Source organism: Vibrio sp. CK2-1, assembly GCF_021726515.1.
Lineage (GTDB): Bacteria > Pseudomonadota > Gammaproteobacteria > Enterobacterales > Vibrionaceae > Vibrio.
In genome coordinates this window covers 57672-115342 of record NZ_JAKKCJ010000001.1, presented here as the reverse complement: position 1 = coordinate 115342, position 57671 = coordinate 57672, and the positions used below count along the sequence as shown (strand labels likewise).

The 57671-nt window shown below is 41.1% G+C and carries 54 protein-coding genes (2 of these 54 cut by a window edge); 28 read left to right on the top strand and 26 right to left on the bottom strand.

Going from position 1 to position 57671, the window contains the following annotated elements; translation table 11 throughout:
* The 6 genes from tssH to L3V25_RS00460 all read left to right on the top strand — a co-directional run.
* Positions 1-1934: the 3' portion of a type VI secretion system ATPase TssH gene (tssH, locus tag L3V25_RS00485; RefSeq protein WP_237293568.1), read on the top strand. It extends 667 nt beyond the left edge of the window; 1934 of the gene's 2601 nt are visible here — the last part of the coding sequence; the start codon falls outside the window, past its left edge; its stop codon occupies positions 1932-1934.
* A 1-nt stretch (position 1935) separates the two neighbouring features.
* Positions 1936-3453 carry a sigma 54-interacting transcriptional regulator gene (locus L3V25_RS00480; RefSeq protein WP_237293567.1) on the top strand — a complete coding sequence of 506 codons (1518 nt, stop codon included), beginning with the start codon at positions 1936-1938 and terminating at the stop codon, positions 3451-3453.
* Entirely contained in the window at positions 3453-4109 is a 657-nt protein-coding gene (vasI, locus tag L3V25_RS00475) for a type VI secretion system-associated protein VasI (protein ID WP_237293566.1), read from the top strand. The genes L3V25_RS00480 and vasI overlap by 1 nt, the downstream gene beginning before the upstream one ends.
* Before the next feature lie 8 nt (positions 4110-4117).
* Complete coding sequence (tssA, locus tag L3V25_RS00470; RefSeq protein WP_237293565.1) at positions 4118-5536, top strand: type VI secretion system protein TssA; 1419 nt, start codon at positions 4118-4120, stop codon at positions 5534-5536.
* 16 nt (positions 5537-5552) lie between these two features.
* The gene (gene tssM / locus L3V25_RS00465; protein ID WP_237293564.1) at positions 5553-9107 is read left to right on the top strand and encodes a type VI secretion system membrane subunit TssM; all 3555 of its coding nucleotides are present in this window, start codon (positions 5553-5555) and stop codon (positions 9105-9107) included.
* Positions 9108-9169: 62 nt separating this feature from the next.
* Positions 9170-10366: a type VI secretion system ImpA family N-terminal domain-containing protein gene (locus tag L3V25_RS00460; RefSeq protein ID WP_237293563.1), complete on the top strand. Its 1197-nt coding sequence runs from the start codon at positions 9170-9172 to the stop codon at positions 10364-10366.
* Positions 10367-10424: 58 nt separating this feature from the next.
* Here L3V25_RS00460 and L3V25_RS00455 read toward each other — a convergent pair whose 3' ends face one another.
* Positions 10425-10880, bottom strand: a complete 456-nt coding sequence (locus tag L3V25_RS00455; protein WP_027695694.1) for a methylglyoxal synthase — start codon at positions 10878-10880, stop codon at positions 10425-10427.
* 563 nt (positions 10881-11443) lie between these two features.
* Here L3V25_RS00455 and ectA point away from each other — a divergent pair.
* From ectA to L3V25_RS00435, 4 genes are all read left to right on the top strand, one after another.
* On the top strand, positions 11444-11989 hold the full coding sequence (gene ectA, locus L3V25_RS00450) for a diaminobutyrate acetyltransferase (protein ID WP_237293562.1): 546 nt from the start codon (positions 11444-11446) through the stop codon (positions 11987-11989).
* An 86-nt stretch (positions 11990-12075) separates the two neighbouring features.
* Positions 12076-13341 (top strand): diaminobutyrate--2-oxoglutarate transaminase, encoded by a 1266-nt coding sequence (gene ectB / locus L3V25_RS00445; protein ID WP_237293561.1) that lies wholly within the window; start codon positions 12076-12078, stop codon positions 13339-13341.
* A 92-nt stretch (positions 13342-13433) separates the two neighbouring features.
* Positions 13434-13823 carry an ectoine synthase gene (locus tag L3V25_RS00440; protein WP_027695697.1) on the top strand — a complete coding sequence of 130 codons (390 nt, stop codon included), beginning with the start codon at positions 13434-13436 and terminating at the stop codon, positions 13821-13823.
* Between the two features lie 176 nt (positions 13824-13999).
* Positions 14000-15511, top strand: coding sequence for an aspartate kinase (locus L3V25_RS00435; RefSeq protein WP_267135394.1), 1512 nt, complete (start codon positions 14000-14002; stop codon positions 15509-15511).
* A gap of 140 nt (positions 15512-15651) precedes the next feature.
* On the opposite strand, the gene L3V25_RS00430 is transcribed toward L3V25_RS00435, so the two are convergent.
* Complete coding sequence (locus L3V25_RS00430) at positions 15652-16230, bottom strand: DJ-1/PfpI family protein (RefSeq protein WP_237293560.1); 579 nt, start codon at positions 16228-16230, stop codon at positions 15652-15654.
* A 175-nt stretch (positions 16231-16405) separates the two neighbouring features.
* Here L3V25_RS00430 and L3V25_RS00425 point away from each other — a divergent pair, with 175 nt between their 5' ends.
* Positions 16406-16642 carry an RNA recognition motif containing protein gene (locus tag L3V25_RS00425; protein ID WP_089124082.1) on the top strand — a complete coding sequence of 79 codons (237 nt, stop codon included), beginning with the start codon at positions 16406-16408 and terminating at the stop codon, positions 16640-16642.
* 101 nt (positions 16643-16743) lie between these two features.
* On the opposite strand, the gene L3V25_RS00420 is transcribed toward L3V25_RS00425, so the two are convergent.
* The 8 genes from L3V25_RS00420 to L3V25_RS00385 form a co-directional block, all read right to left on the bottom strand.
* Positions 16744-17631: a DMT family transporter gene (locus L3V25_RS00420; protein ID WP_237293559.1), complete on the bottom strand. Its 888-nt coding sequence runs from the start codon at positions 17629-17631 to the stop codon at positions 16744-16746.
* Between the two features lie 55 nt (positions 17632-17686).
* The gene (locus tag L3V25_RS00415; protein ID WP_237293558.1) at positions 17687-18160 is read right to left on the bottom strand and encodes a copper chaperone PCu(A)C; all 474 of its coding nucleotides are present in this window, start codon (positions 18158-18160) and stop codon (positions 17687-17689) included.
* Positions 18157-18747, bottom strand: a complete 591-nt coding sequence (locus tag L3V25_RS00410) for an SCO family protein (RefSeq protein WP_237293557.1) — start codon at positions 18745-18747, stop codon at positions 18157-18159. The genes L3V25_RS00415 and L3V25_RS00410 overlap by 4 nt, the downstream gene beginning before the upstream one ends.
* Complete coding sequence (locus tag L3V25_RS00405) at positions 18744-19214, bottom strand: hypothetical protein (RefSeq protein WP_237293556.1); 471 nt, start codon at positions 19212-19214, stop codon at positions 18744-18746. Before L3V25_RS00405 ends, L3V25_RS00410 begins: the two co-directional genes overlap by 4 nt.
* Before the next feature lie 163 nt (positions 19215-19377).
* Positions 19378-20295 (bottom strand): DUF368 domain-containing protein, encoded by a 918-nt coding sequence (locus L3V25_RS00400; RefSeq protein ID WP_237293555.1) that lies wholly within the window; start codon positions 20293-20295, stop codon positions 19378-19380.
* A gap of 118 nt (positions 20296-20413) precedes the next feature.
* Complete coding sequence (locus L3V25_RS00395; RefSeq protein ID WP_237293554.1) at positions 20414-21097, bottom strand: DUF4336 domain-containing protein; 684 nt, start codon at positions 21095-21097, stop codon at positions 20414-20416.
* Between the two features lie 109 nt (positions 21098-21206).
* Complete coding sequence (gene yjeH / locus L3V25_RS00390) at positions 21207-22469, bottom strand: L-methionine/branched-chain amino acid transporter (RefSeq protein ID WP_237293553.1); 1263 nt, start codon at positions 22467-22469, stop codon at positions 21207-21209.
* 46 nt (positions 22470-22515) lie between these two features.
* A complete protein-coding gene (locus L3V25_RS00385) occupies positions 22516-23472 on the bottom strand; it encodes an AEC family transporter (protein ID WP_237293552.1) in 957 nt (318 codons plus the stop codon).
* Positions 23473-23649: 177 nt separating this feature from the next.
* Between L3V25_RS00385 and L3V25_RS00380 the strand changes: the two genes are divergently transcribed.
* The 4 genes from L3V25_RS00380 to L3V25_RS00365 all read left to right on the top strand — a co-directional run bounded on the left by L3V25_RS00380 (position 23650) and on the right by L3V25_RS00365 (position 27615).
* A complete protein-coding gene (locus tag L3V25_RS00380) occupies positions 23650-24501 on the top strand; it encodes an alpha/beta hydrolase (RefSeq protein ID WP_237293551.1) in 852 nt (283 codons plus the stop codon).
* A gap of 73 nt (positions 24502-24574) precedes the next feature.
* Positions 24575-24856 (top strand): pyrimidine/purine nucleoside phosphorylase, encoded by a 282-nt coding sequence (locus tag L3V25_RS00375; protein ID WP_237293550.1) that lies wholly within the window; start codon positions 24575-24577, stop codon positions 24854-24856.
* 236 nt (positions 24857-25092) lie between these two features.
* On the top strand, positions 25093-26979 hold the full coding sequence (locus L3V25_RS00370; RefSeq protein ID WP_237293549.1) for an MFS transporter: 1887 nt from the start codon (positions 25093-25095) through the stop codon (positions 26977-26979).
* An 81-nt stretch (positions 26980-27060) separates the two neighbouring features.
* Positions 27061-27615 (top strand): isochorismatase family protein, encoded by a 555-nt coding sequence (locus L3V25_RS00365; protein WP_237293548.1) that lies wholly within the window; start codon positions 27061-27063, stop codon positions 27613-27615.
* Positions 27616-27690: 75 nt separating this feature from the next.
* Here the strand turns inward: L3V25_RS00365 and L3V25_RS00360 are convergent, their stop codons facing one another.
* The 3 genes from L3V25_RS00360 to L3V25_RS00350 are packed head-to-tail and all read right to left on the bottom strand — an operon-like array spanning position 27691 to position 30165.
* The gene (locus L3V25_RS00360) at positions 27691-28743 is read right to left on the bottom strand and encodes a succinylglutamate desuccinylase/aspartoacylase family protein (protein ID WP_237294312.1); all 1053 of its coding nucleotides are present in this window, start codon (positions 28741-28743) and stop codon (positions 27691-27693) included.
* Between the two features lie 52 nt (positions 28744-28795).
* Positions 28796-29701, bottom strand: a complete 906-nt coding sequence (gene rimK / locus L3V25_RS00355) for a 30S ribosomal protein S6--L-glutamate ligase (protein WP_237293547.1) — start codon at positions 29699-29701, stop codon at positions 28796-28798.
* A complete protein-coding gene (locus tag L3V25_RS00350; RefSeq protein WP_237293546.1) occupies positions 29698-30165 on the bottom strand; it encodes an ATP-dependent zinc protease in 468 nt (155 codons plus the stop codon). The genes rimK and L3V25_RS00350 overlap by 4 nt, the downstream gene beginning before the upstream one ends.
* A 662-nt stretch (positions 30166-30827) precedes the next feature.
* On the opposite strand from L3V25_RS00350, the gene L3V25_RS00345 reads away from it, so the two are divergent.
* A complete protein-coding gene (locus tag L3V25_RS00345) occupies positions 30828-31700 on the top strand; it encodes a patatin family protein (protein WP_237293545.1) in 873 nt (290 codons plus the stop codon).
* A 100-nt stretch (positions 31701-31800) separates the two neighbouring features.
* On the opposite strand, the gene cysM is transcribed toward L3V25_RS00345, so the two are convergent.
* Positions 31801-32691 (bottom strand): cysteine synthase CysM, encoded by an 891-nt coding sequence (gene cysM / locus L3V25_RS00340; RefSeq protein ID WP_237293544.1) that lies wholly within the window; start codon positions 32689-32691, stop codon positions 31801-31803.
* 209 nt (positions 32692-32900) lie between these two features.
* On the opposite strand from cysM, the gene cysP reads away from it, so the two are divergent.
* The 4 genes from cysP to L3V25_RS00320 all read left to right on the top strand — a co-directional run bounded on the left by cysP (position 32901) and on the right by L3V25_RS00320 (position 36829).
* Positions 32901-33902: a thiosulfate ABC transporter substrate-binding protein CysP gene (gene cysP / locus L3V25_RS00335; protein ID WP_237293543.1), complete on the top strand. Its 1002-nt coding sequence runs from the start codon at positions 32901-32903 to the stop codon at positions 33900-33902.
* A gap of 72 nt (positions 33903-33974) precedes the next feature.
* A complete protein-coding gene (gene cysT / locus L3V25_RS00330) occupies positions 33975-34826 on the top strand; it encodes a sulfate/thiosulfate ABC transporter permease CysT (RefSeq protein WP_027695717.1) in 852 nt (283 codons plus the stop codon).
* A gap of 9 nt (positions 34827-34835) precedes the next feature.
* Complete coding sequence (gene cysW / locus L3V25_RS00325) at positions 34836-35702, top strand: sulfate ABC transporter permease subunit CysW (RefSeq protein ID WP_237293542.1); 867 nt, start codon at positions 34836-34838, stop codon at positions 35700-35702.
* On the top strand, positions 35699-36829 hold the full coding sequence (locus L3V25_RS00320) for a sulfate/molybdate ABC transporter ATP-binding protein (RefSeq protein ID WP_237293541.1): 1131 nt from the start codon (positions 35699-35701) through the stop codon (positions 36827-36829). The genes cysW and L3V25_RS00320 overlap by 4 nt, the downstream gene beginning before the upstream one ends.
* 105 nt (positions 36830-36934) lie before the next feature.
* Here the strand turns inward: L3V25_RS00320 and artM are convergent, their stop codons facing one another.
* From artM to uraH, 7 genes are all read right to left on the bottom strand, one after another.
* Positions 36935-37609, bottom strand: a complete 675-nt coding sequence (gene artM, locus L3V25_RS00315) for an arginine ABC transporter permease ArtM (RefSeq protein ID WP_237293540.1) — start codon at positions 37607-37609, stop codon at positions 36935-36937.
* Entirely contained in the window at positions 37606-38322 is a 717-nt protein-coding gene (artQ, locus tag L3V25_RS00310) for an arginine ABC transporter permease ArtQ (protein WP_237293539.1), read from the bottom strand. Before artQ ends, artM begins: the two co-directional genes overlap by 4 nt.
* Before the next feature lie 10 nt (positions 38323-38332).
* On the bottom strand, positions 38333-39067 hold the full coding sequence (locus L3V25_RS00305; RefSeq protein WP_237293538.1) for an arginine ABC transporter substrate-binding protein: 735 nt from the start codon (positions 39065-39067) through the stop codon (positions 38333-38335).
* A 60-nt stretch (positions 39068-39127) separates the two neighbouring features.
* Positions 39128-39856: an arginine ABC transporter ATP-binding protein ArtP gene (gene artP / locus L3V25_RS00300; RefSeq protein ID WP_346656326.1), complete on the bottom strand. Its 729-nt coding sequence runs from the start codon at positions 39854-39856 to the stop codon at positions 39128-39130.
* A gap of 338 nt (positions 39857-40194) precedes the next feature.
* Positions 40195-40386 (bottom strand): hypothetical protein, encoded by a 192-nt coding sequence (locus tag L3V25_RS00295; RefSeq protein WP_027695724.1) that lies wholly within the window; start codon positions 40384-40386, stop codon positions 40195-40197.
* 245 nt (positions 40387-40631) lie between these two features.
* Positions 40632-41870: an NCS2 family permease gene (locus L3V25_RS00290; RefSeq protein WP_237294311.1), complete on the bottom strand. Its 1239-nt coding sequence runs from the start codon at positions 41868-41870 to the stop codon at positions 40632-40634.
* A 328-nt stretch (positions 41871-42198) separates the two neighbouring features.
* Complete coding sequence (gene uraH, locus L3V25_RS00285) at positions 42199-42552, bottom strand: hydroxyisourate hydrolase (protein ID WP_027695732.1); 354 nt, start codon at positions 42550-42552, stop codon at positions 42199-42201.
* 481 nt (positions 42553-43033) lie between these two features.
* Between uraH and puuE the strand changes: the two genes are divergently transcribed.
* The 6 genes from puuE (at position 43034) to L3V25_RS00255 (ending at position 48379) form a co-directional block, all read left to right on the top strand.
* Positions 43034-43954 carry an allantoinase PuuE gene (gene puuE, locus L3V25_RS00280; protein ID WP_027695733.1) on the top strand — a complete coding sequence of 307 codons (921 nt, stop codon included), beginning with the start codon at positions 43034-43036 and terminating at the stop codon, positions 43952-43954.
* Positions 43955-44003: 49 nt separating this feature from the next.
* Positions 44004-44519, top strand: a complete 516-nt coding sequence (uraD, locus tag L3V25_RS00275) for a 2-oxo-4-hydroxy-4-carboxy-5-ureidoimidazoline decarboxylase (RefSeq protein ID WP_237293536.1) — start codon at positions 44004-44006, stop codon at positions 44517-44519.
* 148 nt (positions 44520-44667) lie between these two features.
* Positions 44668-45201 carry an ureidoglycolate lyase gene (locus L3V25_RS00270; RefSeq protein WP_027695735.1) on the top strand — a complete coding sequence of 178 codons (534 nt, stop codon included), beginning with the start codon at positions 44668-44670 and terminating at the stop codon, positions 45199-45201.
* A 113-nt stretch (positions 45202-45314) separates the two neighbouring features.
* Positions 45315-46577 (top strand): urate hydroxylase PuuD, encoded by a 1263-nt coding sequence (locus L3V25_RS00265; RefSeq protein WP_237293535.1) that lies wholly within the window; start codon positions 45315-45317, stop codon positions 46575-46577.
* Positions 46578-47013: 436 nt separating this feature from the next.
* Positions 47014-47898 carry a dienelactone hydrolase family protein gene (locus tag L3V25_RS00260; protein WP_237293534.1) on the top strand — a complete coding sequence of 295 codons (885 nt, stop codon included), beginning with the start codon at positions 47014-47016 and terminating at the stop codon, positions 47896-47898.
* A 241-nt stretch (positions 47899-48139) separates the two neighbouring features.
* Entirely contained in the window at positions 48140-48379 is a 240-nt protein-coding gene (locus L3V25_RS00255; RefSeq protein ID WP_237293533.1) for a GlsB/YeaQ/YmgE family stress response membrane protein, read from the top strand.
* A 74-nt stretch (positions 48380-48453) separates the two neighbouring features.
* On the opposite strand, the gene L3V25_RS00250 is transcribed toward L3V25_RS00255, so the two are convergent.
* From L3V25_RS00250 to L3V25_RS00235, 4 genes are all read right to left on the bottom strand, one after another.
* Positions 48454-49452 carry an LLM class flavin-dependent oxidoreductase gene (locus L3V25_RS00250; protein WP_237293532.1) on the bottom strand — a complete coding sequence of 333 codons (999 nt, stop codon included), beginning with the start codon at positions 49450-49452 and terminating at the stop codon, positions 48454-48456.
* A gap of 134 nt (positions 49453-49586) precedes the next feature.
* Positions 49587-50633 (bottom strand): biotin/lipoyl-binding protein, encoded by a 1047-nt coding sequence (locus L3V25_RS00245; RefSeq protein ID WP_237293531.1) that lies wholly within the window; start codon positions 50631-50633, stop codon positions 49587-49589.
* Positions 50634-50635: 2 nt separating this feature from the next.
* Positions 50636-51955, bottom strand: coding sequence for a glycosyltransferase (locus L3V25_RS00240; protein WP_237293530.1), 1320 nt, complete (start codon positions 51953-51955; stop codon positions 50636-50638).
* Complete coding sequence (locus tag L3V25_RS00235) at positions 51948-53285, bottom strand: diguanylate cyclase (protein WP_237293529.1); 1338 nt, start codon at positions 53283-53285, stop codon at positions 51948-51950. The genes L3V25_RS00240 and L3V25_RS00235 overlap by 8 nt, the downstream gene beginning before the upstream one ends.
* Positions 53286-53606: 321 nt before the next feature.
* Here L3V25_RS00235 and L3V25_RS00230 point away from each other — a divergent pair, with 321 nt between their 5' ends.
* Together L3V25_RS00230 and L3V25_RS00225 are read left to right on the top strand one after the other, a co-directional pair.
* Entirely contained in the window at positions 53607-54701 is a 1095-nt protein-coding gene (locus L3V25_RS00230) for a NapC/NirT family cytochrome c (RefSeq protein WP_237293528.1), read from the top strand.
* Between the two features lie 5 nt (positions 54702-54706).
* Positions 54707-57166, top strand: coding sequence for a molybdopterin guanine dinucleotide-containing S/N-oxide reductase (locus L3V25_RS00225; protein WP_276574032.1), 2460 nt, complete (start codon positions 54707-54709; stop codon positions 57164-57166).
* A gap of 79 nt (positions 57167-57245) precedes the next feature.
* On the opposite strand, the gene L3V25_RS00220 is transcribed toward L3V25_RS00225, so the two are convergent.
* Positions 57246-57671, bottom strand: partial view of an HAD family phosphatase gene (locus L3V25_RS00220; RefSeq protein ID WP_237293527.1) — the 3' portion only. 192 nt of this gene lie beyond the right edge of the window; the window shows 426 of its 618 coding nt (coding positions 193-618); the start codon falls outside the window, past its right edge — the gene reads right to left on this strand; its stop codon occupies positions 57246-57248.

Sequence of the window (57671 nt, the reverse complement as noted above, 5' to 3'; positions counted from 1 at the left end):
TTGGCGATGCAGGGGTAGGTAAAAGTGCCATTATTGAAGGAATGGCATTGCGAATTGTTAGTGGTCAAGTCCCCGAGCAGTTAAAAAATGTCGATCTCTGGTCTTTGGATTTAGGTTTATTGCAAGCAGGCGCTTCGGTTAAAGGTGAGTTTGAAAAACGTCTTCAAGGCGTGATTGAAGATGTGAAAACATCGAGTAATCCTATTATCATTTTTATTGATGAAGCCCACACCTTGATTGGTTCGGGTAACCAAGAAGGGGGAAGTGACGCGGCTAATTTACTCAAACCCGCGCTTGCTCGTGGTGAGCTCAGTGCTATTGCTGCGACGACATGGAAAGAATATAAAAAGTACTTTGAAAAAGATCCTGCCTTAACTCGACGTTTTCAATTGGTTAAGTTGGATGAACCTACCATTGACCAAGCGGTTGATATTTTACGCGGATTAAACTCGGTTTACGAAAAGGCGCACCAAGTATTAATTACTGATGACGCATTAAAAGCGGCAGCTGAGTTATCTGCTCGCTATATTTCTGGCCGTCAGCTGCCAGATAAAGCCATTGATGTGTTAGATACCGCATGTGCTCGAATTGCGATTAACTTAGCGGTTCCACCGAAACGCATTTCTGCTCTTGCCACGCTTGCTCATCAAAGACAGCTTGAAATTGAAATGATTGAGCGTTCCATTTATTTAGGTCAAGAGCCAGATCAAGATCGCCTTGATGAGCTTCTAACGCAACAAGAAATTGAAAATGCTGAGAAAAGCGAATTAGAAAATAAATGGCAGACTCAGCAGGCATTAGTGAATGACATTTTATCATTGCGCTCACAGCTTATATCTTCAGAAGAGTTACCTGTTGAAGAACTGCTCGAGTTAAAAGCAAGCCTTAATCAAAAATACCAGCAGTTAGACCTTATTGAGCATGATGACCGTTTAGTTCATCCACATGTTACGGCTCAACAAATTGCAGAAGTGGTTGCTGACTGGACGGGAGTTCCTGTTAACCAAATGAATTCAGATGAGCTGTATAAAATCACTCACCTCGTCGATATTTTGGGAGAAACCATTAAAGGCCAAGATACCGCGATTAAGCAGGTACATAAGCATTTACTAACTGCTCGAGCCGATTTAAGACGAGCAGGACGCCCGAAAGGCGCTTTCTTACTTGTTGGCCCTAGTGGCGTGGGTAAAACAGAAACCGTGGTTCAACTTGCAGAGCAACTTTATGGTGGAAAGCAATTTCTAACCACCATTAACATGTCTGAATACCAAGAGAAACATACCGTATCACGCTTAATTGGTTCTCCCCCGGGTTATGTAGGCTACGGTGAAGGCGGGATTTTAACCGAATCAATTCGTAAGATGCCATATTCAGTTGTGCTACTCGATGAAGTCGAAAAAGCACATCCAGAAGTTCTAAATATCTTCTACCAAGCTTTTGATAAAGGTGAGTTAGCCGATGGCGAAGGGCGCTTAATTGACTGCCAGAATGTGGTGTTTTTTCTAACTTCTAATTTAGGTTATCAAACGATTGTCGACTATGCCGAGCACCCAGAAGAGTTAGAGCAGAAGCTATACCCTGAGCTTGCTGCATTCTTTAAACCCGCACTATTGGCAAGAATGGAGACCATTCCATATCTACCGCTATCTCGAGCGGTCCTATCTGAAATCATTAAAGGTAAATTATCTCGTTTAGAAAATTTATTTAAGCAACGCTATGGAGCGAAAGTTACGATTGCGGATGAGTTGTTTGATGAAATATTAAATCGTGCTAACCGTTCAGAAAATGGTGCGCGTATGTTAGAGGCAATCATTGATGGTCAATTATTACCACCTATCTCATTAGCGTTGTTAAATAAACTAGTCGACAAAGAAGCGATTACTCATGTTTCGATGTCAGTACAAGATGGCGAGTTTATTGGTGAGGTTGAATAAGATGAGCTCATGGTTAATCTCGATAACAGAATTAATGAAGTTGAGAGATGCTAAGACGCTATCAAATACTTTTATTAATTCATTAACAAAAACGTTGAATATAGCCAAGTGTTTAACGATTGAATTAAGCGACAGTGGTAGAGAATTGGTTTATCAAAGTGAGAATGATGATATTTCCAACTGGTCAGTCGTGGATTTTGATGTCCCTTTTTCTCATGTTTTGCAAGAAGGTAGATATAAGCTTATACCTCAATCTGATCTTGTTTACTGGCAAAACAATCAGGACTTTAAAACATTGACATCGTCATTAGGCAATGGAGAGGCATGTTTAATTTATCCTTTACCATGTGCTAAAGAATCAAGTCCTTCTTTATTAGTCATATTTGGTGATGCAATCAAGTTAGAGCAAGTAGCCGTAGCACCTGAATTCAAATTGTATATTGAAGCATATGCAACGCAATGGGAGCTATTAAAAGATCTCCAAAAGGTTGGTTTAGAAAAAGAAAGCTTATCTGAAACATTGACGACAGAAAGGAAGGTGAATCAGCGCGGACAAAAATTATTGAGTTTGTCTAAGACGTTGATTGGCAATTCTTCGGCAATGTTAGATGTAAAAAAGAAAATCGTAGTGGCGGCTGAATCACCATTGTCGGTTATGATCCATGGTGAAACGGGGACTGGGAAGGAAGTTGCTGCAAAAGCGATCCACCAGATATCCGACTATAACAAAGGCCAGTTTGTCGCGATTAATTGTTCCGCTATACCTGAAAACTTATTAGAAAGTGAGCTATTTGGTTATGAAAAAGGGGCATTTTCTGGTGCGGACTCTTACCATGCTGGTTTGATTGAGCAAGCAAATGGTGGTTCATTATTCCTTGATGAAATTGGCGATATGCCAACACACCTTCAATCTAAATTGTTACGTGTACTTGAGACAAAAAGCTTTCGTCCTCTAGGGGGAAAGAAAGAACTAACATCAAACTTTAGACTGATTTCTGCAACTCATATAAATTTAAAAGAGAAAGTGAAGTCAAAGGAATTTCGCCCAGATTTATATTATCGATTAATGCAGTGTCCGGTATTACTTCCAGCATTAAAGGATAGAAAAGAAGATCTTGAGTTATTGAGTGAGTATTTTATTGAACAATATAATGAAAGCTATCAAAGGGATGTTGGGTTCCTGACGAAGCAGTCTTTGGAATATCTAAAGAGATTAGATTTTTCAGGTAATGTTAGAGAGCTAAAAAGCATGATTGAATTATCTTGCTCTCAAGTAGAGGACGGGCAACCAATTTCTCTATCCTATATTTCAGATAACTCAAATGCATTGTCGTTATTCGATTTTAACGAAGGTGTTAATCATATTGGAAATTTAACAGAGCTCCTTGGTGAGTTTGAATTTAAAGTTATCCAAGAGCGATTAAATAAACACTCAGGGAATAAAACGAAAGCTGCAAAAAGTTTAGGGATACCTCTTAGAACTCTGACTTATAAATGCCAGAAACTGGAGATTTCTTGATGAATTATCAACTTAATACCTTTGTTTTTACTGTGATTTTATTTCAGTTGCTTTTCATTAGTGATGTTCGGGCTGATCAAAGTTCACTTTTAAATGAAGCTAAAGCATGCACTAGTATTACGGCTCGGCTGGAGCGTTTAGATTGTTTTGATCGTATTTTCAAGACATCTTTACCTGAAATAGCCTTATTAAAAGAAGTAAAACCAGAAATCTGGTCTCGGGGTATGGCAGTTGAACAGCCGCGAGTAAAAGGCGATTTACTTCCTTTAATTTCAAGCGGAAATGGAAGTGCTGATTCTGATATCTGGGTAACTTTACCCGCGGCAAGTCATAGTAATGATGGACAGGGTGCTGTCTTAATGATGAGTTGTATCAATAATATTAGTCACTTGGATTTATTACTTCATAAAAATATTGAGCAAGCTAGGGTTAATATATCAGCCAATACATTCAAATCTAGCTTATGGAGAACCGATGACTCTGGTTTTGTCGTCAGTAGCTCTAGGGGGCTCTTTGCTATTGAACTGATAAAGAAAATATCGTCATCTTCGAATTTACAATTACGCTCAGATATAGATGTTATTAACGGTCTTAAATTTAATACTGAAAATTTATCAAAAGTATTAATTCCGTTACGTAAAAGCTGTGGTTGGTAAGGGATTTTATGAATATCACAGAATATCGCCAAACCATCATAACGCCCATATCTAAAGAATCTCATGTAGGTGAGCGTTTATACGATGATCCCTTATACGAGTTTATCGATGATCAAATGATGAAGGTTGGTTCTCTATCGCATGCTTCCGTGCAATGGAGTGAAGTTGAAAAAAGTATCCTTCAGATTTTTAAAGAAAAAACGAAAGATATTAAGCTGCTTATTCACCTTATACAGTGTTTGCATCACCAAGCAACCCCAGAAAGGCTAACTCTTTCTTTGTTTGTTTTTGGTGATTTCATGCGTGAATTTTGGAGTGATAGTTACCCTTCTCCAGGAGAGAGAGGAAAGTTACCCCGCCGTAAATTTTTTAGCTTACTTCTGCAGAGGTTTGATTTACTTGCTGATAAGTATGACTTCTCTCTTTTTGATGCCAAAGGAAGAGATTTGCTGTTGCAAGCGCTGACTGATTGGCACGCAGCGGCGATAAAAAATGACTTAGATTCTGATTCTGTACAGTATTTTGTGCAAAGAATAAAAACCAAACTTAAAGATTGTGAAGAAAGATCTTCACTTTATGAACAACCGAAAAGCTCTGCTGCTGGAACCTCAGATGTCGGTCATTCCACGGTTGTGAATGTTCAAGCGAATAACCCATTAACGTTTGATACTTCAAGCGGCCAGTCAGTGAAGCAGACGCTTTTAAAAGTATCGGATTTTTTATCTGAGCAAGACTACGGTACTCCGCTTTCTATCAGGACTCGACGATATGCCGTATGGGCAGGAATTGATTCGCCCCCAGAGCATAACAACTTAGGTGAAACCCAGTTACGCGGGATACAAAGCGAGCGTTTAAAAGAGTACACAGATGGAATGTCTCATCCTGATCTTGCGTTATGGCGCAAAGTTGAAAAGAGCTTAACTTTGGCACCTTATTGGATTGATGGGCAGTGTTTAAGTGCAAAAATTGCTGAATCTATCGACCAACCTGAATGGGCAAAAGCGATACATGATGAGACGAAACAATTCATCTCTCGATTACCTAAGTTGCTGGAATTGAAATTTAAAGATGGTGCCCCTTTTATTTCCGATGAAACTCAGCAATGGATTGAATCTTCAGCGAAATCTCAATCTCAAGGTGGCGTAAGTAACTGGCAGGAAAAGTATGAGCAAATTAAACAGCTTGCAAAAGAAGCGGGCGTCACTGTTGCCATATCGAGTGTTAATGATGGCTTGCAAAGTGCCGTAGATCCAAGAGACAAGTTTTATTGGCAATGTTTGTTAGCCGATCTGTTGGAAGAAAGCCAATTGACGGCGGTAGCAAGTGAACAATACCGCGGTTTGTATGAGCAATTTATGTCTATGAGTCTTAGTGATTGGGAGCCATCACTCGTAGAAAAGCTTAAGCATATTAATAATATTAAATAATTAAGGTAGTGATTATATGTGGAAAATGATAACAGGGATTGGTCAAAAGCTTAAGCCAGCGTTAACCGCGGCAATGCCAATCTTATTATTTAGCCTTTTTGTCCTCATTAATGTTGCGATCTGGTGGATGGGACCTTGGTTAACGATAGATAAAAGTCAGCCATTGTCGTCTCTCACTGCTCGAACCGTTGCTTGTGTATTATTTTCGCTAGTTTGCTTCTCCTTATGGGGAGTATGGCAATGGAGAAAATTAGTACGAATAAGAGATGAAGAGAAACGAGCACTTGAATTGAAAACCGATCCTCTGCTTCAGTTTGAAGAGCGTCAAGAGCTAGAATTAAACCAAGTCATGCAGACGATGAAAGCGAACTTAAGCAAGAGTAATTATCTTTATTCACTTCCTTGGTATTTAGTGCTTGGTTTAGAAAATGCGGGAAAAACCAGTTTAATCAACCGATCGGGACAAAATTTCGTTTTTTCGTCGGTAATGCGAGCTTCTCACCTTAAAAGTGAAAACCCATATAGTTTTGATTGGTGGATTGGCGATGAGTCAGTATTAATTGATCCTGACGGTGAGTTATTAACTCAGGGCGGCTTAGGAAATGATGTGGATCCTGAGTTATCACGACGTTTGTGGGTCCACTTTACTCGCTGGTTAGAAAAAACACGTAGTCGCAGGCCATTGAATGGCATTGTTTTAGCGATTGATATTGCACATTTAGCCAAATCAACAGAGTCGGAGCGTAAAGCCTACGCGAATTTATTGCGTACTCGTTTACGTGAATTAATGGAAACATTATCGACTCGGCTTCCTGTGTACGTTTCTTTTACGAAGTTTGATCTGTTACACGGCTTTGAACCTTTTTTTCGTAATTACACCAAAGAAAAGCGTGAAGAAGTCCTTGGTTTCACTTTCTCACTAGATTCAGTGGATGACTTAGATCATTGGCTAACCGAGTACACCGCTAGCTATAAAGAGTTTATTGCACGAATTAATGAAGCAATTCCTCATATTATGGTGAACCTGACTGATAGCGAAGACCGTAATGCGGTTTATAGCTTCTCTCGTCAATTAGCCGGCTTACAAGATACGATTTATCGATTATTAGAAGAAACCTTGGGAAGCGATCAATTCTCAACATCGGCATTAGTTCGTGGTGTCTATTTTAATTCAGTATTTCAGCAGGGGGTTGCTATCAATGCCTTTGATAATGCAACCTCTCGTCGATATGGGCTAAGGCATGCCATCAATAGCGCACAACATGCAAAAAATTCGACAATATATTTTACGCAAAAGTTATTTAATAAAATTATTTATCCAGAAGCAGGGCTTGCCTCTGATAATTTTAAAGTTGCTAAAAAGAAGAAGAGAATTATCTATACCTCAGTGATTGCCTGTAGTGTTGCTAGTCTACTATTGATTACGGCTTGGCAGAGGTACTATTCAATCAATGTTACTCAAGCGGATAAGGTTTTACAGAAGGTTAATGAATATCAGGTACTCATTTCAGGTAATAATGGAATGTTGTCGCAGAAAGATATTTTAGAGCCTTTAAACAAGATTCGTGAAGCAACATTAGAGTTTGGTTTTTTTCGTAATAAGCTGAAATATGTATCGGATTTAGGACTATATCAAGGTCATACGATTGGTCCTAAGGTAGAAGAAACCTACTTAAATTTACTCGAGTATAAGTTTTTGCCACTGCTCATGGCTGATACCATTCATGACTTAAATCAGGCCCAATCAGATGAGCAAAAATTAGCGGTATTAAGAGTTTACCGAATGATGGTGGATGCAAGTGGACGGCACTCAGAGTTCGTTTTAGATTACTTTTCAAAATATTGGCAGCGTCAATTTTCAGGTCAGCAGAAAATTCAAAAGCAATTACTGGCACACCTGGATTATGCAATGGAGCATACTGATCTCGCCACAGATAGAAACAATGGTAACGAATTAGCCGATCAATTGATGCGCCCTTATGATTTGCTGATCAGTCGAGTTCAAAATGAACTTGGTCGCATGCCAAACGAAGAAAGGGTGTACCGAAATTTAAAATTAAGCGCACAAAGTTTATTAGGTCCGGCAGTCAGTCTACGTAATCTAATTGGACCTGTTTTTGATATTGTTTATCAAAAAGGAAAAAGAAGTGATCAGTCACTTTATATCCCTAAATTACTCACGAAAGAAGGCTTTGATGATTACTTTATGCCTCAATCTGAGTCTGTTTCTAAGTTGGCTTTAATTGATAGTTGGGTATTAGGCCAATCTTCAACCGCGGAGTTTAGTGAAGAAGATAAGCGAGTATTAAGAGAAAAAATTCGTAACCTATATATTGCAGACTACACCAGTACTTGGCGTCATGCTTTAAATAACATTAATATTAAAAAGTTTAATGATATCAATGAGGCAGTAACAGTTGTTGATAACATTATGGGTAATCTAGAGCCAATCCAGAGGCTTTTGAGAACGGTTGATACCAATACCCATTTATTTAGTGCTTCTATATCAGATGATGATAAGGCGGCAAAAGAGGCTTTATTAAAAAGTCCTAAATTCAAAGTGGCTTCCAAGATTGATGAGCCTTTTTCTGAGCTAAATGCGCTGAATTATCCTAATGGTGATAACCCAGCGTATATAACAGAAGTGTTAGATGTTGTAGGGCAGTTACGTGATTATCTTAAAGCGATGCAAGACTCTCCGAATGTTGGAATGTCTGCTTTAAGTGCAACAAAAGAACGAGTGACATTGCAGAGTATCGATCCAATTTATACATTACGCCGAGTGTCTAGCGGCTTGCCAAGCCCGCTGAATCAGATGATGAAAACGTTATCTGACCAAAGCTGGTATGTGGTGAAGAAAGAGGCGATTCGTTACTTAGAGGTTCGCTGGAAAGAAGATGTATATAAGCCTTATCAAGAAAAATTAGCTGGAAAATATCCATTATCCTTAACGGCTAAAAAAGAGGTATCGCTGTCTGATTTCGAAGCCTTTTTTGCGCCAGATGGAATATTAAATACGTTTTATAATGATCAGCTAGATTTATTTCTTAATGAAAATGTATTTACTGACGATGCTGAAAGTGGCACTAACTCGATCGTTAATCAGCAAGTTATTGATGAACTGGCTAAAGCCAAGAAAATACAAGAAGCATTTTTTAACCGTAAAGGCGTTCTTGATATTGAGTTCTCATTACAGCCGATAGTTCTTAGTGGGAATAAGCGACGTAGTGCGATTGATGTTGATGGTCAGTACCTTACCTACAGCCATGGTCAGAGGGATGTGGTTGAATTGATTTGGCCTAACTCATTAAGAGAAACGGCATCATCAAAAGTGACATTAGTACCGACACAGACTGGGTATTCCCCGAGAAGTATCACTACTCAAGGATCTTGGTCATTCTTCCGTTTATTGGATCAGGCAAAAGTGGTTTCTGCGAGTTCAAAATCGGTGGACTATAAGTTTTCAGTCGATAATGGAAGCATGGTATATCGGTTGAATTCGAATAACGATAGCAATCCATTTACGAATAATTTATTTAGGACATTCAAGCTAACTGAACATTTATATTAGCGAATTAATAAATTTAAAAGAGAGTGAGGGAAGCCTCACTCTGATTTCTTTGGATGTGGATTATGTCGAGCTGCGTATATATTGAACACCGTGTTTTTAACCTTGTTAGCGACTCGAGTTCTCTTAGAAAAAGTCATATTTATGATGATGTAAAAGCGGAAATAAATAAGCAAAACTCTCCATTTTCAGGAGGGACTGATTGGGAGGCGGTTAAAACAAAGTGCACCTTACTTGCTGAAAAATCAGGAATAGACCTATTGCTCTGTTGTTATTACACAGTCGCAACGACAAAACTGAATGGCATTGTTGGGTTGGCTAACGGTTTAGAGTTGCTGTTATCTTCACTGATTGTATCTACAAAAGAGCTAAAGAATGCGCATAAACGCAAAGAACTTATTGATTGGGTTAATAGTTGTATTATTAAAGAAATCAAACTGCTTAAGCCTAACTATGAAATACTTCGACATTTGTATCGATGTGAGCGTCACTGTGAGCAAATAGATCAAATTCTTATAGAAAAGCAACCTGAATACGTGGCCAATATGGATGGAATTGCTTATGTGATTTTTGAACATATTGATCGATTAGAAATTCAATATAGAAGTAAGCAAAAGGTCGTTGCAACTCCACCACCTAGTGAACAAAAAGCGACAGCGAAATGGCATTATTATGTTTTAACCTTATTGCTTACCTCCTTTGTTGCCTATCAGTTTTTATTGCCCCCCAATCGATTGGATCCGACTCGCTATATTCAGTCAAATGCCTTACCAGATAAGCCATTAGATAAAGAGCAAAGGGAGGCGTTAAATCATTATATTTCCAATATGGCTAATAACTCTTTACTTTGGCTAGGTGAAACGCCGAGTCGACAAAATGAAAACATAAAAAAGCTAGAGTTTTTGCTTGATGATGAGGAACAGGTTGCTCTATTAAGGCAGCAGTGGTCAGTGGAGAGAAAGGAGAGTATTGAAGCAGTTAACGAGATGGTGAATAAATTTGATTCAGTACGAACCCAACTTTCAAATGTCAATTTAGGCATTCAGAAAACCCACTTAAATAGCTTAAAAAGTGAGATGAATTCGGTGACTAAAGTAGGTAAAAGCTTATCACCAATTTATGCTCGTGTTGGGTATATTGAGCAATTGCTTAAAGCTGGTGACAATGAAAAAGCGATAAAAGAATTGACTATCTTACAGCAACGTTTAGACGGACTTAACTGGAAGGTCGATCAACTGGAAGAGTTACTTGGGTATAAATGATCTAAATAAAAAATCATCGCCAAACAAGATGTTTTGTTTGGCGATGGTGTATTGAAAATCAAAGGCGCTCATTCAAATAAGCTTGATAGTCAGGGATCTCAATATCAACTTCTTGCTCAAGTAATACGGAGTTGAATAAGAATTTTGCGGTTGCACGGTTGGTTGCTACTGGAATATTCCATACCGATGCTATGCGTAGTAGTGCCTTAACATCAGGATCGTGAGGAACTGCGTTTAGTGGATCCCAGAAGAAAATCATCATGTCTATTTTCCCCTCAGAGATAAGAGCACCAAGCTGTTGATCTCCCCCCATAGGACCACTGATTAAACTCTTGATCGCAAGCCCAGTTTCGCGGCTTAACATGTTCCCTGTTGTACCTGTGGCATAAAGAAAATGGCTTTGTAGCTTCTCTTTATTCTCGACAACCCAGCGAAGTAGCTCTGGTTTGTAGTGATCGTGAGCAACCAGGGCGATATTCTTGTGCGCAGGCATTGTGCGAATGGTTTTCTTCATTGTTAACATCCTAAATGTTCAATAAAAATAAATGAAATGCTAACAACAGCATAATTTAATTACAGCTAAAAAAATAGCAGGATTATCCAGTTACTAGATCTTAATTTGAGAGCTTGATCACGCTGTACTCTTCACCTTTATTGCCTACCACATTGAGCATCGAAACTCTTCGATTACAGATCTAACTCCTCTTGGAATAAAACTTCCATTACCAGTCTTCGTGCGTTGAAGCGTAGCTCACTGATATGACATTGATATGATTTTTTGCTGAACTATTGATTACACCCCTAAAGGTGTTTTCTGGCTATTTAAAATATTCACAATGCAGTTATTATTTTTATTATCAATACATTAAGTGTGATCTATATATTCACTTAAGGAATAAGGGGTTGATAAAATAATCGAGTACGTTATGATCTAAAACGAAATTGATTAGTGCACTAAACAATTGTTGCTGATTTTAGCAACGAGCACTAATAAAAATTAATCGCCACTGAGCTTCTTTATCGGTAGCTAGATTGTTCGAATAAAGAAACAGTGTACAAATAAAAAATAGGGCTAAGATGATTACGGCACCGTGGGTAGCACACCCCGAAAAAGTGACCAAAACTCAGGACGAGTTAACATTTAGAAAACCCGAAATAACCGACGGCAATCAAGTAAATGCTTTGATTGAGTCGTGTCCTCCTTTGGATACGAATTCTGCCTACTGCAACTTTTTGCAGGCATCACATTTTAGCGATACATGCGTATTAGCTGAAAAAGATGGTGAAATTGCAGGTTTTGTTTCCGCTTATCTCAAACCATCAAGTCACCCTAATCGACCAGTTCTTTTTATCTGGCAGGTAGCGGTTGCGGAAAATAGCCGCGGCTGTGGGTTAGCGTATCGAATGATTAAATCGTTATTAGCGCGTGAGTGTGTTGCTGGCGTTGCTGCAATTGAGACGACGATTACCAAAGACAATCATGGTTCTTGGAATTTATTCCGAAAACTTGAGCGAGAAGATGGTGAAGAAGGACGCGTAAGTGTTTTCTTAGACAAAGAAAATCATTTTGATGGTGAGCACGATAGTGAGTATTTATTCCATATTCCTCTCGCCATGAGTTAACCAACACGAACAAATGTATTTAAAAATTCTTGATTGGGAATTCGCTCAATCGAGATACACACATAGGATGATAGACAGGATCAGACATGAATATCTTTAAAAAGCACGAATCAAACGTTCAATGTTATGCCAACAACTTCCCAGTAGTATTTTCTTCTGCGAAAGGTTGCTGGCTTCATACCGAAGACGGAGATCGCTACTTAGATTTTCTTGCCGGTGCAGGTTCGTTGAACTATGGCCACAACAACCCTGTTCTTAAAAAAGCATTGCTCGACTATATCGACCAAGATGGTTTAACCCATGGTCTAGATATGCACTCACAAGCGAAAGGTCATTTTTTAGAAAGCTTTAATGACAAAATTTTAAAACCACGTGATCTGGAATATAAAGTTCAGTTCACTGGACCAACAGGTACCAATGCGGTTGAAGCCGCTATGAAGCTGGCTCGTAAAGTGAAAGGCCGTACAAATATCGTTGCCTTTACCAATGGTTTCCACGGTGTGTCTTACGGCGCGCTAGCTGCAACAGGTAACCAGCATCACCGTGGTGGCGCTGCAATGCCGCTTTCGGGTGTGACTCGCATTCCTTATGAAGGCTATGCTGACATTGATGGTTTGGCGCTATTCGAAACCATGCTTGATGATAATTCAGGTGGTTTGGATAAGCCTGCAGCAGTACTTGTTGAGGTTGTGCAAGGTGAGGGTGGCTTAAATGCTGCTTCTGATAAATGGTTACAGCGTTTAGAGAAAATCTGTAAAACCAACGATATCTTGTTGATTGTTGATGACATTCAAGCAGGTTGTGGTCGTACGGGTACTTTCTTTAGCTTTGAGCCATCAGGTATTAAACCGGATATGGTGACATTGTCGAAATCAATCGGTGGTTACGGTCTGCCAATGGCAATTACGTTGATGAAGCCTGAGTTAGACCAATGGGCACCGGGTGAGCATAACGGTACGTTCCGTGGTAATAACCATGCGTTCGTAACGGCAGCAGAAGCGATTGATACCTACTGGCACAATGATGAGTTTGAAACGCACATTAAAGAGCGTGCTGAGCAATTAAATAAATCATTACAGAAAGCCTTGAAGCAATATTCAAACCTATTTGAAGGCATTAAAGGCCGTGGTTTGATGCAGGGTATTGAATGTAAAGATGGCGATATCTCAGACATGATCACCAGCGAGTGTTTTGAAAACGGCATGGTGATTGAGACTGCAGGTCCAAACGATGAAGTTGTGAAGTTCTTCTGTCCATTGACAGTGAGCGAATCAGAACTCGAACAAGGTATTCATATTTTCGAGAAAGCGGTTGAGAAAATTTCCGCTAAGGTGACTCGTAAAGCGTCTTAATTGTCGCAAATTCAAAAGTAGGGTCTCGAGTAAACAGAGGCCCTATATACGAGCCCAATGAATACCTAGATGCATGAATAAAAGGATAAAACATGATTGTAAGAACATTAGAAGAATGCCGAAACAGTGAACGTCGAGTAGTCGCAGATACGTGGGAAAGTGTACGTATGTTATTGCGTGACGACAAAATGGGCTTCTCGTTCCATATTACAAACATCTATGCTGGCACCGATACACACATTCATTACAAAAACCACCTAGAGTCGGTTTACTGTATTTCTGGCGAAGGCGAGATTGAAGTCGTCGGTGGCGAAACGTATCCAATTAAACCAGGTACTTTGTACATTTTAGACAAGCACGATGAACACCAATTACGTGCTTACAAAGATGCTGATATGGTCATGGCCTGTGTATTTAACCCGCCAATTACTGGTGCGGAAACCCATGATGAAAATGGTGTTTATCCATTAATCGAAGAGTAGGTTACGAGTCCCTAGTTTCTAGAGGTTATCGCGGCTAGTTGAACGAACAACGTTGATAATACTGCCGCTTTATTGATGTAGAGTCAGCGGCAAAGCCTAGTTACTAGGGACTAGCACCTAGAAACCTAAATATAAATTGAAATAATTAAATTAATTGAACTTCATAGGAGCTTATTTTGACTTCTTCAAATAGAAGCCACACTGCCAATAATAAAACTGCAAATCATACCGTTGAAAAAATTGGCGGTACTTCCATGTCAGCCTTTGATGCTGTTCTTGATAACATTCTACTGCGCCCAGAAAATCCATATAACCGCATGTTTGTGGTCTCTGCCTACGGTGGTATTACCGATGCATTATTAGAATGTAAGCGTACGGGTAAACCGGGTATTTATCGTTTAGTTGCTGATCGTGATGATGCTTGGGTTGATGCAATGGAAGAGCTTGAGCAGCGTATGTTGCTGATCAACGAAAACATGTTTGCTGATCCAATCAGCCGTCGTCGTGCCGATAACTTTATCAAAGACCGTATCGCTAAAGCGACCAACTGTATTAATAACATTATGGAAACTTGCCAATATGGACAGTTTTCAATGCAGCATTATTTGCCGCAAATCCGAGAGTTTTTATCTTCCATCGGTGAAGCACATAGTGCCTACAATACTTGCTTGAAGCTAAAAACTCTTGATATCAATGCTAAGTTTGTTGATTTATCCGGTTGGGATTTAGATGAACAGCAAAGCGAAGGTAAAGATGTTTCGGGTAACCTTGATACGGTCATTGAAAATGCCCTTCAAGATATCGATATGAGCAAAGAGTTGCCGATTGTTACTGGTTATGTGTATTGCTCAGAAGGTTTAATGAAAACCTATGACCGTGGTTATAGTGAAATGACGTTCAGTCGTTTAGCGGTATTATCAAAAGCTCAACAAGCGGTTATTCATAAAGAGTACCATTTGAGTACGGCTGACCCGCGTATTGTAGGGCCTGAAAAAGTACGCCCGATGGGACAAACTAACTATGATGTTGCTGACCAACTCGCCAACCTAGGTATGGAAGCGATTCATCCAAATGCCGCATCAGGTTTACGTCGCAGTGGCATTGAGCTTGTGATTAAAAATACCTTTGAGCCAGAGCATAAAGGTACTTTGATTTCTCATGCTTTTAACCCGCACAGCTATGCAGGTAATACGGATAAAGTTGAGATCATTGCAGGCCGTAATAAGGTCTTCGCATTACATATCTTTGACCAAGCAATGGTAGGACAAGCCGATAACGTTGGTTATGAATTAATGGAAATCATTAATGATGAGCGTGTCCAACTTGTTGGTAAAGAAATGAACGCAAACTCAATTACTTATTATTTAAGCGGTAACTCTAAGAGTAAAAACAAAGTGTTGTCTCGTGCCGAAAAAGCGTTCCCGAATGCTAAAATTACCGGCAAGATGGTGGCCTTGATTTCTGTGATTGGTGCATCAATTGATACCAACAAGGCGTTAAGCCACGGTATGATTTCATTGATGAATCAAGATATTACTCCTCGAGCGGCGCACTCATCGATGCGTAATGTTGATGTACAATTTGTGGTTGATGATGAGAATTATGAGTCGGCAATTTGTACTTTGCATGAAGAATTTATCGATGGCGTAAAATCAGATAAAAAGACTGAGAAAGAAAAAGCGGCTTAAGATTGATTACATTCAATATAAGTTGCATTCAGTATAGCTAAGTAGACATATAGCTAAATAGAATCAGCCCCTGTTGACACTAGTCGCAGGGGCTTTTTATCGGTGCTAGGAGTTAATATGCGAAAAGAATATTCATGTGGCTAATTGCGCTGCCAGCGAAACTCCATCTGCTTGGCTGTGGCTTCTGCTGTTTCAATGCTAGTCAACTCGCTGACAATAAATAAACTCATATCAATGCCAGCAGAGATCCCACCTGAACTAATTCGATTGCCATCCTGTACCCAACGCACATTCTCTAATACTTCTAGGGGAGGGAATTGTTGGCGTAAGTCTGCAATATCTTCCCAATGTGTGGTGGCTTTGTGAGCTTGCAGAATGCCAGCTTTAGCCAGTAAAAAAGCGCCAGTGCAAACGGAAGTGATTAAAGGGACGGTTTGACCTTGTTGAGAAATCCAATCAATAGCCAATTCATTATTGATCTCTTGAGTGTGATCGCCACCTACAACGATTAAGACATCTAATTTAGGGTGATTTGAAATGTCAAAATGCGGTAGAACGTTAAATCCTGAGCGAGCTTTTACCAGCTGCAAGTTTTCTGCAATTAAAAACACATTAAATGGTGAGGGGCTGCATACACGATTCGCGGTCGTAAAAACTTCATAAGGCCCGGAAAAATCCAGTACTTCAGCATTATCATAAATATAGATACCAATGTTCATTTTTCTTCCTTGAGTGAATAGTGGTTTACCTTTCACTTCCTTTTACAATGAAATGTTGCGAATAGGAAGATTAAAACATACCTAGTTTGTTTTATGTGTCATTATTAGAGATAGATATATCAGTTTTTTCGGTATACAAATTCAAACTCAGTACACAACATTAAAGAGAAATGCTATGAAGCTTTTAGTCCGCAACCTTGCTCGCCAAACCACAGAAATTGAAATGCGTAAATTATTTGAAGAATTTGGTGAAGTGGGTGAATGTACCCTTGTTCTGGACCAAGAAACTGGTCAATCAAAAGGCTTTGGCTTTGTGTATATGCCTGATTTAGACCAAGCTAAAACCGCGAGATTTGCGCTAAATGGCAAAGAAATTGATAACAGTAAAATCAAAGTAAAAGTGGCGAGCTAGTCGCTAAGGTTACTTATTGTGCTCGTAGTATCCGTTATTATGAGCATTTTTCATGTTGTATACCCAAGTAACTCGCATCTAGAAGTCACTTGGGTATTGTCTTACTTCTTTTGTAACGTTATCAGCAATATACCTGACAAAATCATGATTGATGCCACAACAAATGACATCGTGATCGGCTCTTGTACTAAAATCATCCCACCTAGTGCCGCAATGACGGGCACCAGTAGTTGAACAATACCAGCTTGAGTCGCAGATAACCCCTTCAGTGCAATATACCAAATCGCATATCCCACTCCAGACGTAATCGCACCTGAAATAATGGCAAGCGTTATCCCTGTGTTGGTTAAGGTGTGCTGCGTCATCAAAATATAAAATAACACAATAAGACAGAGCGGCAGGCTACGAATAAAGTTACCTGCGGTATCACTTAAAGGATCGCGGCTGCCTTTGCCTCTAATGGTATAACCTGCCCAAGCAACGCCTGAGATTACCATTAATAAAAAACCGCTAAAGGATGGTGTTGATAAACTTGGAAGTACTAAGTAAACAAATCCGCTGAACGCTAAACCTATCCCAACCCACTCGACCAATTTAAGCTTATTACCCTTCAATAATTGGTAAATAATCATGGTGATTTGTACAGCGCCAAATAGGATTAATGCGCCAGTTCCAGTACTAATGGAAAGGTAGGCAATCGAAAAGCACAGAGCATAGATAAACAGAAATATTGCCGATATGGCGCTGCCTTCAAGTGTCGGGATTTTGATTGCTTTATTTTTTGATGCAGACGTTATGATGACTAAAACGGCCAACATGATCGCGCCAGATAATAAGCGCAAACTTGTAAAGCTGAGAGGGTCGATATTGTTGTCGATTAACGCAAGGCGCGCGAGTACCGAATTGGCAGCAAAAGCGATTAAGGCACAAAGAGTGAACGTCAAAGTGATGATAGGATATCGAGATGCGCTTTGTGATGGTGTGTTCAATTTCTTGTGCCTTTTAGGAAGAATGTTTATTCGTGCCTCTAGTTAATCATGATAACTAATGATGGGCGTGCTCACTCGCTTCTTTATTCATTGACTTCATACCTGCCATCACTTTTTTAACTGGAACTTCTAGCGTTTCAGTTTCACCATTGGCATAAGATAAGTTGACCGAAATGGTCTCACCTTCAACGAGCGGTTGCTTCACGCCTAACAACATAATGTGGTAACTACCCGGCTTTAATACCACTTCACCTTCTGCTGGCAATGTAATGCGATCAACTTGACGCATTTTCATTAGATCACCCTCTTTCTCAACCGTGTGTAATTCTGTTTTTTCAGCTACATCCGTTGAGGCCGACACTAATGCTCTTTCAACCTTCATGTGGTTTTCAATCGTCATAAATACCGCGCTGTTTACTGCATTCGGTGGGGTAGCGCGTGCATAAGGTTCATCATATTTTAATCCGTCATGAGCAAATGCAGAGCCGCTGATGAGTAGGCTAGATAAGATTAAAGCAGTTTTTTTCATTGCGCGTTTTCCTTTTCAATTTGCTGAATCGCGAGAATAAGAGGTTGAGGATTTAAGGTGTGAGGTACTTTTTTAAGTAATGTACCGTCAGGTCTTACAAAGTAAAAATATGAACTGTGATCAATAGTATAGGTCAATGCTGAATCGGCTAATTCTGTTTTTTGAAAGATCACCCCATACTGATGAGCAAGTGTGCTGATAGTTTGTAATGAACCTGAATAGCCTTCAATTTGAGGGTGGAAATAATGCGCATATTTTTGAGCATCCGCGCCAGAATCTCGTTCCGGATCAAGCGTAATAAACATCGGGCGAACGTCTTTTAAATATTGAGGGTCAATTTGCTTTAAAGCAGCGGCAAGCATCGCCAGTGAAGTTGGGCAAACATCCGGACAACGTGTGAAACCAAAGTAAATAATACGAATGCGGGGGTCATCGGTAGAAAAAATATCGACCTGACTATCGCCTTCGGTTTCAAGAGTGGTTGAAGCTGTCGGTTCGGTCTGAACGCTGTCTTTTTGTAGATATAAGTTTAGCGTTACGCCTAGGGCAAAAGCGCACACCAGTATTAAAATCCATGATTTCTTCATTTTTCCATCCTGATTGAGGTGTAAACTTTATTCCCTTGCTGGTCAGTTAAAGTACCAATCCAAGTCATCTTACTATAGGTGCAAATCGGTAGAACAATTGTGCCTTGAAATTGACCATCTTTTTGTTTTTGTACCGGGAACTTCACGACGCCTAAATCCATTTCCAACCCTCTAAGCGTTAGCATTAATTTATCACTTTGGTTATCGGGCCAATGAACCTCAATATGTGTCGCTTCTAATGGTTTTGCTATGTCGGTATCTAGTGTGATGGCAACGTCTTGTTGTTTGCATTGTTGGGTAGACAGCGCGCAATATTGAGATGCTTCTGTTGGTAGTTCGACCTGGTTTGAAGCCTTGATAACATTGATTATCTTGGGTGCATAAAAGCCAGCAAGTAAAGCAATAGGTACGAGTAGAAACAGAATCCAAGTAGTGCGATATTTTGATAGATGAAAGCGCAAAGTCATAATTTCTTGTCGTCACGAAAATGTTGGAAGATGCTACCACATAGCCAAGACAGATAAAGCACCTAGCGGAAGATTCTTGAAGTGAATGGCATTTGTATATGAAAAAGCCCAAACCGACAGTTATGTTCGATTTGGGCTGAAATAAATATGGCGCTAGTCGGTTCTAATCTTTCTTCTGAGCGACTTTTTCTAGTAGCCACACAATCGCGATCCCGCCAAGCATGCAAACAATCGCCAGCATAACTTGTGATGGTTGACCGGCAACCTGCTCAAACTGGTGAGGCAGTAAGTTGTGCTGAACTAGAGGTACTTGCTCTCCGTGAGAATTAATACGCCAGCTAATGGTTTCTTTCCAAGGCCAGATTTTTGGTAGTGTACCAACCATCAAGCCGGTTAAAAAAATTAAGGTAGCCGAGCGATGCTTATTGAGCAGCCACGAAAGCAAATGAGAAAAACTCAACAAACCAACAACCGCGCCAATAGCAAATAAGCCAAGTACACCAATATTAAGCTCTTTAACAGCCGCTAAGATTGTTGGGTAAATACCAAGTAGTAACAGTATAAAGCTGCCAGAAATCCCCGGAAGGATCATCGCACAAATCGCAATTGCACCGGCGAAGATGAGATTCAGAGTAGTAGGTTGTAAATCTAAAGGTTGCAGCACCGTAATGGCGTAAGCAAACGCAATACCAACGACTAGAAAGATAACATGGTGCAAACGTCGCTCTTCAACTTGCTTCAGAATGTGAACCACAGAGATCAAAATCAAACCGAAGAAAAACGACCACAACGGAATCGGGTGGGTGACGAGTAGCCAAGAAATCAGCTTCGCGAGAGTCAAAATACTGGTTAAGATACCGCCGAATAATGCGATAAGAAAACCAGCGTTAATATGCGTCAGTACCGCTTTAAAACCTTCACGTTTCCACAAGCCAAATAAGCTTGGGTTCACTTTACGAATGCTACCTAGAAGTGTGTCATAAATACCCGTAATAAAGGCAATTGTGCCACCAGATACACCAGGTACAACGTCGGCCGCACCCATTGCAATGCCTTTAAGATAAGTCCAAAGATAATTCATAAACCCATACCATTAAAATGAATAACAATGTTCATGTTAACCATAGATAAATTTGAGCGCGTAGGTTGTCATGGTTTATAGAAAATGAAAAGTTCTACTTGTTCTAATTAGCGTTTATTTACTGAAATGCCCACCAAAAGGCTTGGTAAAAAGCATCTTTTGCCTCTTTTTCGATCATTAATCCATTGGAGGTGATTAAACGATCAAATGGCCAAGTCATCACTTCTTGAATCGACACGCGCAACATCGCTTTATTTTTGAACTTACGACGTTCTTGATAAGGTAGGCGAAGTTGATGTTTTCCACCTTGCAGCAAAGACGCTAATTTTTGTCCGGTGGGCAAGTGAGCTTGTATGGCGACAAGGTTGTCACTGACAAAAAGCGTGCGACTAACTGGATCACAAAACAACATTTTATTGGGTGTATCGTCATTACCAATTGCGGTTTGAAAGAGTTGTCCTTGCCACTGCGGTGGAGTTTGCTTTGATAGCACTCCATCAAAGTTCAGGTCCGTTCTTTTTTCAATTAAGGCGTGAGTGGCAAAAAAGTAGGCTTTGGAATAAGCCAGCCACCAATCGGATAAGTGCTGGTGGTAACTTGGTGTTGAGGACACAACGTATTTTACCGCACCTAATTTAGATAAGGCGAGTTGGCATTGTGTGGTTAACTCAATTGGCGAGATAAGCATGAGTTCATCATTGTCTAATTTAATGATCACCATGCGTTGTATGTGCGTTAAACCAAACTTACGATAAGGCTTATCAATGTACCAAATTCGGTTTGGTTCCCATTCTGTAAACATCAGGCTTGCTTCCTTGCAAACAAATACTCAGCCAGAGTGTATAGCAAAGTTTTGCATTGGTCAGCGTCTTTATGTTTCAAATTACATCTCTTAATAAAGAATATTTATGCTAATTAGATTGGGTGGAAGGGCGCACCATAACACGCTTCCAAGGCAGCATAAGCAGAGCAAAAATAACCAAAGCGTACAGCATGCTCCAGCCTAAACAGGCAAATACAATCACACACAGCAGAGTCGAAAACCCAGCCAGATATTTTGCCCAACCTTTTAATAAACGGTAGGCGGAAAGCATTGCCAATAAATACAATAAAACGAATACGCTATTAGCCAATTTCACCAGTACTTCGAGATCCAATTGAATAATATGACCTAGGCTAATCGAAGAAAAAAGTACCGCCGCTACCGCATACGTTGCCCACTTTGGAACGCCACGTTTAGATAGAATCGCCAGACGATTGGTTGGACGGTATTCTCTGGCTTGAGCCCAGACGAGGCGGATCATGCTTTGAGTATATAAATTTATACTCGCAAAGCAGGCAAAGAATCCGATAACGGTGATCACCATACTTAAACCGTTACCTAATAACTGTTCGCTCAGCCAAGGGATAGAACTATGTGCCGCAACGTTGGGTTCAAAAGCATGAAATTTTAAAATCACTACCGAGCAAGCCCAGTAAATAAAGCCTGCTAGAAAACAACCAAGAATTATCGCGATAGGGAAGTCTCGTTGTGGGTTTTTAAATTCTTCCCCCATATGCGAAAAAGCTTCTATGCCAACAAAGCACCAAAACATCACCGCCAATGCACTACCTAATGGTAAGGCGGCAGAGGCATTTAAACTTGGCATTGGTATGTCAGCTAACCCGATATCGCCTTTCCAAAAGAACACCGCAACTAAGGCTAAAATACTTAAAGCAATTAATGCCTGAAATTGAGATGAAGACTTACTCCCAAGTAACGTTAAGCCTAAAATAAATAATAAGCTGATCACCTCAGCGATATATTGATGTGCCATAAAAGTCGGTAGTAGTTCTTTACCAAAACCGCCTGCAAGGGTAATCGCAGCAGGTAGTCCCACAGGCAACACACTTAAAAATAACCAAGCAACACTGCGTTCAACCTTGCTATTGAAAGCCTTGCGAACAAAATAAGCGGTGCCACCGGCATTGGGGAATTGGCGACCAAGAAGAGCAAAAGTGAGCGCGATAGGACAAATCGCTAATAGCAGAATTAACCAAGCCCATAATGACCATTCGCCAGCCAAGTTTGCGGCAATGGCTGGGATCATAAATAACCCAGTGCCTAATAACGTAGTTGAAAGTTGTCCAACGCCACCGAATAAGGTGATTTCTTTTTTTAATTCTTGGCTCATTGTAGCTCGCTTAAAGGTAGATAGGCATAACAGTAAATAACTGGCTTTACATTAGCCCAAAGCTAGAAAGTACCACAATTCCTAATGTAGTCGATACCATTGAACCTACAGTGGTTAAGGCGATGATATTGGCGGCTAAGGTAGCATTACCGCCCATCGCTCTTGCCATGACATAACTTGCCGCAGCAGCAGGTGCGGCCGTCATAAAGAAGATAATGCCAAGCTCTAATCCTCGGAAGCCATACCAAAAGCCCCCTAATGTGATAAGTAACGGACAAAGAATTAACTTGTAGCTACTAGAAACAATATTAGAGGCTTTATCGTGGCGTAACTCACTGATATTCAATGAACCGCCAGTACAGAGAAGCGCAAGAGGTAGTGTCATGTTGGCGAAATACTGTCCAGTGTGGAGTACCATATCTGGCATAGGAATCGCTAGTTCTTGAATCACAAAAGCTAATACAATTGCGATAATCAGGGGGTTTTTGAGAATAGAAATCAGCATGTTTTTATAGGTGTTTAGATCTGGTTGCTGATTTCTTGGAGACAAAGTAATTACCGCCAAAATGTTATATAACACAGTGACCGCTGCTACAAAAATTGCCGCAAGCGCAACCCCATGATCACCATAGGCATTCGCCACATAAGCAAGCCCAATAATCCCAGTATTAGAGCGAAATGCGCCTTGAATAATCACCCCATGTTGATGGTTATCTTTGATCAGCCATTTGACGGTAAAAGTCGCAAATAAAAAGAAGGCAATATTGGCAAGTACGCCATAAGTGACCAGTGGAATACTGCTATCCGTGATGGAATCAGATTTGATGATGCTTAAAAACAAGAGTGCCGGTAGCGTGACTTTAAAGACTAACTTAGAAGCTGTGTCGATAAACGGTTCATTAATGACTTGAAAGCGTCTGAGTAAAATACCCAATAACAACATTAAGCAAATAGGGCCAGTGATAGTGGCGGAAAAGATAAATTGCTCAATGATGCCTGACATTACAACTCCATTAATAAATATGCGGCCAAGAGGGATAAGTGTTTTACCACATTTAGGTGTGAGAAAGAATCCGCTTGATAACAAAATCATCACTTATGAACGGTTGGGCTTGTAACCCAAGTGTGCTCTGCGATAATGCGGACAATTGTAATGATCAGTTTTTATATAGGATGTTTGATGAGTAATAAAATTTATTTCAATACCCCAAGTCGTTTTAGTTTAAAGCGTAGCTTGGTGAATGTGTCTACTCGCTTACATCACACATTAGCGCGCAAACATGCGATAAAAACAGCTAAGAAGTTATTGTTAACCCCCGTTCGTTTAAAGGTGAAAAATCCAGAGCCGAAAGGTTTGATTCGTGGCAAAGTAGCTAGCCCGCAAGGTCAATTGACGACTTACACATTGGGTAGTGGGCCAATATGGTTAATCACGCATGGATGGTCAGGTTCAACTTCGCAGTTTTATCCATTAATGGAGCATATCGCTCAACAAGGTTTCACAGCATTAGCCTTTGATTATGCTGGCCACGGTGAAAGCGAAGGAAAGCTTGGTCATTTGCCCGCTTTTGTTGAAGCACTTGAAGTGATGGCAGACTCGTGTGATGAGATTGTCGGCGTAGTGGCTCATAGTATGGGAAGCGCGGCACTGCTTGAGTCTAAGCATCAAAAATTTCAATCGGTTCCTTTATTGCTGGTGGCTCCGGTTTTAAATTATTTAGAGAATTTGATGCAAACCGTGAGTCGTTCTGGCTTTTCAATGAAATTATTTAATGCGGTTATTTCTGAACTTGAGCAAGAATATCAATACCCGTTACAAGTAATTAATCCACAACAGCATTTATTAGACCGCCAATCGGCCACCATTATTGTGCATGATCCCGAAGATAAGTTTGCCAATTACTCCATTAGCGAAGACATGGTAACTCGCAGTTCATGGGTCGATTTAGTGACGGCGGAGAATTATGGGCATAGCCGTATCATGAAATCTCAAGAAGTCATGGATAGTTTTGATTCGTTATCGAAAAAATAAAGCTTGAGCTCTGGCTTAGGTTTGTATACAACATAGACCAGTTTATTGATGATACTTTCATAAGGAAATGAAGATGATAAAAGAAAATGCGTACTTTGATGGCAATGTAAAATCACTTGGCTTTACTCAGCAAGACGGTGATAGCAGCGTCGGTGTAATGGCGGCAGGTGAGTACACTTTCGGTACCGCTGCACCAGAACGAATGACAGTCATTAAAGGTGCGCTTACGGTAAAACTACCGAATACCCAAGAGTGGGTTACCTATCAAGCCGGTGAGTCGTTTAATGTGATTGGTGATTCATCGTTTGATCTACAAGTACCCGTTGATACTGCTTATTTGTGTGAGTATTTGTAAGTCACCTTAATAAAGCTATTTAATCGCTTTCAAAATATGGGCTAATCAATGGCCCATTTTTTATACCTATAAATTGGCATTCATTTCATTAATTGACCCCTTTAACACTAAAACTCCTTCCATAATTTGTAATCACTTTATATCAATGGGATGATTAACCATTCTACCTAAAATCCTAGATCGGCATGATGCCGCTATATTCAGAAATATGAGCTCAATATGTATAAAGGAATAGCATGAGTGCAATGGCGGCGATTCGCCCTCTGATACTGCTCTGTATCAGTTCTTTCTTTTTAATGATCAGCCACGGTTTAAGTGGTTTATTACTTCCTGTTCGATTGGCCGATGAAAGTGTCGATGTCCAGTCAATTGGTGTGATCCTATCGCTGTATTCTGTGGGCTTTTTGCTGGGCGCAGTTTGGGCAAAGAAGATCTTACGTCGAATTGGCTTAGTCCGAACGTTTGCTATGTGTGGCAGTTTAGCCGCGACTGCGATTTTGATCATGGGGCTCGATTTTAATACCTATGTCTGGTCGGTAATGCGCGCGGTGATGGGCTTTTGTATCGCCTGTGCAATGGGAACGCTCGACACTTGGTATAACAGTGTTTCAACAGAATCTAACCGTGGCAAGGTGTTGGCGGTAAACCAAGTTGTCATACTCGCGGCGATAACTTTGGGGCAGTTTGGGCTGATTCTTGCGCCACCAAGTGAGGCCACTTTATTTATTATTTGTGGTTTATTGTTCAGTATTTCGATTAGTCCAGTGGTGTTCATTTCTCACTTTGAACCGAAAATTGAAACCTTCACCCCGATTTCTTACCGTGAACTTTTCTCGCTTTCCCCTTTAGGTTTTGTAGCCTGTTTTTTGTGTGGTGTGCTGTATTCCATCGTAATGAACATTTTGCCGCTATATGCCAATGATGTCGGTATGGATAAGCTGCAAATCTCGATGTTTATGGGGGCGGCAACCGCTGGTGGGATTATATTGCAGTTACCAATTGGCTATTTATCGGATCGTTTTGAACGTCGTAAAGTGATTTTATCGGTTTGCTGTATCTTGCTGCTTTCTACTCTCTTTTTAGCGTTTAGCTTAAGTCAGTCGACGTTTATTTTATCGCTCGTTCTGGTGGCAATAATGATGGGGATTATTGCTTGTTTGTACCCATTGAGCATTTCGGAAACTTTTGACCGTGCATTGAAAACTCAGCTGGTTCCTGTGCTTTCTGGATTACTATGTGTGTATGCGGTTGGTTGTATCGTCGGACCATATTCTGGCTCGTTAGTGATCAAAACTTGGGGGAATGACGCCTTGTTTTCTTTATTGACCTTGTTGGAATTTGGCTTAGTGATTTTCATTCTATATCGCATGTCTGTTAGGCAAGCTCGCCCAGTGGAAGATCAAGAGCAGTTTGTTATGCATACTCCATCTTCTATTTCTGAAGAGCTGGATCCTCGAGTTGAATATCAGGAACATTCGGTCTTTTTTGAGCGTGCCTCTGAGCAGTTCCTTGTCCATTTAGAGCGAGGAAGTTGTGATGCAATTCGGTATTTAAAAACCTTGTCACAAGTACAACCTGAGTGGCTAATCCCATTAATTAAAAGGGTGCCAGATCTTAATCAGATCGATGTCATTGCTTTGTATCGTTCTTTGTCTTTAAGCGCACCTGAGCGGTTAGATGAGTACGTATCAACGGTGAGTGAATTAGACTACCAACAAGCCGAGAAATTGGCAGGATGGTTATTTGATAAAGAGCCAGAAGGGGCTTATGCGTCACTGGCAGCAATGACTACCGCAAATGATAATGAATCGATTGGTATGATTGAAACCTTAGTTGAATCACATCCTGAGAAACTATCAGAATTCACTCAACAGTTGGTAGGCAATGTGGTTGAAAGCACAGAGAGTATGCGTGCTGCCGATAGAGAAGCGGCAGAGATGAACCATGCAGTTGCGGATTTACTTTCAACGGTAGAGCAATCCGCGCCTCAGCATACTCAAGAACTGGTAGCGATTATAGAAGAAGCCATCGCTGAACATGAGTTAGATAGTAGTGTGTTCGATTTACCGAATGAAGAGGGGGAAAACCAAGCAAGCAGTGATAGCTCTACTAAACTTGGATAAAAATAGTGACGATATTATTTATAAGGTAGAATGTAACAAAATGTAATTCTATTTTATCTAAGCTTATTTTCCGGAGTGTTTATGTCTATTACTGTGCTTGATCCTAAAACAGCATTGATTGTTATTGATTTACAAAAGGGCATTTTAGCGCTGCCAACTTGCCATGACACAGCTCCGGTTGTGGACAAATCTTGTCAGCTAATTAATGCCTTTCGTGAAAAGCAGCAACCGGTTGTTTTAGTCAATGTTGCCGGTGGTGCGCCAGGTCGTAACGAGCAAGCCGCTTCACACGGTGAGCTTCCTGCTGATTGGGCGGAGCTTGATGCAGGTTTAAATGTTCAGCCTAGTGATCACCTAGTAACCAAGAAAACGTGGGGTGTATTCACCAACACGGATTTAGATGAATATTTGAAAGCAAACGCGGTGACGCAAGTAGTGGTAGCCGGTGTTGCAACCAGTATTGGTGTGGAATCAACGGCTCGTCAGGCGTGGGAATTGGGTTATAACGTAACGCTTGCTACTGATGCGATGACAGATTTGAACTTAGATACGCATAACAATAGCGTGAATCTAATTTTCCCTCGTTTAGCGGAAACAGGCTCAACACAAGATGTGCTTGATTTACTGAACGCTTAATAGGGTTAAGAAAAACAGAAAGAGGCCGAGTATTGGATTATTCGGCCTCTTTTGTTTTAGATGTGCTAGCAATAACTACACGTTATCAGATTTGCCCGGTACTGCAATAAAGCCGGTTGTGATGTGCTCATCTTTGGCTTCAACATGTTCAATCACTTGCCCAATATAGGTTTCCACCGTATCGCCTACCGCATCGTTATCTTCGGTAAAGTAGGCTAAATGAAAGACGGCATCACCTTCATTCACCAATGGTAGTGTTTGTTGACCAATCACAATGCCATCTTTTGGCGCAAGCATAGTGATCTCTTCATGGCCAAGCGGTGAGCTGATGTAAGCCAATACTTGGCCTTTATTCACTCGATCACCCAAGGTGACCATGGTGCGTAAAATGCCATCACTATCTGCACGGATCCAGCTGGTGGATTTAGCGGTGACAGACTCTGGCACTTTCTTACGGCTTGGACGATGCATACCAAGCTCTTGCATAACACGTAAAACGCCAAGAACTCCAGCGTTAATCGCAATAGGCTCAAAGCGTAATGCTTCACCAGCTTCATACGTTAGCACCGGAATACCACGCTTTTCAGCTTCAGAGCGAAGGGAGCCATCGCGTATTGCAGAATCGATAATCACCGGAGTACCAAACGCTTTTGCCATACGTAAAGTATCTTCATTATCTAAACAAGCACGAATTTGTGGCAAGTTTGTTCTATGTATCGCGCCAGTGTGCAAATCAATAATGTAGTTGGCTTTTTCTGCAACCTCGGTGAAAAAAGTATGGGCAATACGTGATGCCAAAGAACCTTTTTCTGTGCCCGGAAAACAACGATTAAGATCGCGGCGATCGGGTAGATAACGAGATTTATGAATAAAACCAAATACGTTTACGATAGGCACCGCAATTAACGTACCTTTAAGTTTACTCGCATCCACTTTTTCAATGAGTTGGCGAACAATTTCCACACCGTTTAGCTCATCACCATGAATCGCTGCGTTGACCATTAATACTGGGCCAGCTTGCTTACCATGAATGATCTCAACCGGAATCGATAACGGTGAGTGGGTGTAAAGTTTTGCCGCTTCAATTTGTAATACTTTTCTTTCACCGGCTTGCACGGTGTGGTCCATGAATTTAAAAGGTGAATTCTTTCTCACTCTTTTCTTTTCGCCACGTCCTGAATTAACCACGCCCACGAGTTCTTACTCCTTTTGCCGACGCATTTTTTTCAATAAATTCAACAATCAAACCAGCGACGTCTTTACCGGTTGCCGCTTCAATCCCTTCAAGACCAGGTGACGAGTTCACTTCCATCACTAAAGGCCCACGAGAAGAGCGAAGAAGGTCAACACCAGCCACGTTTAAGCCCATGATTTTCGCTGCCGCAACCGCTGTTTTGCGCTCTTCTGGCGTAATGCGAACTAGAGAAGCGGTGCCACCACGGTGCAAGTTAGAGCGGAATTCGCCTTCACCTGCTTGTCGTTTCATAGCCGCAATCACTTTATCGCCAATAACAAAACAACGAATATCTGCGCCACCGGCTTCTTTAATATATTCCTGCACCATGATGTTAGCCTTCAGTCCCATAAAGGCTTCGACTACGCTTTCAGCGGCTTTACGAGTTTCCGCTAGAACCACACCAATGCCTTGAGTACCTTCCAGTAATTTGATCACAACTGGAGCGCCACCGACCATTTCAAGTAGGTCTTTAATGTCATCAGGCTTGCTGGCAAAACCTGTAATTGGCATACCAACGCCTTTGCGCGATAGCAATTGCATTGAGCGTAATTTGTCACGAGAACGGGTAATCGCTACCGATTCGTTAACAGGGTAGACACCCATCATTTCAAACTGACGCAATACCGCCGTGCCATAAAACGTGACCGACGCGCCAATGCGAGGCACGATAGCGTCGAAGTCTTTCAGTTCTTCACCTTTAAAGTGGATCTCCGGTTGCTCTGAATTAATGTTCATATAGCAGCGTAATGCATCGATCACTTTGACTTCATGGCCACGGCTCTGACAAGCTTCAATTAAGCGCTTAGTTGAGTACAAAGAGCGGTTGCGAGATAAAATTCCGATTTTCATAAATCGTGATCCTTAGAATCTGTTAAATGATTGGTAGGTGAAGCAATTAAAAATGATGCCGTAGGGTCGACAATAATACGATGGTGCATTGCCGTGCGGCCTAGCAACATTCTAAATAACATATTTTCTCTATTGGTAAGTGTGACCTCAATTGGCCACTGCTTACCATTAAAAGCTAGCATGGTTTCGATAACATAGCGTTGTTCTTCATGACCGCCAGAGTCTTTCACCGTTCGTTGGTCGATCACTTTAGCCACACATTCTTTGATGAGTTCATCGTTTTTCTGTTGAGGGTGAATCCAAAAGCGAACCCAAAGCTCACTATCTTGTTCAAAAGGTTCAATCTTAAAAGTATGCAAGCAAGAACTGCGCGCACCGGTATCAATTTTTGCTTTGATTTGTTCAATGCCAAGCTCAGGTAAAGCCAACATTTCCCGCCATCCTACAATGATTTTTTTAGTCATTTGTATATCGCTAAGGTTGATGAATAAACGCACTCACGGAAGGAGCACTTGAAACTGGTATTATGAAATAGCCACAACAAAAGTATGTTTAAGACTACAACAAATAATTAACATGAAAGGTGATGTTGGGCGCGAATTTAGCAATAAAATTTTTGTGCGTCTTGTGAAAAGTTTTTGTTTTTACGATAAAAAATATTGTTGATAAAGGAAGGTAAGATAACAGGCAAAAAAAACCTTTCCCACACTAGGGCGGGAAAGGTACCTCAAAGGAAAATAACATGAACCAATCAGGGACTCGACTGGCTTCACGAATACTGCCATGTATTCATTTACTAATAAGCAGAATGCGTGCCAAGTTTTTAATTTATTGTTTTTAAATGGATTGTTGCTTTTTCAGTAGTGTGGCGTATCGATAGCTGAACTCTTTTGCACAATGTTGAAACTAAGGTGATGGGTTTTGGTGCGATTACCTGAGTGGAGTTTAAGCTCTGATGAAAAATCTTTATCCACCTATGGTGAAAATACAAAAATTGCTATTTATTATTCTTATCGTTTTTACCTATTAATAGAATCTGTAAAACTCACTTTTATATTATTAGCATTGACGTAAAATTTTGCGCAGATAGGAGGGCTGATCCTCTGGATGATTTTATGAGGATGTCATGATGAGAAAAGCATTGGTGGTTGAAGGCGGCGCAATGAGAGGCGTTTTTGCCAGTGGGGTGCTTGATAGGTTTTTAGAGCACGACTATAACCCTTTTGATTTTGTTATCGGTGTTTCAGCGGGGGCATCAAATTTGGTTGGTTATTTGGCCGAGCAACCAGAGCGTAGTTATCGTGTTATTACGGAGCTTGCGACTAGCCGAGAATTTTATAATCCTCTTCGCTTTGTAAAGGGAGGCAATCTCGTGGATGTAAAATGGTTGGTTGAAGAGTCTAATCGACAATTTCCAGTAGATAGTCAAAAAACGTTTAATCGAATTCCTTTTTATGCCGCTGCAACCAATGTTGAGACAGGGCGCGCCAGTTATTATCAAGTTACTGAAGATAATCAGGTTAAAGCTCTAGAAGCGACAGCAGCACTCCCAATAGCCTATAAACAAACGCCATGTTTTTCCGGTGAATGTTATACCGATGGCGGCGTGGCGGATTCGATTCCCGTAATTGAAGCATATCGTCGTGGTGCTCGGGATATCACCGTGATCTTATCCCATCCACTTAGTTATCAAATGCAACCGCCTAAAGTGACTTGGTTGACTAAGAAGTTATTCGAGCGCCATCCTCATATTGTTCGCTCGATGCTACTGCGGGCAAGAAACTACAATAAAACGCTCGATTTTATTCATAACTTTCCAGAAGATGCGGTTATCAGGGTGATTGCGCCACCAGAAAACTTTGCAGTGAAACGCCTAACAATGAAAAAGCCGATCTTGGAAAGTGGTTATCAAATGGGATTAGAATCTGGGCTGCGACATTTAGCGCATCGTTCGATGAGAGTGAATGAAAGAAAGCGCCCAATACTCACTTTGTCATGAGTGTACTCATTTCTTCACTTCAAGCGCAGCACTTAGATCTATAATTTAAATCTAAGTGCTATTGGTTAAAGTATTAGAATGAATACTCAGAATGTCGTGATTAAGAAAATAACCCTGAAGACAGGTAGCGATCCCCTCTATCACAGACAATAGCAACGACTACGGAGCCCGGGTTATCTTTAGCGATTTCAATTGCCGCATAAACGGCACCACCAGAGCTCACACCGGCACTAATACCTTCTCTTTGAGCTAAGGCTCGCGCTGTTGTTTCTGCAGATTTTTGGTCAATGTCGATAACCATATCGATCGTTGAATCGTCATAAATACCCGGTAAATATTCTGTCGGCCAGCGGCGAATACCCGGAATGGCACTGCCTTCCGAGGGCTGTAATCCAACAATACAAACGTCCGGATTTTGTGATTTAAGATAGCGAGAAACACCGACAATGGTACCTGTTGTTCCCATGCTCGAAACAAAGTGAGTGATTTTTCCATGGCTTTGTTGCCAGATTTCTGGCCCCGTTGAATCAAAGTGCGCATCTGGATTATCTGCATTGTTAAATTGATCAAGTACAATGCCTTTACCTTCACTTTGCATTTGTAGTGCTAAATCTCGAGCGCCTTCCATTCCTTGCTCTTTAGTGACCAAGATAAGTTCTGCACCATAGGCTTTCATTGAGTCTTTGCGTTCTTGAGTCGAGTTATCAGGCATGATTAAGATCATCTTGTAACCTTTAATCGCTGCCGCCATGGCTAATGCGATACCTGTGTTACCACTAGTCGCTTCTATTATAGTATCGCCAGGGGTAATTGTTCCGCGCTTTTCAGCTTGGGTAATCATATTAAGCGCAGGGCGATCTTTAACTGAACCTGCAGGATTATTGCCTTCAAGTTTAACGAGCACAGTACTTTGATTACCTACTACAAGCCGCTGCAGCCTGACTAAAGGTGTGTTACCGACATAAGATTCAATCGTTAGAAATTCAGACACTGGTATCCCTCTATGCTGATATATTGCCAGTTGCTATTGTGTATCTATCATCCCTATTAATACAATGGTAAATAGAAATAAGATAAACAATTTATGGTTTGATAATATTCCAAAAAGTTCTATTTATAACCTTTGTTATTAATAATTTATAAACATACTCTAGTCACAAAGGATGTCACCTTGGAAAGTGAATTAGGAGTATGAATATAATGAAAAAAATGAAGTCAGTATTTGCTGCCTTGTTAATCGCAAGCTCGTTTAATGCGTCAGCACAAGACCAAACTATTTTGAACTCTTCTTACGATATCGCTCGTGAATTGTTTGCAACCTATAACCCAATTTTTGCTAAACATTGGCAAGAAAAAACAGGGAATACCATTGAAATCAAACAATCACATGGTGGTTCTTCTGCTCAAGCACGTTCTATTCTGCAAGGCTTATCGGCCGATGTTGTGACCTTTAATCAGGTTACCGATGTACAGGTATTACATGATAAAGGGAAATTGATCCCTGCCGACTGGCAAAGTAAATTGCCTAACGCTAGCTCTCCATATTATTCAACCACGGCATTTTTAGTGCGCAAAGGTAACCCTAAAAATATTCAAGACTGGGGCGACTTAGCGCGTGAAGGTGTGTCTTCTGTATTTCCGAACCCTAAAACTTCAGGTAATGCTCGTTATACTTATTTAGCAGCACTGGGTTATGCACAGAAATCATTTGGTAAAGAAAATGAAACTAAGCAAGATAAATTTCTAAAGCAAATGCTCGCTAACGTTGCGGTATTTGATACCGGTGGCCGCGGGGCAACCACATCATTTGTTGAGCGTCAAATTGGTGATGTACTCATCACGTTTGAATCAGAAGTGAACAATATTCGTAAACAATATGGTGAAGACAATTACGAAGTTGTGGTACCAAAAACATCGATTCTAGCGGAATTCCCTGTTGCCGTTGTTGAGCGCAATGCTAAACGCAATGGTACAACAGAAGTGGCGACAGAGTACCTTTCTTACCTATACAGTGAAGAAGCACAGCGTATGCTTGCTGGCTTTAATTACCGTGTTCATGATGAAAAAGTTAAAGCTGAGTTTGCTGACCGATTCCCTGAAGTTGAACTACTTACGGTAGAAGAAATTGCAGGTGGTTGGGAAAATGCAATGAAAACACAGTTTGGAAATGGTGCGAAACTCGATCAATTGCAACGTCGTTAATCTGCATTTCTTAGTATATGGTTACCTCTTTCTGGGGTAACCATTCATTTTGATAGATTATTTTGAGGGTTTATGAGCGGATCTCACGCACTTTCTCGCCCAAAACAGCAACGAGTACTACCGGGTTTTGCCATTAGTTTAGGTATATCACTTCTCTTTGTGAGTTTAATTCTTCTACTCCCAGCAACGGGATTGGTGATGCAAACAAAAGGTATGTCACTTAGTGAATATTGGTATGTCATTGCCGATCCTCGGGTGGTAGCCAGTTATAAAGTTACGGTTGGAGCCGCATTTGTTGCTTCGTTGTTTAATGGCGCCTTAGGTTTATTACTCGCCTGGGTTTTAGTTCGTTATCAGTTTCCCGGAAAGCGTATTTTAGATGCTTTAGTCGATTTACCCTTTGCACTACCCACCGCAGTGGCAGGGATAACCTTAGCGACCTTGTACTCAAGTAATGGGTGGATTGGCAGCCTTTTAGAAGATGTCGGTATTAAAGTCGCGTATACCCCTCTAGGTATTATCGTCGCGATGGCTTTTACGAGTATCCCGTTTGTTGTGCGTACTGTTCAGCCTGTCTTAGAAGAAATCTCTCAAGAGGAAGAAGAAGCGGGTGTGACACTTGGTGCATCTGACTGGGCCGTATTCTGGAAAGTTATTATGCCTTCCATTCGTCCCGCCTTGATAGTGGGGGTTGCTTTGTCATTTACACGTAGCTTAGGTGAGTTTGGGGCGGTAATCTTTATTGCCGGCAATATGCCATACGTGAGTGAAATCACATCGTTAATGATATTTGTTCGCTTGCAGGAGTTTGACTTCCCGGCGGCCAGTGCGATTGCATCGGTTGTTCTTCTCACTTCATTGTCATTGTTATTGTTGATAAACCTATGGCAAGGCGCTTATTTACGCCGTATTCACGGTAAGTAAGGAGATATGATGTCCAGATCCTCACGTATTGGTGAGAAGCCTTTAGTTAAATGGAGTTTAATTTCTCTTGCGCTTTTTTTCGTCGCCATTCTTTTGGTTATTCCACTGATCAGTATTTTTCAACAAGCTTTTGCAAGTGGAATTTCTACCTATTTTAATAACTTGAGTGAGCCTGATACGCTTCACGCTATTGGTTTAACTTTGATTGTGGCATTACTGACCGTGCCTATTAATTTGGTTTTTGGCGTAATGCTGGCGTGGTCGGTGACTCGATTTGATTTTATTGGTCGTAAGTTTTTAATCACTTTAATAGATATACCATTTGCGGTATCGCCAGTTGTCGCAGGTCTTTTATATTTGTTGCTATACGGTAGCAGTGGTTGGCTGGGCGAGTGGTTATATGAGCATGATTTACAAATTATGTTTGCCTGGCCGGGAATTTTACTGGTAACGGTATTTGTGACTTGCCCATTTGTGGCGCGAGAGTTGATCCCACTGATGCAGCAACAAGGCCAGTCAGATGAAGAAGCGGCCGTGATTTTAGGCGCTTCCTGGTGGCAATTATTCCGTCGCGTAACACTGCCGAATATCAAATGGGCTTTGATTTACGGTGTGATTTTGACCAATGCACGTGCGGTTGGTGAATTTGGCGCAGTAGCCGTGGTATCGGGCAATATCCGTGGTGAAACCAACACCTTACCATTACATGTTCAATTGCTGTATGAGGATTATCAATCAGAAGCGGCTTTTGCCAGTGCATCGTTATTAGCATTTATCGCATTATTAACTCTGATTTTTAAAGCCATCGTTGAGTGGCGACAAGAACGTAATCATATCAATAGTCAGCAGTCTCAACAGCAACAAGGTGAATTATGAGTATTCGTTTAAATAATATTTCCAAGCAATTTGGTAAATTTGAGGCACTTTCACCGCTCTCGTTAGATATTGAAAATGGTGAAATGATAGGGCTGTTGGGGCCTTCCGGTTCGGGTAAAACCACGTTACTGCGTATTATTGCTGGATTAGAAAATGCCAACACAGGCTCGATTCACTTTGGTGATAAAGATGTTACTAACGTTCATGTGCGCGATCGTCGCGTAGGATTCGTGTTCCAAAACTATGCGCTATTTCGTCATATGACAGTGGCGGATAATGTTGCTTTCGGCCTGCAAGTCATGGAGCGTTCTGTACGACCTAACGCTGCTGAAATCAGTAAACGAGTGAAGCAATTATTAGACATTGTGCAACTTGGCCACTTAGCCGGTCGCTATCCTGAACAACTTTCGGGTGGGCAGAAGCAGCGTATCGCTTTGGCGCGAGCATTAGCCACCAAACCAGAAGTGTTATTACTGGATGAACCTTTTGGCGCATTGGATGCAAAAGTGCGTAAAGATTTGCGCCGTTGGTTGCGTAATTTGCATGATGAACTGGGCTTTACCAGTGTATTTGTTACCCACGATCAAGATGAAGCTTTGGAGCTTTCCGACCGTGTTGTGGTAATGAGTAACGGTAAAATAGAGCAAGTGGATTCACCAGTCGAGCTTTACGCCCATCCAAATAGCCGTTTTGTGTTTGATTTCTTCGGAAATGTTAACCAATTTAAAGCCAAATGGAATAACAAACATTGGCAAGATGGAAATGCTTTTATCCTTCCCCCTATGGAGGAAAAAACGCAAAAAGATGGTGCGCTTTATATTCGAAGCCATGAAGTCAGCATTTCGGCTAAACCTAATAGCCAGGCATCACTTCCTTGTAAAGTCGTTGCGATTAACCCAGTAGGGGCAGAAGTTCGAGTGGAGTTATCGCCAGTTGGTTGGGGTTCAAATGAATTATGGGAAGCGAAATTGACGCATCAAGCATTGAATGAGCAATCATTTAATCGTGGTGATGAAGTTTATGCTACCCCACAAGTTGGCTACTTTTTTGCTGATGATGCAAAAGGTGAACCTGCGATATTACGTTGGCCATTCCTAGCACCGGGTAACTTGATGTTTGATATCTAATTAGTCTATAGCCGAGTTACGTGGATATAAATACTTTTGATTAAATAGCAAAAAGCGAGCTTATTTTGAGCTCGCTTTTTTATTCTTTCTATTGAAAGAAACCTTTTAATGACTCTGCGACTCAAACGCCAATACTTTCTGCTCTACCTTGCGGAATACGAGTGACAAGATGCCATTGACGATTAAGTAGAATGCACCGGCAATACCAAACACCGTCAAGGTGTCGTAGGTTTGAGCGTTAATGCGTTGGGCGTAGCCCATCAAATCCATAATGGTAATAGTACTGGCGAGCGATGTACCTTTAAATACCAAAATTACTTCATTGGAATAAGCCGGAATAGCTCGACGAATCGCATAAGGTAGTAGTACACCTAGTGTGGTTTTGGTGTTCATACCTAGTGCGCGACAGGCTTGCCATTGCCCTGACGGAATCGCATCAAATGCGCCTTTAAATAGTTGGGTACTGTAGGCGGCAGTGTTTAATGCTAACGCTAACATGGCGCAGAACCAAGGTTGGCTTAACCAGTTCCAGAAGAAGCTATCACGAATCCACTCAAACTGGCCGGGTCCGTAGTAAATAAGGAAGATTTGAACGAGTAGTGGTGTTCCAGTAAACAAGGTAATCAAAGCACGGCTGAACCAATGAATGACAGGCAAGCGCACGATTAACGTCATGGTCATCAGCAGTGACAAGGTACAGCCGACCAATAAGGCAGCGGCCGTTAATTCGATACTGGTTTGCAGGCCATCAAGTAGCTGCCAAACATGTTGTTCGTTCATGATTGTGCTCCTAGTGGCTGTTTCTTCTTAGGTTTACTGGAAACCATATTGGCATCTTGTAATTGATATTTTTTATTGAGAATGGCGATAACACGTTGAGTGATTAGAGTAATCACAAGGTAAACCGCTGCCGCCGTTGCATACCAGGTAAAGCTTTGGTGAGTGGCAGCGGAGGTCAATTGTGCTTGTTTGAGCAAATCGGTCACGCCAATCAGAGAAACTAAGGCGGTATCCTTTAATAGCACGAGCCATTGATTGGTTAAACCGGGTAGAGCATGACGTACTGCTTGTGGCAGGATGATTCGAATAAAAGCTCGTGGTTTTGATAAACCTAAAGCGGTGGCGGCTTCTGCTTGTCCTTTAGGAACAGCTTTAAGCGCACCACGCAAGGTCTGGGCAGCATAAGAGGCAAAGATAAGTGATAACGCGATCACCCCAGAAAGAAAGGGGCTGATCTCGATATATTCGCCAGTAATATAGAATAAAATTTGTCCTGAACCAAAGAAAATGAACAAGACAACAAGAAGCTCAGGCAACCCTCGAATTACCGTCACTAAAGCCGTCGTAGGCCAAGAGATCAATTTCAAGCGCGACATTTCGCCAGCGGCAAAGATCATAGAAAGCACCAAGCCAACAGCAAGGCTGGTAAAAGCTAACTGAATTGTCAGCCAGCTCGCGTCAATTAACGCTAGAGAGTAACCTGAGAACATCATTTATTCACTATTATTTGCTAGCAAAGTATTTATCAAAAATTGCTTTGTATTCGCCATTCTGCTTCACTTTCTCTAGTGCCGCATTGAGTTGATCTACCAATTCTTGATTGTCTTTGTTTACTGCAATACCAAAACCATTACCGAAGTATTGTTTGTTGGTAACAGGTTCGCCAACGTAGGCTAGGCCATCTTCTTTTTTGAACCATTCTGCGACTACAGCGGTATCACCAAATACACTATCAATACGGCCATTTTGCATATCAATAAACGCATCTTGGTAGCTTGCGTAAGGAACGGCTGTTACGCCTGGCATTTGATCAACTAGGTAGCTTTGGTGTGTTGAGCCATTTTGAACGCCAACACGTTTGCCCTCTAGTCCTGCTTGATCTGCGATTTTACCTTCTGCAGAAACAAATGCAGCCGCATTTTCATAATAAGCATTGGTGAAGTTTACCTGCTTCAGACGAGCTTCCGTAATATCCATTGCTGAAATTGCTGCATCGTAACGCTTAAATTTAAGAGCAGGAATTAAGCTGTCAAACGCTTGGTTGTGGAAAGTACATTTTACTTGCATTTCTTCACATAAAGCATTGGCAAGATCAATGTCAAAACCTTGAATTTCGCTGTTATCATCCATGTATTCAAACGGGGCATAAGTGGCTTCGGTGGCAAATTTGATTTCGTCTTGCGCCATCGCGTGAGTTGAAGCAAGGCCAATTAAGCTAGCAAGTAGAATTTTTTTCATTGTATAACTCCATTTATATCTGTGATTTTTTAACTAGTTGAATGTTTTTATTGTTAGGTTTTAGTGTTTTAAGTAATCGGCAAACGCTTGAGACTGTGGGTCGGTAAAGTGGCTCTTATCACCATGCTCAACCACGTAGCCTTTTTCTAAATACAACAAATGACTGGCGACTTTTTTGGCAAAATCGACTTCATGAGTCACGATAATTTGCGTGATGCCAGTTTTACTTAATTCTTTAATAATATCGACAACTTGAGAGGTGATCTCAGGGTCAAGCGCCGCTGTGGGTTCATCAAAAAGCAACACGTCAGGTTTCATCATTAATGCGCGAGCAATAGCCACACGTTGCTGTTGACCGCCAGATAACTGTAAGGGCCAGGCATCGGCTTTATCGGCGAGTTGAAGCTTGGTTAAGATCTCAATCGCTTCTTTCTTTGCCTCAGCTTTATTCATACCGGCAACTTTGACTGGCGCTTCAATCAAATTATCTAGCACACTCATGTGAGGCCATAGATTGTATTGTTGAAAAACCATGCCGACTTTTTTACGTAGCGCCATGCCTTGTTTTTCTGAAATTTGAGTAGAAAAATCAAACGACTCATTGGCAATAGAAAGCGTACCGTTGTCAGGCATTTCTAATAGGTTTAAAACACGTAGTAATGAGCTTTTTCCTGCTCCGCTTGGGCCCAGTAAAACTAAGGTGTCACCGGCCTCACACTCAAAGCTTACATTGTGTAAAACTTGGTTTGAGCCGTAAAACTTATCAATAGCGTTAATTTGAATAGTCATGCTTCCAATCTGCATTTATTGTCACTAGGTAAATATACTAATGATTGTGTGGTTTTATGCAAGAAAAATGTATATTAAATCACTCAATGAGAATAATTATCTGATTAATATCTAACCAATAGCACGCGACTGATTTCTTGCCTGAATGTGTTAATGGGAAGTTAATGTATATTATTATGGATGAGGCGTCTCGCACGGCACTTCAAATTGGTGAGTGAGTTATCAATTATGTGGTGGTAGAGAAATCAATAAGAGTCAAAGCAAACAAAAAAAGCCAAGCGGGAATCATCCACTTGGCTTAATTGTGCATTTCTAACTAACACCAGAGCGAGTAGGTATTAGTTCAATCGAGTAGAATCATTGATGAGTTCGATTAATTCATCTTCTGTTGTCGGCATTTTGGCCAACTCAACTTCGTGGTTTAAGCCACCTTTTAGCATGTAAGCTTTGGTGGTTAAGTGATCGTGGTGAAACCATTTTCCATCTAGGCACACGTCGGTGTAGCACTTTTCACATTGCTTTAGCTTCATATACTTCCCTCTTATGAAGTGATTAACATGCTGTTAACTTACGTCAGCTTTTGTTCGTCAAACTTGATTTAGATCAATTTTGTTGTGAGTGGGAGAGAGCATAGGTGAATTGTTTGAACTAGGTTGGGTTTTGGTAGGGGGACTCAATGGCGTAAAAACAAGGCACAAAATAATTAGGAATAAAAAAACCAGCAGCATGTTTCCACACTACTGGTTTGAATTTACTTTAAATGAAGTACTGCCTTTTACATAAAGACTAATTTAGCCACAAAGACTGCTGTTAATACGTACATGCAAATTGAGACGTCTTTTTGTTTGCCCGTTGCGACTTTTAAAACCGTGTAAGTAATAAAGCCTAGTGCAATACCATTAGCAATCGAGAACGTCAGCGGCATCATTAATGCAGTGATGGCTGCAGGAGCGGCATCAGTGAAGTCGTTCCATTTAATGTGTTGCATGCTGCTCATCATTACAAACGCCACATAAATCAGTGCGCCTGCAGTGGCGTATCCTGGGATCATGCCGGCCAATGGTGACACAAAGATTGCCGCAATAAATAGCAAACCAACCACGACAGAAGATAAGCCAGTTCGAGCGCCTGCTTCAACGCCTGCGGCACTTTCTACATAGCTAGTCACCGGTGGACAACCGACGCAAGAACCTGCAACGCTCGCCACACTGTCCGCTTTCAATGCTTTACGTAGATCTTTAATTTTCCCTGTGTCTTTATCCATCAAGTTAGCACGTTGAGCCACGCCCATTAGGGTGCCTGCGGTATCGAACATATTGACGAACAAGAAAGCTAAAATAACGCTAATCATCGAAATTTCTAACGCGCCTGAAATATCCATCGCCATAAAGGTTGGAGCTAGGCTAGGTGGGGTATCAAAAATTCCGTTGTATTCAACGATACCCATGAAAAAGCCAATCATGGTGACACTGAAAATACCAATTAATACTGCGCCGAATATCTTACGCTCGCTCAGCACGCTAATGATCAAAAAGCATATTGCAGCTAATACTGCACTAGGTTGTGTGAAGTCGCCTAGAGAGACTAGGGTCGCTGGGCTTTCGACTACAATGCCTGCGGTTTTTAAGCCAATTAGGCCAAGGAATAAGCCGACACCTGCGGTCATTGAGTAGCGCAAACTGTGTGGAATACTATCAATAATCCATTCACGTAAACTGCTGTAACTCATGGCAACAAATAGCACACTTGAAATGAAGACTGCACCTAATGCGACCTCCCAGCTATAACCCATTTCGCCGACAACGGTAAAGGCGAAGAATGCATTTAGCCCCATACCCGGTGCCAGCCCAACAGGCCAGTTGGCATAAAACGCCATTAGTAGAGTACCGATGGCTGCCCCGATACAAGTTGCCACAAAGAGGGCGCCTGCATCCATACCGGACGTCGCCATAATTGATGGATTGACGAAGATGATGTAAGCCATAGTGGCAAAGGTGGTTAAGCCGCCAATGATTTCAGATTTGACGGTAGTGCCATGTTGTTTGAGTTTAAACCAACGTTCGAGTAACCCTGAATTCTGACTGGAGTTATCCGCTGCTGTTTGATTGGTGTTTAAGGTTTCGCTGTTTGAATTTTCCACGGTACGTTTCCTTGTGGTTTTGCATCTACTTGTCACAACGACTTGTTAATTTGCGACTTAGATAGAAAGCTCGATACGTTTTTTAGGCGTAGCTAAGCCCTGGAGGACATCCTGATCTCCATGCATTGATAGTTAAGTTTGGAGTTAAGCGAAGTGCCGACAGCCGGCTGGCACTACGCTGAATTTATGTTGGCGGCGAAAACTAGCTGCCGCGATAGGTTGAGAAACTGTAAGGCGAGCAAAGTAGCGGCACATGGTAGTGACTGTCTTGATCGTTAATACCAAAGCGGATCGAGATGTCATCCAGAAACGGTACTTCGTCTAGCGTGACGCCTTTTTGCTTAAAGTAGCTTGCGGTGTGGAAAATAAGCTCGTATTTACCCACTTCAAAATCAGCACCTTCTAGTAGAGGCGAATCGGTTCGTCCATCAAAGTTAGTGGCGACAGTTTTGATTTTTTGCGCGCCTTGCTCAGTGATGCGAAAGAGTTCGACTTGAATATCGCAGCCCGGCAATCCATTCGCCGTATCTAAAACATGTGTTGTCAGTTTTCCCATAATTAGCTCTGCTTGTTGATGGTTAAAATAAATGGTTAGTAAATGTTGAGTGAATCAAAAAAGTTTTGTTATAAAAATGTGATCACTTAAAATTGATTATGTACACAACATTGTGTTCCGTAAAGGTGAGAGCTCAAAAAATTGGCACTAGATCATGTGTTGAAGTGGATGAGAATTTGGTAGGTTATTTATAATTTAATGATTTTAAATGTAAAAGTTTAGATTTAGTCGCTTTCATTATTCAGTAAAAAAATTTTAATATTCTTGACTTAAAAGTCAGCTTAATTTTGTTTGGCACTTCAAATAGTGCGCAGGTTAACAAGTTGTGAATAAAAATATTTGCCATGTTTTGATAATTGTATACAATTATCAAAACAAAGATTCAGGACTATTTACTGGTTTAGGTTGTATACTTTTAATGTGTACGAATCTAATTCAGATGAATTCAGTATTCAAGGATGACACGACAAAGGAGAGGTTCATGGGTAGTGAGTATCCACGCAATTTAATCGGGTATGGAAAAGATCTACCTGATGCTCAGTGGCCGAACGAGGCTCGAGTAGCGGTTTCATTTGTGCTGAACTATGAAGAAGGCGGCGAGCGCTGTACTTTGCATGGTGATGATGAGTCAGAAGCGTTTCTTTCTGAAATCATTGGTGCGCAGCCTTTCCCTAATGCTCGTCATATTAGTATGGAATCTATCTATGAATACGGTAGTCGCGCAGGTGTTTGGCGTATTCTGAAGTTATTTGAGCAATTTAACTACCCACTGACCGCTTTTGTTGTCGGCATGGCAGCCGAGCGTCATCCTGAAGTCATTCAAGAAATGGCCAATGCTGGTCATGAAATTTGCAGCCACGGTTACCGCTGGTTGGATTACCATAAAATTGACATTGATACTGAACGCGAACACATGCAAAAAGCGATCAATGTTATTAAGGAGATCACAGGTGAGCGACCGTATGGTTGGTACACTGGCCGTAATGGTGTGAATACCCGCAAGCTGGTGGCCGAAGAAGGTGGCTTCTTATATGACTCTGATGCTTATGATGATGATCTTCCTTATTGGCATACCGAAGGCCCGAAACCTCAGCTAGTGATTCCTTATACGCTTGATGTGAATGACATGCGTTTTGCGACCAACCAAGGTTTCCACACGGGTGAGCAATTCTTCCAATACTTAAAAGATGCGTTTGATACTTTGTATGAAGAAGGTGCTGAAACACCAAAAATGATGTCTGTTGGTTTGCATTGTCGTTTGATAGGTCGCCCAGGCCGTATTCAAGGCTTAAAACGCTTTATGGAATATGTGCAGCAGCATGACAAAGTTTGGGTGTGCCGTCGTTTAGATATCGCTAAACATTGGCATGAATGTCATCCGCATCCTGATCTTGTTAAGTGATTGCCGCAAGCCAGTTTCAAATATTAAGTAAAGAAAGAAGGAAGGAACCGTGACTCAATTTAAAACTTGCCAACCAAGCCAAATGACCAAAGCAGAATTTGTTGAAACCTTTGCTGATATTTATGAACACAGTCCTTGGGTTGCAGAGCGTACTTTTGATAAAGGTCTGGATTCTTCTTTTGATCAGATTGAAAAGCTGCATACGGCAATGTCACAAACCATGCTAGATGCCGCCCCACAAGAGCAACTGGATTTAATTAATGCTCACCCAGATTTAGCCGGCAAAGCGGCGGTTAATGGTGAGCTAACCGCTGCATCGACTTCAGAGCAAGCAGGGGCTGGAATTAGCCAATGTACGCCAGAAGAATTTGAACAATTTACCGATTTTAATGAGCGATACAAAGCTCGTTTTGAGTTCCCTTTTATCATGGCAGTAAAAGGGGCCAACCGTCACCAAATCTTGGCATCGTTTGCTGAGAGAATTCACAACGATAAAGAAACGGAATTTGCAACCGCGATTGCACAGATCAATAAGATCGCTTCGTTTCGACTTCAAGACATGTAACAAACAAAAATACAAAGCGGAAGACATGTAAATCATAAAAGGGAATGAGGACTGTCTGTGCCCAAACTCAACACTATTTGCGGTATTGAATAGCATTGAGGTTAATTTAATAGGGCTCAATAGAGCATAAAATAACGGAAGGGATATCATGACTGTAGACACCGCAATTTCACTGAAAGTTGAACCATTAACCAAAGAGGCATTTAAACCTTTTGGCGATGTGATTGATAAAGAAGTCAGCGATTACTTTATGATCAACAACGGTTCAACAAGACGCTATCACCGTATGGCGGATGTGGATGTGGCAGATAACGGTGGTGAACCCATCATCAGTATTTTTCAGGCAACCCCTTTAACGTACCCATTGAACATCCAAATGATGGAGCGTCATCCTTTGGGCTCTCAAGCATTTATTCCACTTCTTGGTCATCCATATTTAATTGTGGTGGCAGAGAAGGGCGAAGATTTGCAGCCACAGGCACTGAGAGCGTTTTTAAGCAATGGACGTCAAGGTGTCAATTATCACAAAGGGGTTTGGCACCATCCAGTGCTTGCACTGCAACCGGATGATCAATTTTTAATTGTTGATCGTGCTGGCGAAGGCAATAACTGTGATGAAGTGTACTTTGAACAATCAACCGAAATCATCTTGTCATTGGATAATTTACCGAGTGTGAATTAGCCGAATTACGTACAAGCAAAAGTTGATTATTTAGCCGTCTATTGAAGAGCATACCGGTTCACCATATCCCGGTTACGTATGCTCTAGACAAGGAACAGTTTAAGGAGAAAATTATGGATCCGCATATTACGGAATGGCTCAATCTCGCAATTCGCTGGGTTCACATGATCGTTGGTATCGCGTGGATTGGGGCATCATTTTACTTTGTATGGTTAGAAAATAACTTAAACCGTGTTAATCCAAAAACGGGATTGTCTGGTGATTTATGGGCGATTCACGGCGGTGGTATTTATCACCTAGAGAAATACAAATTAGCGCCACCTCAAATGCCAGAAAACCTACACTGGTTTAAGTGGGAAGCCTACTTCACTTGGATCACTGGTGTGTTGCTACTAGGTGTAGTTTACTACCTTAATGCCAATATTTACCTGATTGCTCCGGGCTCTGGTTTAAGTGTCGGTGCGGCAATTGGTATTGGTATCGCTTCGCTAGTGGGTGGTTGGATCATCTATACCTTGTTGTGTGATTCTCCGTTAGGTAAAAAGCCACTGCTATTAGGTGTCGTGTTGTTTGCCTGTCTTGTTGGTGCGGCTTATGGTTTAAGCCAAGTGTTTAGCGGCCGCGGTGCTTACATTCATGTTGGTGCGATTATCGGTACTATCATGGTGGGTAACGTATTCTTCGTGATCATGCCAGCACAGCGTAACTTGGTGAAAGCGATTGAAGACGGCACAGAGCCAGATCCTGCGTTGCCAGCCAAAGGTCTATTGCGTTCTCGTCACAATAACTACCTAACATTGCCAGTACTGTTCATTATGATCAGTAACCACTTCCCAAGCACGTATGGCTCGGAATACAACTGGTTGATTTTGGCATGTTTAGCAGTGTTCAGTATTCTCGTTCGTCACTACTTTAACACTCGTCATGGTGGTCAGAAGTTTGCGTGGGCAGTACCGGTTGCAGTACTAGGTATGATCAGCCTTGCGTTTGTGACGTCAAACAAGATGCCTAGCCTATCTGAACCAAGTGCGCCTGTTGCTCAACAAGAAGCTGCAACTACGACTGATAGTGCAACAGAAACTGCCAGTGCAGATGAAGCGGGTACCGAAGTAGCGGAAGCTTCAGTGTTTACTCAAGTGCAAAAAATCATGAATGATCGTTGTGTGGAATGTCACTCAGCCACGCCAACCAGCAACATGTTTGCAACGGCACCGGCGGGAGTAGTACTTGATACACCGGAAGAGATTCAAACCAATGCTCCACGCATTCAATCACAAGTTCAAACTCGTGTTATGCCACTTGGTAACTTAACCAAGATGACAGATGAAGAACGAGCGTTAGTGGTTGATTGGGTGAGCGATGGCGCGAAGATCTAGCCTTAATTAAATTCAGTTGTTATACCCAAGTAACTTCAAGATGTGAGTTTCAGCAAGAATAAAACAAGCTTTAGGCAAGACAAATTGAATATGATCATAGTTATTCTATCTCTGTTCAATTTAACGCTGCATAAAGCTTGTTTTAACTTGCCCTTCGGGAGCTTCATCCAAATCTTTATACCGCATCAGATTGGTTTGAAAGGTGCCTACATTCCTTCGCCAATCTTCCTTGTCTAAAGATTTGGATGATAGCTCTGAATTCTGCATCTTGAAGTCACTTGGGTATATACCTATTTGGCACCCATCGCGGTGCCATTTTTTTATCATACAAATAATTCTTTTCTGAATGTAAATGATATAGATAAAACACTAAATAAGTTCTATTCTCAAAGAGCAAGAAATCACCAACTTTCATTTAGATAAGGATAGTAAAGCTATGACGGATTCAAGGCCCATCCCACAAGAAGCATTTGATTGGTATGATGAATATGCTCACGGACTGATTGATCGACGCGAATTTTTCTCACGTTTAGGCGGTTTAGTTGCTTTAGGTTTTACCATGACGACACTCACTTCAGCTTTGTTACCGAATTATGCGTTAGCTGAGCAAGTATCGTTCAACGACCCTGAAATTGTTGGAAGCTATAAAACTTTCCCATCTCCTAAAGGGTATGGAGAAGGGCGAGGCTATTATGTGGAGCCAAAAAATAAGGAAGGAAAACTGCCGGTTGTTTTGGTGATCCATGAAAACCGTGGCTTGAATCCTTATATTGAAGATGTGGCACGCCGTTTAGCTAAAGCTGGATTTATCGCATTTGCCCCAGACGCGCTTTACAGTTTGGGTGGTTACCCGGGCAATGACGATGAAGGTCGCTCAATGCAAAGCTCTCTAGATAAAGCCAAAATCGAAGAAGATTTTATTGCCGCCGCTCAGTTTTTAAAAGCGAGTGAACGCAGTAATGGCAAATTAGGTGCGGTTGGTTTCTGTTTTGGTGGCTATATTACCAATATGCTTGCAGCAACTATTGGCGATGATTTAAGTGCAGGGGTACCGTTTTATGGCACGCCAGCGGAAAAATCAATTCGCTCAAATATCACCGCGCCTTTGGTTATTCAGTTTGCTAGCGAAGATAAGCGCGTAAATGCCACTTGGCCGGAATATGAGGAAGATTTAAAAGCCGCAAAAGTGGATTATAAAGCTTACATTTATCCGAATACTCAACACGGTTTCCATAACGATTCAACGGGACGTTATGCAGAAGAAGAAGCGGAATTAGCGTGGAGTAGAACCGTCGACTTTTTTAACCAAAAATTAGTTTAACTCCGTCTGTCTCCCATAACCAGTCTCCTATAACATAGCGTGATCAGGGCGTATGAACTCCCTGGTCACCTTATGCAGGCAACCTCAGTTTCTGGCTATTGCTTTCTCACTATCTATAAGATATTGACGACAACACCTTAAAAATTCTCTTTTTTTTATGATTATCAACTACGCTTGTTATTAAACGAACACACTTATTTAACCTCAGCTGAAGTTATTTATCTCAGAAACAGGAGTAGCTATGAATATTATTATGTTTTTAATTATCGGTGCAGTAGCTGGGTGGTTGGCCGGTCAGATCATGAAAGGCTCAGGCTTTGGCGCAATTGGTAATATCGTCATTGGTATTGTGGGATCTGTGATCGGAGGCTTCACTTTTAGCTTGCTGGGGTTATCATCAGGAGGATTAATCGGATCACTTGTCACGGCAACCGTCGGAGCGGTGATATTGCTTTATATTTCTCGACTTATTAAGTCGTAGATTGACTCGATTCATTATCCGCAATTAAGAATTATCAGCAGGCGATGCATTAATCATTGCCTGCTTTAATTTTATTAAGCCTTTTTAATATCCGCCAAAATCTGTATCGCCTTACAGCGCTTATCATGATCATACAAATCATTGGTGAAGATAAACTCATCAATACCTAACTGTTTGACCATCATTTCTAAACGATGTTTGACGGTTGCTGGGCCTCCGGTAATTGATAAAGCTAAGAAGTTATCGACATAGGCTTTTTCTTGTTCATTCCATAATCCATCCATGCTTTCTACTGGTGGTTGCAGCCATAATTCTTTACCACGAATAAGTGCTAACGCTCGTTGTTTGGTAGTGGTAGAAAGGTACTGTGCTTCCTCATCCGTTTCGGCGGCAACCAGTGGTAAACCTAGCATCACGTAAGGTTTATCGAGAACGTCTGATGGTTGAAACTCTTCCCGATAAAGCTCAATCGCATCATGCATAAAGCGCGGTGCAAAATGACCAGCAAAGGCATAAGGTAGTCCTTTTTCTGCGGCTAAACGTGCGCTGAACAAACTTGATCCAAGCAGCCAAATTGGCACGTTGGTATTTTCACCGGGCATAGCGCGAACTTGGCTAAAGCCGTTGTAAGGGCCAAGTAAGGTTTGTAGTTCTTCGACTTCGATTGGGAATTCATCGGCACGCTTTTCATCGCGATTTAGCGCACGGCTAGTGATTTGATCACTACCGGGTGCTCGTCCTACACCAAGATCAATTCGGCCAGGGTATAAACTTTCTAATGTGCCAAATTGCTCGGCAACCACTAGCGGTGGGTGATTGGGTAGCATAATGCCGCCAGAGCCTACTCGGATATTTTTAGTGCCACCGGCAATGTAACCAATGAGAACAGAAGTTGCTGCACAAACAATGCCTGCCATATTGTGGTGTTCAGCAAGCCAAAAGCGGTTATAGCCTAGCTCATCAGCCAGTTGAGCGTATTTAAGACTTTTACTCAGCGTTTCCCCAACCGTTGAATCTTGGCGCATAGGTGCTAATTCTAAGAGTGAAAAGGGAATATTGGATAAAATAGACATAGACAGCAATACCTCAGATTTTGAACAAACAAAGCATCAAAAGAAGGCGTTTAGTTTGTATTCGTAATTATGCGTGAGTGACTCACGGTGGGAGTTACTTACTTTAACAGGGTTTTTCCCAATGAATAATCATATTAGAACATAACTTCGATAGGCATTCCTTCAACCCATTGTTGTTTATCCGGAATGGTATCGAAACTAATGGTGACTTTAAGTAACGCTGGTTGTCCTTCAAATGGCTTTGCTAATTGAGGTGGGAGTTTATTTGCCATTTCCATTGGTTTAGAAATTGTGGCTGCGTACTTAGTACCATTAGGGAAAACAATAGTTACTTTGCTACCTTGCTTGGTCTTATCTATAAACTTAGGATTGACATAGCTGATCACTTTGGGTGGTACTTGTGGTGCTAAAATCAATAATACGTCATCTTGTGCAACTTGTTGATTATTGGTGATAATGACCTCTGCAATAGATGCATCAAATGGCGCTTTAATCGATAAAGTTTTTTGTTCTGCTTCTTTACGTGATTTTTCTAGTTGAAGTTGCCTTAATACTTGTGCTGTTGGGCCAGCAATTTGATTTTCAAGTGTGTTTTTTTTGATTTGGTCAAATTGGATTTTTTCATTAGTATACGATTGTTTGGCTTCACCATATAAGTTAATGATAGATGCATAATCGACTTGTGAAACTTGGCCACGCTTTTGGTAAAGGTCGTAGTTTTTCTTAATTTCGGCAATGGCATTCAAGTTACGCTTCGAATCATTGATTGAAGTGAGGTAGAGTTGATTTTCATTATCATTAGGTTGATAGCTATGTGATTTAACATAGTCAATTTCTTTAGAAAGTTGTTCTATCTCGCTATTTAATACGGGATCACTTAATTCGATGATGACTTCCCCGAATTTTACTTTTTCCCCCTCTACAATATTAATTGCTGATATGGTGGCGTTTTGTTTTGCGGTAATAACAATTGGTTCAACTGTAACTACACCAGGTTCGCTGATAACTAAATAGTTACGATAAAAAAGATAGGCCATTAGTACTAATGGACTGAGGATGAGTGTCAGCAACATATACCAACGGATTGTGTACCCACCGCGTTTGGCCTGCCCATACAGAACTTTCATACCTTGTTCTGAGTCAGGTTTTTTTTGTTTATCTAGTTGAAATTCAACTTTCATAATTAAAATCTCTTACCTTTTTTCAGTACCCACCAAGGAGCCATACTTGACTCTTCGTGACTACGTCGAAATAGTTCATTTAGGGTGGCAAATGCGGTGATAAATCGCATGACGAATTGATAGGCAGGGTATAATGGAAGCCAAATAGTGAATTGAATATCTTGTTTAGGTCGCTCTGAAATAGCACATAAATAAAGACCAAAAAAGAACAATACAATCACAAAATAAGTACTAAATATAAAGCCCAAAATGGCAACAACAAAATCGAGCGGATAGGCGTATAACATGTAGGCGGTATAAAGTGCGACCATTAATGGTAGTAATATATTTTGTAATATGCCGTAGGTGAGTGTAAATATAAAGTTGCCCCAACCAAGTAACTTTGGCGTTAGCCCTTTTTTGTGTTTTCGAAGGAATAAAAACAGTAAATCACCATCCCAACGAAGCCTTTGATCGATAAGCCCTTTGAGCGTGTTAGGCACATCAGTATGTCCAATAGCAAGTGGGGTGAAAGCTAATTTGATATTTGGATAACGCGTCTTGTATTGTTTGAAGCGCATGGTTAGGTCCAGGTCTTCTGCGGTATGAGTATCCCAACCACCGATTTTCTTTAACGTCTCTTTGCGAAACGCTCCAAATGCTCCTGAAATGTTATTTAACACTCCCCAGTTGCCCATGCCAGTTTTACCTGTTTGCATTGATAACATGTACTCAACTGCTTGCATGCGTGTTAAAAGATTATCTTTCCAATTCCTAACACGAAGACCGCCTCCACAAGCAAGAGTATGTGGTTGGTTAAATTGATTTGCGATGTGATAAGCCATGTTGTTATCAAATGAGGTGTCACCATCAACATTAATGACTAATTCATATTTAGCGTCATGTAAGCCAGCGTTGAGTGTTGAAACTCGGCCACCTCGTTGCCACTTAGGTATTACTTTTACTTGGCGTAGTGGATGGTTTTGATAAGTTTTTGCACCTATTTTGGCTGCTTGATAAGTCTCAATATTTTGGCTTGCACCATCTACAACTAATAATATTTCAATATTTGCTGGGTAAACTTGTTCAATTAAAGTGTCAATAGTGGAGCGTATCGCATGGCCTTCACTGTAACAGGTCACGATAACACTAATATTTGGATAGTAACTTGATTGCGTTTGAGCTTGTCGCTGAGTGAAAGCCCAACGAATGACACCTGTGATCACTAGTAAGCTAAGTGGTAACTCAATGATAATAAACATAGGAAATAATACCATCCAGACCATCAGATTGTCTGACAATGGCTCGATGATGCTCAACCATAAAAAATATAATTTATTCATACTCTATCTCGTTCAATCGACTTTGCAGCCAAGAGTGAGCATCATTATTTAATTCCGTATTCGGTAAACTCCAAGAATATACTTTCAAGATGAAGTCTTGCTCTTCCATGGCTTGTGCTATTTGTACGATTTTATTTTGTAATACAGATAAAGATTTTAGTGGTGTCATAGGCATGAATATGAAAATTAAATCTTCACGATATTGGCAGCATAAATCAGTACTGCGTAAAACGCCGTTTAACCTTTCATTTAATTGTTCATTCAAAGCCATTGCTTTACGAAAGCTTATTTTCTGTTTGACGTCGTTTAACTTCGGAAGGTGTAAAGACATTAATAAATGTGTTTGTTCATGGCGTATCGCTAATTTATTTAACCAAGGTAATAAGCTATGCAAGGTGTTGATGTCCGTGTCACCTTGTAAATTCAGTGGTGGGAGTGATAAAAAACCTTTCTCAAGGATAATATGATCCAACATATTTCCCATACGATATTGATGATGTTGGCTAACGCTTAGCTCATTGATATCGTTCGGGAGGTCGCAATTGAAGCATCGTGCAATAGTATGAGAATCAATGAATTGAGCATGACATTGATTACATTGGTGAGTTTCTAATGGACGATCATAATCAACACCAATATGCCTTAATTGAGATAAACATTTTGGGCATTCTAGTTTGTTATTACGTTCAAACATGTTTTGAGCAGCAACATGACCACAGGTAAAGCAGTGCAAGAATAATTGATTGTTGATATCTACACTTTGGCACGTAGGACAAGTTTCAACATAATTTAAATGACCACTATGGCACGAACGGCAGTGACGAGTTCGATCGATAAGTTTTTCTTGTTCTAAGATATTTTGCTTCGTCTTGGTGTCAATAAAATTTGTTGTTGAAGTTAGAGTTGGATAGTAGCAGTTGAGTAAAGGGTAGCTATATAACTGTCCATCATGAGAGCGTACCGGTGTAAGTCGTCTGTCAGGATTGAGCCAGAGCCAGATAAACATTGGATTGAGATCCACTTTATCAATAAATACTAAACGTTCTTGAAATTGCTCCCACAGCGTAGCCCATTCACTTTCCGGCCAAATACCATCTGAGAGTACTTTTGATAAAAGACTTTCTTGTAATACATAGATTTGCCAGTTGTAAAAACGACCAGATTGGTGAAGTTGTTTAAGTATGGTATCTAATTCATCGGTAGGAAAATCAATAATACAAACGCCAGGAGCATAATTTGCTAATGCTTCGATACTATCAACTTGTTGCATGGTTTCATTGTTAACCATAGTTTGCGTGTGGTGAGTGAATAACAGTGGTAACGTTTGCATCCTTGACCTCTTTTTTTTGTTATATTTCACATGGATGTCATTTTTTGTTCGATGAAAATATACAGATTGGCAGGGAGTTTTGTCTTTTGGTTAATAATAGTTTTTTCTATTAATCTTAAAAATAAGAATAGTACACAGTTTAAATTTACGAGATATAAATATAGTTAACGATTACTTTTTCAGCAGCTATTATTGACATAATGAAAAACCATTAGAAAAAATAATGATTTATTTGAAAAAATTCACTTTAAGAACCTATCCTTAAGTGGTAGGTTCGCGCCCGCTGCGAATCTAACTTGTGGGCATATAAGGAAAACAATTATGAAAAAAAGATATGTTGCCATCATCGTTTTAATCGGTGTGGTAATTGGCTGGATTACATTTGGGGGAACCCAAGCGGTACTTCATGCCACCTCAACCACTGAATTTTGTGTCTCTTGCCACACTATGGAAAAACCTTTTCATGAGTATCAAGGTTCAGTTCACTTCAGTAATAGTAAAGGTGTGAGAGCTGAATGTGCCGATTGTCATATTCCAACTCATAATACTGTTGACTACCTTTGGACGAAAATTCGTGCATCTAAAGATATCTATCACGAGTTTGTCACTGGCAAAATTGATACCGACGAAAAATACGAAGAACACCGCTTAGAAATGGCGCAAACGGTCTGGGATCAATTAAAAGCGAATGACTCTGCGACTTGTCGTTCATGTCACAGCTTTGATGCGATGGAAGTATACGACCAACCACAAGGTGCGCGCGAAATGCACATGGCTGCGCAAAAAGATGGCCAAACGTGTATTGATTGTCACAAAGGTGTTGCTCATATGGCCCCACAAATGAAGTTAGATACTTCTGAGTTTGACCACCTAATTGACCTTGCGAAGAAAACACCAGCTGAAACCAAAGAAGTGTATACATTAAATGCAGTTAAAATGGGTGACTTAGCGACAATCAACCCTACAACCGCGCTTAATGTAGAGAAAGCGGATGGCGCTAAACGTTCAGTGAAGCTTTCTGGTTACCAAATGAAAGGTGCAGAGCAAATCTTGTACTTCGATAATGGTAAACGTGCCATTTTGGCAAGCTTGACTGAAAACGGTCAAAAAGCCTTGAAAGTCGGTGAGTACGAAAAAGATCACTATGGTAACGAATGGCGCAGTGCAACTTTAACGGGTGAAATTGAGAGTCCGGTTCTTGCTTCTCGTGAGCCTATTTGGAAATACGCGAAAGACCTAGATAACGTTTATTGTTCAACCTGTCACGCTAAGATCCCAACCAATCACTTTACTGTGAATGCTTGGCCATCAGTTATTAAAACGATGGGCTCTCGTACTGATATTTCAGCGGCGAACTTAGAAATTTTAACTAAATACTTCCAATATCATGCGAAAGATATGAAGGGACAGGAGTAAGAATAATGAGCAATATGAATATCTCCCGTCGTGGGTTTTTAAAAGGGGCAAGTGCGTCTGCTGGTGCATTAGCCATTAGCAGCATTGTGCCGCTTCCTGCTTCAGCGAATACCAATATTAGTGACCGTGGTTATGTTATCACTGCTGGTCGTATGGGTATTTTGAAAGCCAAAGTAGAAGATGGAAAATTAGTAGAAACCACCAATGCATTACCGCAAACCGTGGTTAATCACCTGCAATCGACTGGTCCTTCTCAGGTTTACACTCAAGCTCGTATTAAATACCCAATGGTGCGTAAAGGCTTTTTAGAAAACCCAGAAAACCCAACCGGCGTACGTGGTCAAGATGAATACGTTCGTGTTTCTTGGGATGAAGCTTTAAAACTGGCTAACGAACAGCATATGCGTATTCGTAATACATACGGAGCAGAAGCGATCTATGCAGGTTCATACGGTTGGCGTTCAAGTGGCGTACTGCACGATGCACGTACATTGCTACAACGTTACATGAGCTTGGCTGGTGGCTATGTTGGCTATCTTGGTGACTACTCGACAGGTGCGGCTCAGGTGATCATGCCGTATGTTGTCGGTTCGATTGAAGTTTATGAGCAACAGACAACTTACCCAGTTGTTATGGAGCATTCTGATGTGGTTGTGCTTTGGGGCATGAACCCAATGAACACACTTGAAATCGCGTGGACAGCAAATGATGGCCAAGGTTTAGAGTTCTTCCATCAGTTGAAAAAATCAGGCAAGACCATTATTGCTATTGACCCGATTCGTTCTGAAACGATTAATTTCTTCGGTGAAAATGCACAATGGATCGCACCAAACCCAATGACCGATGTGGCATTGGCGATGGGTATTGCGCATACATTAGTGAAAAACAAGCAACATGATGAGAAGTTCTTAAGCAAGTACGCTCAAGGCTTTGAACAATTCAATCAGTACCTACAAGGTGAAACTGACGGCGTTGCAAAAGATTCTGTATGGGCGGAAAAAATCACTGGCGTACCGGCAAAACAAATTGAAGTATTAGCGGATATCTTCTCTAAAAATCGCACCATGTTAATGGCCGGTTGGGGTATTCAGCGTCAGCAATTTGGCGAACAACGTCACTGGATGATCACAACACTTGCGGCAATGCTAGGCCAAATTGGTCTACCTGGCGGTGGTTTTGGTTTCTCTTACCATTACTCAAACGGTGGTAACCCTGCGCGTGATGCGGGTGTATTACCGGCTATGACGGCCACAATTGATGAAAACTTTACTGCTGGCCTCAACGTAGGCAGTGTGGTGGAAGCTTTCCCAGTTGCTCGTATTGTTGAAGCAATGGAAAACCCAGGCAAGCAATACCAGCACAATGGCCAAACTCGTACTTTCCCGCATGTTCGTATGCTTTGGACTGCTGGCGGTGCTAACTTTACGCAGCATCAAGATACCAACCGTTTAGTGAAAGCGTGGAACAAGCTGGATGTTGTTGTGATCAATGAGATCTACTGGACAGCTGCGGCGAAACACGCGGATATCGTATTCCCTATCACCACTAGCTTTGAACGTAACGACATGGCGATGGTTGGGGATTACAGTAACCAGTTCATTACACCAATGAGACAAGCCGTTGAACCTGAAGGTGAAGCGAAGAGCGACTTTGAAGTGTTTGCTTCTTTGTCTGAGCACCTATTTAAAGGTGGTCGTCGCGTTTATACCGAAGATCGTGAAGAAATGGATTGGCTACGTGACTTCTATAAGAAAGCACAAAAAGGTGGCCGTAACGCTCGTGTTCCAATGCCTAACTTTAGTAAGTTCTGGGAAGCGAACGAATACTTGGAAATGAAGTGGAATGAAGAATCGGCTAAATTTGTTCGTTTCGCTGACTTCCGTAAAGATCCTGTGCTTAACCCACTAGGTACTCCAAGTGGTAAAATTGAAATTTACTCCAAAACCCTAGAAGGCTATGGCCTAAAAGACTGTCCAGCACACCCAACATGGTTAGAGCCTACCGAATACACAGGTTCTGCTAAAGAAGGTGAGCTACAGTTAATGACTGCGCACTCAGCCTACCGTTTACACAGTCAGTTCAACTATGCTGACATCCGTAAAGAGTATGCGATTGCCGGTAAAGAGCCTATCTTGATCAACAAAGAAGATGCGGCAAAACGCGGCATTAAAGCAGGCGACATTGTTCGTGTGTTTAACCAACGTGGTCAAGTTCTAGCGGGTGCTGATGTCACTGACGGCATTAAGCAAGGTTCGGTATGTATCCATGAAGGTGCATGGCCAGACTTTGATCCTAAATTAGGTATTTGTCGTAACGGTGGTCCAAACGTACTGACGTTGGATATTCCAACTTCTCGTCTTGCTAATGGCTGTGCAGCAAACTCAGCGTTAGTAAAAATTGAGAAGTGGATAGGCGATGCGCTTGAAACACAAGCCTTCTTACCGCCAAAAGGTGCAGATGCTTAATCGCTAAGTTTAGATCTTAATAATACTAAGTTCCGAATAATAAAAATCCGAGTCAAATGGCTCGGATTTTTTTATGTCCTTAAAACAGAACCCCAAGCTCTTTTAAGTCTTTTTCACACTGTTCTGCAGTTAGAAATTGGATCGCATACATACCAACATTTTCTGCTCCCTTCACATTGTTTGGCATATCATCAAGAAATACGGTTTCTTTTGCCTGTAAAGAATATTGATTCAATAGGGAATGGTAGATTTCAGCTTGTGGTTTTAATACACCGAGCTCGGCCGAGACTATTGTGCCATCAAATTCAGACCAGAAAGAGTAGGTAGATTTTAAGTGTTCGACAATATCGGTTACGTTATCGGTCAATGCGTAAACGTTATAGCCGGCACCTTTAACTCGGTTGAGTAAATCAATTGAGCCATACAATAAGATTTGAGTTTGTTTTACGTAGTAGAAGAGTCGCTCACACTCTAATTCGGAAAGCGCAATAGACTGCTGGTAGAG

Bases quoted from the DNA above. Each gene is read 5' to 3' on its own strand.
- artM (WP_237293540.1), bottom strand. From the start codon at position 37,609: ATGAACGAACAACATGTTTGGCAGCTACTTGATGGCCTGCAAACCAGT.
- L3V25_RS00270 (WP_027695735.1), top strand. From the start codon at position 44,668: ATGACTGTAGACACCGCAATTTCACTGAAAGTTGAACCATTAACCAAA.
- L3V25_RS00365 (WP_237293548.1), top strand. From the start codon at position 27,061: ATGTCTATTACTGTGCTTGATCCTAAAACAGCATTGATTGTTATTGAT.
- puuE (WP_027695733.1), top strand. From the start codon at position 43,034: ATGGGTAGTGAGTATCCACGCAATTTAATCGGGTATGGAAAAGATCTA.
- L3V25_RS00405 (WP_237293556.1), bottom strand. From the start codon at position 19,214: ATGACTTTGCGCTTTCATCTATCAAAATATCGCACTACTTGGATTCTG.
- artP (WP_346656326.1), bottom strand. From the start codon at position 39,856: ATGACTATTCAAATTAACGCTATTGATAAGTTTTACGGCTCAAACCAA.
- L3V25_RS00380 (WP_237293551.1), top strand. From the start codon at position 23,650: ATGAGTAATAAAATTTATTTCAATACCCCAAGTCGTTTTAGTTTAAAG.
- L3V25_RS00410 (WP_237293557.1), bottom strand. From the start codon at position 18,747: ATGAAGAAATCATGGATTTTAATACTGGTGTGCGCTTTTGCCCTAGGC.
- L3V25_RS00360 (WP_237294312.1), bottom strand. From the start codon at position 28,743: ATGGACCACACCGTGCAAGCCGGTGAAAGAAAAGTATTACAAATTGAA.
- rimK (WP_237293547.1), bottom strand. From the start codon at position 29,701: ATGAAAATCGGAATTTTATCTCGCAACCGCTCTTTGTACTCAACTAAG.
- L3V25_RS00320 (WP_237293541.1), top strand. From the start codon at position 35,699: ATGAGTATTCGTTTAAATAATATTTCCAAGCAATTTGGTAAATTTGAG.
- L3V25_RS00440 (WP_027695697.1), top strand. From the start codon at position 13,434: ATGATTGTAAGAACATTAGAAGAATGCCGAAACAGTGAACGTCGAGTA.
- L3V25_RS00230 (WP_237293528.1), top strand. From the start codon at position 53,607: ATGAAAAAAAGATATGTTGCCATCATCGTTTTAATCGGTGTGGTAATT.
- vasI (WP_237293566.1), top strand. From the start codon at position 3,453: ATGAATTATCAACTTAATACCTTTGTTTTTACTGTGATTTTATTTCAG.
- L3V25_RS00240 (WP_237293530.1), bottom strand. From the start codon at position 51,955: ATGAATAAATTATATTTTTTATGGTTGAGCATCATCGAGCCATTGTCA.
- L3V25_RS00305 (WP_237293538.1), bottom strand. From the start codon at position 39,067: ATGAAAAAAATTCTACTTGCTAGCTTAATTGGCCTTGCTTCAACTCAC.
- L3V25_RS00350 (WP_237293546.1), bottom strand. From the start codon at position 30,165: ATGACTAAAAAAATCATTGTAGGATGGCGGGAAATGTTGGCTTTACCT.
- cysT (WP_027695717.1), top strand. From the start codon at position 33,975: ATGAGCGGATCTCACGCACTTTCTCGCCCAAAACAGCAACGAGTACTA.
- L3V25_RS00370 (WP_237293549.1), top strand. From the start codon at position 25,093: ATGAGTGCAATGGCGGCGATTCGCCCTCTGATACTGCTCTGTATCAGT.
- L3V25_RS00400 (WP_237293555.1), bottom strand. From the start codon at position 20,295: ATGAATTATCTTTGGACTTATCTTAAAGGCATTGCAATGGGTGCGGCC.
- ectA (WP_237293562.1), top strand. From the start codon at position 11,444: ATGATTACGGCACCGTGGGTAGCACACCCCGAAAAAGTGACCAAAACT.
- artQ (WP_237293539.1), bottom strand. From the start codon at position 38,322: ATGATGTTCTCAGGTTACTCTCTAGCGTTAATTGACGCGAGCTGGCTG.
- L3V25_RS00455 (WP_027695694.1), bottom strand. From the start codon at position 10,880: ATGAAGAAAACCATTCGCACAATGCCTGCGCACAAGAATATCGCCCTG.
- L3V25_RS00295 (WP_027695724.1), bottom strand. From the start codon at position 40,386: ATGAAGCTAAAGCAATGTGAAAAGTGCTACACCGACGTGTGCCTAGAT.
- tssM (WP_237293564.1), top strand. From the start codon at position 5,553: ATGTGGAAAATGATAACAGGGATTGGTCAAAAGCTTAAGCCAGCGTTA.
- L3V25_RS00385 (WP_237293552.1), bottom strand. From the start codon at position 23,472: ATGTCAGGCATCATTGAGCAATTTATCTTTTCCGCCACTATCACTGGC.
- L3V25_RS00250 (WP_237293532.1), bottom strand. From the start codon at position 49,452: ATGTCTATTTTATCCAATATTCCCTTTTCACTCTTAGAATTAGCACCT.
- uraH (WP_027695732.1), bottom strand. From the start codon at position 42,552: ATGGGAAAACTGACAACACATGTTTTAGATACGGCGAATGGATTGCCG.
- L3V25_RS00395 (WP_237293554.1), bottom strand. From the start codon at position 21,097: ATGTTTACAGAATGGGAACCAAACCGAATTTGGTACATTGATAAGCCT.
- L3V25_RS00415 (WP_237293558.1), bottom strand. From the start codon at position 18,160: ATGAAAAAAACTGCTTTAATCTTATCTAGCCTACTCATCAGCGGCTCT.
- yjeH (WP_237293553.1), bottom strand. From the start codon at position 22,469: ATGAGCCAAGAATTAAAAAAAGAAATCACCTTATTCGGTGGCGTTGGA.
- L3V25_RS00225 (WP_276574032.1), top strand. From the start codon at position 54,707: ATGAGCAATATGAATATCTCCCGTCGTGGGTTTTTAAAAGGGGCAAGT.
- L3V25_RS00255 (WP_237293533.1), top strand. From the start codon at position 48,140: ATGAATATTATTATGTTTTTAATTATCGGTGCAGTAGCTGGGTGGTTG.
- cysW (WP_237293542.1), top strand. From the start codon at position 34,836: ATGTCCAGATCCTCACGTATTGGTGAGAAGCCTTTAGTTAAATGGAGT.
- L3V25_RS00460 (WP_237293563.1), top strand. From the start codon at position 9,170: ATGTCGAGCTGCGTATATATTGAACACCGTGTTTTTAACCTTGTTAGC.
- L3V25_RS00260 (WP_237293534.1), top strand. From the start codon at position 47,014: ATGACGGATTCAAGGCCCATCCCACAAGAAGCATTTGATTGGTATGAT.
- L3V25_RS00265 (WP_237293535.1), top strand. From the start codon at position 45,315: ATGGATCCGCATATTACGGAATGGCTCAATCTCGCAATTCGCTGGGTT.
- L3V25_RS00235 (WP_237293529.1), bottom strand. From the start codon at position 53,285: ATGCAAACGTTACCACTGTTATTCACTCACCACACGCAAACTATGGTT.
- L3V25_RS00245 (WP_237293531.1), bottom strand. From the start codon at position 50,633: ATGAAAGTTGAATTTCAACTAGATAAACAAAAAAAACCTGACTCAGAA.
- L3V25_RS00345 (WP_237293545.1), top strand. From the start codon at position 30,828: ATGATGAGAAAAGCATTGGTGGTTGAAGGCGGCGCAATGAGAGGCGTT.
- cysP (WP_237293543.1), top strand. From the start codon at position 32,901: ATGAAAAAAATGAAGTCAGTATTTGCTGCCTTGTTAATCGCAAGCTCG.
- ectB (WP_237293561.1), top strand. From the start codon at position 12,076: ATGAATATCTTTAAAAAGCACGAATCAAACGTTCAATGTTATGCCAAC.
- L3V25_RS00430 (WP_237293560.1), bottom strand. From the start codon at position 16,230: ATGAACATTGGTATCTATATTTATGATAATGCTGAAGTACTGGATTTT.
- L3V25_RS00480 (WP_237293567.1), top strand. From the start codon at position 1,936: ATGAGCTCATGGTTAATCTCGATAACAGAATTAATGAAGTTGAGAGAT.
- L3V25_RS00425 (WP_089124082.1), top strand. From the start codon at position 16,406: ATGAAGCTTTTAGTCCGCAACCTTGCTCGCCAAACCACAGAAATTGAA.
- tssA (WP_237293565.1), top strand. From the start codon at position 4,118: ATGAATATCACAGAATATCGCCAAACCATCATAACGCCCATATCTAAA.
- L3V25_RS00375 (WP_237293550.1), top strand. From the start codon at position 24,575: ATGATAAAAGAAAATGCGTACTTTGATGGCAATGTAAAATCACTTGGC.